This window comes from Streptomyces sp. NPDC052012, assembly GCF_040689265.1.
Lineage (GTDB): Bacteria > Actinomycetota > Actinomycetes > Streptomycetales > Streptomycetaceae > Streptomyces.
Map to the genome: position 1 here is coordinate 22,220 of NZ_JBFAXA010000021.1, position 54,719 is coordinate 76,938.

General features: G+C 72.6%; 54 protein-coding genes (1 of these 54 cut by a window edge). 25 read left to right on the forward strand and 29 right to left on the reverse strand.

The genetic code is table 11. The features are described 5' to 3' along the window. Positions 1 to 587: 587 nt before the first annotated feature. From AB0412_RS27315 to AB0412_RS27325, 3 genes are read right to left on the reverse strand one after another with little or no spacing between them, the layout of a single operon-like run. Entirely contained in the window at positions 588 to 1,181 is a 594-nt protein-coding gene (locus tag AB0412_RS27315) for a TetR/AcrR family transcriptional regulator (protein ID WP_366405232.1), read from the reverse strand. A 51-nt stretch (positions 1,182 to 1,232) separates the two neighbouring features. Continuing rightward, a complete protein-coding gene (locus tag AB0412_RS27320) occupies positions 1,233 to 2,897 on the reverse strand; it encodes an AMP-binding protein (protein ID WP_366405233.1) in 1,665 nt (554 codons plus the stop codon). After that, on the reverse strand, positions 2,894 to 3,667 hold the full coding sequence (locus AB0412_RS27325) for an SDR family oxidoreductase (protein WP_366405234.1): 774 nt from the start codon (positions 3,665 to 3,667) through the stop codon (positions 2,894 to 2,896). Before AB0412_RS27325 ends, AB0412_RS27320 begins: the two co-directional genes overlap by 4 nt. 238 nt (positions 3,668 to 3,905) lie before the next feature. On the opposite strand from AB0412_RS27325, the gene AB0412_RS27330 reads away from it, so the two are divergent. From AB0412_RS27330 to AB0412_RS27340, 3 genes are all read left to right on the forward strand, one after another. Further along, positions 3,906 to 5,156, forward strand: a complete 1,251-nt coding sequence (locus AB0412_RS27330; protein ID WP_366405235.1) for a DUF1343 domain-containing protein — start codon at positions 3,906 to 3,908, stop codon at positions 5,154 to 5,156. A gap of 372 nt (positions 5,157 to 5,528) precedes the next feature. Next, the gene (locus tag AB0412_RS27335) at positions 5,529 to 6,131 is read left to right on the forward strand and encodes a hypothetical protein (RefSeq protein ID WP_366405236.1); all 603 of its coding nucleotides are present in this window, start codon (positions 5,529 to 5,531) and stop codon (positions 6,129 to 6,131) included. Between the two features lie 166 nt (positions 6,132 to 6,297). Beyond that, a complete protein-coding gene (locus AB0412_RS27340; RefSeq protein ID WP_366405237.1) occupies positions 6,298 to 7,365 on the forward strand; it encodes an RNA ligase (ATP) in 1,068 nt (355 codons plus the stop codon). A gap of 42 nt (positions 7,366 to 7,407) precedes the next feature. Here the strand turns inward: AB0412_RS27340 and soxR are convergent, their stop codons facing one another. Beyond that, positions 7,408 to 7,899, reverse strand: coding sequence for a redox-sensitive transcriptional activator SoxR (gene soxR, locus AB0412_RS27345; protein ID WP_366405238.1), 492 nt, complete (start codon positions 7,897 to 7,899; stop codon positions 7,408 to 7,410). Positions 7,900 to 8,016: 117 nt separating this feature from the next. On the opposite strand from soxR, the gene AB0412_RS27350 reads away from it, so the two are divergent. Then, positions 8,017 to 8,478, forward strand: coding sequence for a MaoC family dehydratase (locus AB0412_RS27350; protein WP_366405239.1), 462 nt, complete (start codon positions 8,017 to 8,019; stop codon positions 8,476 to 8,478). 1 nt (position 8,479) lies between these two features. On the opposite strand, the gene AB0412_RS27355 is transcribed toward AB0412_RS27350, so the two are convergent. From AB0412_RS27355 to AB0412_RS27365, 3 genes are all read right to left on the reverse strand, one after another. After that, positions 8,480 to 9,124, reverse strand: coding sequence for a TetR/AcrR family transcriptional regulator (locus tag AB0412_RS27355; protein WP_366405240.1), 645 nt, complete (start codon positions 9,122 to 9,124; stop codon positions 8,480 to 8,482). 67 nt (positions 9,125 to 9,191) lie between these two features. After that, positions 9,192 to 9,479, reverse strand: a complete 288-nt coding sequence (locus AB0412_RS27360) for a YiaA/YiaB family inner membrane protein (RefSeq protein ID WP_260825897.1) — start codon at positions 9,477 to 9,479, stop codon at positions 9,192 to 9,194. Positions 9,480 to 9,566: 87 nt separating this feature from the next. Beyond that, positions 9,567 to 10,718 (reverse strand): acyl-CoA dehydrogenase family protein, encoded by a 1,152-nt coding sequence (locus tag AB0412_RS27365; protein WP_366405241.1) that lies wholly within the window; start codon positions 10,716 to 10,718, stop codon positions 9,567 to 9,569. A gap of 88 nt (positions 10,719 to 10,806) precedes the next feature. Here AB0412_RS27365 and AB0412_RS27370 point away from each other — a divergent pair, with 88 nt between their 5' ends. Both AB0412_RS27370 and AB0412_RS27375 read left to right on the forward strand, forming a co-directional pair. After that, positions 10,807 to 11,448 (forward strand): TetR/AcrR family transcriptional regulator, encoded by a 642-nt coding sequence (locus tag AB0412_RS27370; protein ID WP_366405242.1) that lies wholly within the window; start codon positions 10,807 to 10,809, stop codon positions 11,446 to 11,448. 57 nt (positions 11,449 to 11,505) lie between these two features. Next, positions 11,506 to 12,225, forward strand: coding sequence for a winged helix-turn-helix domain-containing protein (locus tag AB0412_RS27375; RefSeq protein ID WP_366405243.1), 720 nt, complete (start codon positions 11,506 to 11,508; stop codon positions 12,223 to 12,225). 97 nt (positions 12,226 to 12,322) lie between these two features. Here AB0412_RS27375 and AB0412_RS27380 read toward each other — a convergent pair whose 3' ends face one another. From AB0412_RS27380 to AB0412_RS27425, 10 genes are all read right to left on the reverse strand, one after another. Continuing rightward, positions 12,323 to 13,645, reverse strand: a complete 1,323-nt coding sequence (locus AB0412_RS27380) for an MFS transporter (RefSeq protein ID WP_366405244.1) — start codon at positions 13,643 to 13,645, stop codon at positions 12,323 to 12,325. 208 nt (positions 13,646 to 13,853) lie between these two features. Continuing rightward, positions 13,854 to 14,939: a Zn-dependent alcohol dehydrogenase gene (locus AB0412_RS27385; protein WP_366405245.1), complete on the reverse strand. Its 1,086-nt coding sequence runs from the start codon at positions 14,937 to 14,939 to the stop codon at positions 13,854 to 13,856. A gap of 16 nt (positions 14,940 to 14,955) precedes the next feature. Next, the gene (locus AB0412_RS27390) at positions 14,956 to 16,344 is read right to left on the reverse strand and encodes an aldehyde dehydrogenase family protein (protein WP_366405246.1); all 1,389 of its coding nucleotides are present in this window, start codon (positions 16,342 to 16,344) and stop codon (positions 14,956 to 14,958) included. Positions 16,345 to 16,506: 162 nt separating this feature from the next. Continuing rightward, positions 16,507 to 17,847: an ABC transporter ATP-binding protein gene (locus AB0412_RS27395; RefSeq protein WP_366405247.1), complete on the reverse strand. Its 1,341-nt coding sequence runs from the start codon at positions 17,845 to 17,847 to the stop codon at positions 16,507 to 16,509. Positions 17,848 to 18,036: 189 nt separating this feature from the next. Beyond that, positions 18,037 to 18,237, reverse strand: a complete 201-nt coding sequence (locus AB0412_RS27400; protein WP_366405248.1) for a hypothetical protein — start codon at positions 18,235 to 18,237, stop codon at positions 18,037 to 18,039. A gap of 69 nt (positions 18,238 to 18,306) precedes the next feature. After that, the gene (locus tag AB0412_RS27405; protein ID WP_366405249.1) at positions 18,307 to 19,539 is read right to left on the reverse strand and encodes an MFS transporter; all 1,233 of its coding nucleotides are present in this window, start codon (positions 19,537 to 19,539) and stop codon (positions 18,307 to 18,309) included. A 31-nt stretch (positions 19,540 to 19,570) separates the two neighbouring features. After that, on the reverse strand, positions 19,571 to 20,992 hold the full coding sequence (locus AB0412_RS27410) for a citrate:proton symporter (RefSeq protein WP_366405250.1): 1,422 nt from the start codon (positions 20,990 to 20,992) through the stop codon (positions 19,571 to 19,573). Positions 20,993 to 21,126: 134 nt separating this feature from the next. Then, positions 21,127 to 23,391 carry a molybdopterin oxidoreductase family protein gene (locus tag AB0412_RS27415; protein ID WP_366405251.1) on the reverse strand — a complete coding sequence of 755 codons (2,265 nt, stop codon included), beginning with the start codon at positions 23,389 to 23,391 and terminating at the stop codon, positions 21,127 to 21,129. A 115-nt stretch (positions 23,392 to 23,506) separates the two neighbouring features. Then, positions 23,507 to 24,124: a TetR/AcrR family transcriptional regulator gene (locus AB0412_RS27420; protein WP_366405252.1), complete on the reverse strand. Its 618-nt coding sequence runs from the start codon at positions 24,122 to 24,124 to the stop codon at positions 23,507 to 23,509. Further along, positions 24,121 to 24,723, reverse strand: coding sequence for a hypothetical protein (locus AB0412_RS27425; RefSeq protein ID WP_366405253.1), 603 nt, complete (start codon positions 24,721 to 24,723; stop codon positions 24,121 to 24,123). The genes AB0412_RS27420 and AB0412_RS27425 overlap by 4 nt, the downstream gene beginning before the upstream one ends. Before the next feature lie 183 nt (positions 24,724 to 24,906). On the opposite strand from AB0412_RS27425, the gene hmgA reads away from it, so the two are divergent. The 3 genes from hmgA to AB0412_RS27440 all read left to right on the forward strand — a co-directional run bounded on the left by hmgA (position 24,907) and on the right by AB0412_RS27440 (position 28,263). Next, positions 24,907 to 26,256, forward strand: coding sequence for a homogentisate 1,2-dioxygenase (hmgA, locus tag AB0412_RS27430; RefSeq protein WP_366405254.1), 1,350 nt, complete (start codon positions 24,907 to 24,909; stop codon positions 26,254 to 26,256). Positions 26,257 to 26,317: 61 nt separating this feature from the next. Beyond that, positions 26,318 to 27,067: a GntR family transcriptional regulator gene (locus AB0412_RS27435; protein WP_366405255.1), complete on the forward strand. Its 750-nt coding sequence runs from the start codon at positions 26,318 to 26,320 to the stop codon at positions 27,065 to 27,067. A gap of 26 nt (positions 27,068 to 27,093) precedes the next feature. Then, on the forward strand, positions 27,094 to 28,263 hold the full coding sequence (locus AB0412_RS27440) for a type ISP restriction/modification enzyme (RefSeq protein ID WP_366405256.1): 1,170 nt from the start codon (positions 27,094 to 27,096) through the stop codon (positions 28,261 to 28,263). A 13-nt stretch (positions 28,264 to 28,276) separates the two neighbouring features. On the opposite strand, the gene AB0412_RS27445 is transcribed toward AB0412_RS27440, so the two are convergent. Beyond that, entirely contained in the window at positions 28,277 to 28,990 is a 714-nt protein-coding gene (locus tag AB0412_RS27445; protein ID WP_366405257.1) for a TetR/AcrR family transcriptional regulator, read from the reverse strand. Positions 28,991 to 29,053: 63 nt separating this feature from the next. On the opposite strand from AB0412_RS27445, the gene AB0412_RS27450 reads away from it, so the two are divergent. Together AB0412_RS27450 and AB0412_RS27455 are read left to right on the forward strand one after the other, a co-directional pair. Next, entirely contained in the window at positions 29,054 to 30,031 is a 978-nt protein-coding gene (locus tag AB0412_RS27450) for an ATP-binding cassette domain-containing protein (protein ID WP_366405258.1), read from the forward strand. Next, a complete protein-coding gene (locus AB0412_RS27455) occupies positions 30,028 to 30,810 on the forward strand; it encodes an ABC transporter permease (RefSeq protein WP_366405259.1) in 783 nt (260 codons plus the stop codon). The genes AB0412_RS27450 and AB0412_RS27455 overlap by 4 nt, the downstream gene beginning before the upstream one ends. Positions 30,811 to 30,899: 89 nt before the next feature. On the opposite strand, the gene AB0412_RS27460 is transcribed toward AB0412_RS27455, so the two are convergent. The 3 genes from AB0412_RS27460 to AB0412_RS27470 form a co-directional block, all read right to left on the reverse strand. After that, positions 30,900 to 31,163, reverse strand: coding sequence for a hypothetical protein (locus tag AB0412_RS27460; RefSeq protein WP_260826872.1), 264 nt, complete (start codon positions 31,161 to 31,163; stop codon positions 30,900 to 30,902). 126 nt (positions 31,164 to 31,289) lie between these two features. After that, complete coding sequence (locus tag AB0412_RS27465) at positions 31,290 to 32,108, reverse strand: anti-sigma factor (protein ID WP_366405260.1); 819 nt, start codon at positions 32,106 to 32,108, stop codon at positions 31,290 to 31,292. A 118-nt stretch (positions 32,109 to 32,226) separates the two neighbouring features. Continuing rightward, complete coding sequence (locus AB0412_RS27470; protein ID WP_366405261.1) at positions 32,227 to 32,769, reverse strand: sigma-70 family RNA polymerase sigma factor; 543 nt, start codon at positions 32,767 to 32,769, stop codon at positions 32,227 to 32,229. A gap of 247 nt (positions 32,770 to 33,016) precedes the next feature. Between AB0412_RS27470 and AB0412_RS27475 the strand changes: the two genes are divergently transcribed. From AB0412_RS27475 to AB0412_RS27490, 4 genes are all read left to right on the forward strand, one after another. Continuing rightward, complete coding sequence (locus tag AB0412_RS27475) at positions 33,017 to 34,549, forward strand: DUF4331 domain-containing protein (protein WP_366405262.1); 1,533 nt, start codon at positions 33,017 to 33,019, stop codon at positions 34,547 to 34,549. A 100-nt stretch (positions 34,550 to 34,649) separates the two neighbouring features. Beyond that, positions 34,650 to 36,365: a tetratricopeptide repeat protein gene (locus tag AB0412_RS27480; protein ID WP_366405263.1), complete on the forward strand. Its 1,716-nt coding sequence runs from the start codon at positions 34,650 to 34,652 to the stop codon at positions 36,363 to 36,365. Further along, positions 36,362 to 37,990 (forward strand): nickel transporter, encoded by a 1,629-nt coding sequence (locus AB0412_RS27485; protein ID WP_366405264.1) that lies wholly within the window; start codon positions 36,362 to 36,364, stop codon positions 37,988 to 37,990. The genes AB0412_RS27480 and AB0412_RS27485 overlap by 4 nt, the downstream gene beginning before the upstream one ends. A 51-nt stretch (positions 37,991 to 38,041) precedes the next feature. Continuing rightward, positions 38,042 to 39,685: a protein kinase gene (locus tag AB0412_RS27490; RefSeq protein WP_366405265.1), complete on the forward strand. Its 1,644-nt coding sequence runs from the start codon at positions 38,042 to 38,044 to the stop codon at positions 39,683 to 39,685. Positions 39,686 to 39,692: 7 nt separating this feature from the next. On the opposite strand, the gene AB0412_RS27495 is transcribed toward AB0412_RS27490, so the two are convergent. Beyond that, positions 39,693 to 40,499 (reverse strand): SGNH/GDSL hydrolase family protein, encoded by an 807-nt coding sequence (locus AB0412_RS27495; RefSeq protein ID WP_366405266.1) that lies wholly within the window; start codon positions 40,497 to 40,499, stop codon positions 39,693 to 39,695. Between the two features lie 599 nt (positions 40,500 to 41,098). Between AB0412_RS27495 and AB0412_RS27500 the strand changes: the two genes are divergently transcribed. The 5 genes from AB0412_RS27500 (at position 41,099) to AB0412_RS27520 (ending at position 45,701) form a co-directional block, all read left to right on the forward strand. Continuing rightward, positions 41,099 to 41,929 carry a glycosyltransferase family 2 protein gene (locus AB0412_RS27500; protein ID WP_366405267.1) on the forward strand — a complete coding sequence of 277 codons (831 nt, stop codon included), beginning with the start codon at positions 41,099 to 41,101 and terminating at the stop codon, positions 41,927 to 41,929. A gap of 11 nt (positions 41,930 to 41,940) precedes the next feature. Continuing rightward, positions 41,941 to 42,933, forward strand: coding sequence for a glycosyltransferase family 2 protein (locus tag AB0412_RS27505; RefSeq protein WP_366405329.1), 993 nt, complete (start codon positions 41,941 to 41,943; stop codon positions 42,931 to 42,933). Further along, positions 42,926 to 43,726, forward strand: coding sequence for a polysaccharide deacetylase family protein (locus AB0412_RS27510; protein ID WP_366405268.1), 801 nt, complete (start codon positions 42,926 to 42,928; stop codon positions 43,724 to 43,726). Before AB0412_RS27505 ends, AB0412_RS27510 begins: the two co-directional genes overlap by 8 nt. A gap of 86 nt (positions 43,727 to 43,812) precedes the next feature. Continuing rightward, the gene (locus AB0412_RS27515) at positions 43,813 to 44,907 is read left to right on the forward strand and encodes a DUF5925 domain-containing protein (protein WP_366405269.1); all 1,095 of its coding nucleotides are present in this window, start codon (positions 43,813 to 43,815) and stop codon (positions 44,905 to 44,907) included. Between the two features lie 23 nt (positions 44,908 to 44,930). Continuing rightward, positions 44,931 to 45,701 (forward strand): DUF72 domain-containing protein, encoded by a 771-nt coding sequence (locus tag AB0412_RS27520; protein WP_366405270.1) that lies wholly within the window; start codon positions 44,931 to 44,933, stop codon positions 45,699 to 45,701. 99 nt (positions 45,702 to 45,800) lie between these two features. Here the strand turns inward: AB0412_RS27520 and AB0412_RS27525 are convergent, their stop codons facing one another. Continuing rightward, positions 45,801 to 46,169, reverse strand: coding sequence for a GntR family transcriptional regulator (locus AB0412_RS27525; protein WP_366405271.1), 369 nt, complete (start codon positions 46,167 to 46,169; stop codon positions 45,801 to 45,803). A 71-nt stretch (positions 46,170 to 46,240) separates the two neighbouring features. Between AB0412_RS27525 and AB0412_RS27530 the strand changes: the two genes are divergently transcribed. Further along, entirely contained in the window at positions 46,241 to 47,170 is a 930-nt protein-coding gene (locus AB0412_RS27530) for a GNAT family N-acetyltransferase (protein WP_366405272.1), read from the forward strand. Beyond that, complete coding sequence (locus AB0412_RS27535; RefSeq protein ID WP_366405273.1) at positions 47,151 to 47,651, forward strand: DUF402 domain-containing protein; 501 nt, start codon at positions 47,151 to 47,153, stop codon at positions 47,649 to 47,651. Before AB0412_RS27530 ends, AB0412_RS27535 begins: the two co-directional genes overlap by 20 nt. A gap of 231 nt (positions 47,652 to 47,882) precedes the next feature. On the opposite strand, the gene AB0412_RS27540 is transcribed toward AB0412_RS27535, so the two are convergent. Continuing rightward, positions 47,883 to 48,479, reverse strand: a complete 597-nt coding sequence (locus AB0412_RS27540; protein ID WP_366405274.1) for a class I SAM-dependent methyltransferase — start codon at positions 48,477 to 48,479, stop codon at positions 47,883 to 47,885. 149 nt (positions 48,480 to 48,628) lie between these two features. Between AB0412_RS27540 and AB0412_RS27545 the strand changes: the two genes are divergently transcribed. Beyond that, positions 48,629 to 48,763 (forward strand): hypothetical protein, encoded by a 135-nt coding sequence (locus AB0412_RS27545; RefSeq protein ID WP_260829343.1) that lies wholly within the window; start codon positions 48,629 to 48,631, stop codon positions 48,761 to 48,763. A 39-nt stretch (positions 48,764 to 48,802) separates the two neighbouring features. On the opposite strand, the gene AB0412_RS27550 is transcribed toward AB0412_RS27545, so the two are convergent. Next, positions 48,803 to 49,264 carry a GNAT family N-acetyltransferase gene (locus AB0412_RS27550; protein ID WP_366405275.1) on the reverse strand — a complete coding sequence of 154 codons (462 nt, stop codon included), beginning with the start codon at positions 49,262 to 49,264 and terminating at the stop codon, positions 48,803 to 48,805. A gap of 186 nt (positions 49,265 to 49,450) precedes the next feature. Between AB0412_RS27550 and AB0412_RS27555 the strand changes: the two genes are divergently transcribed. After that, positions 49,451 to 50,467 carry a lytic polysaccharide monooxygenase gene (locus tag AB0412_RS27555; protein ID WP_366405276.1) on the forward strand — a complete coding sequence of 339 codons (1,017 nt, stop codon included), beginning with the start codon at positions 49,451 to 49,453 and terminating at the stop codon, positions 50,465 to 50,467. A gap of 77 nt (positions 50,468 to 50,544) precedes the next feature. On the opposite strand, the gene AB0412_RS27560 is transcribed toward AB0412_RS27555, so the two are convergent. Together AB0412_RS27560 and AB0412_RS27565 are read right to left on the reverse strand one after the other, a co-directional pair. Next, positions 50,545 to 51,414 (reverse strand): alpha/beta fold hydrolase, encoded by an 870-nt coding sequence (locus AB0412_RS27560; RefSeq protein WP_366405277.1) that lies wholly within the window; start codon positions 51,412 to 51,414, stop codon positions 50,545 to 50,547. Positions 51,415 to 51,586: 172 nt separating this feature from the next. Continuing rightward, positions 51,587 to 52,033 (reverse strand): MarR family winged helix-turn-helix transcriptional regulator, encoded by a 447-nt coding sequence (locus AB0412_RS27565; RefSeq protein WP_366405278.1) that lies wholly within the window; start codon positions 52,031 to 52,033, stop codon positions 51,587 to 51,589. Between the two features lie 88 nt (positions 52,034 to 52,121). Between AB0412_RS27565 and AB0412_RS27570 the strand changes: the two genes are divergently transcribed. Further along, positions 52,122 to 52,496 (forward strand): cupin domain-containing protein, encoded by a 375-nt coding sequence (locus AB0412_RS27570; RefSeq protein WP_366405330.1) that lies wholly within the window; start codon positions 52,122 to 52,124, stop codon positions 52,494 to 52,496. 95 nt (positions 52,497 to 52,591) lie between these two features. On the opposite strand, the gene AB0412_RS27575 is transcribed toward AB0412_RS27570, so the two are convergent. Together AB0412_RS27575 and AB0412_RS27580 are read right to left on the reverse strand one after the other, a co-directional pair. Next, positions 52,592 to 53,560, reverse strand: coding sequence for a hypothetical protein (locus AB0412_RS27575; protein WP_366405279.1), 969 nt, complete (start codon positions 53,558 to 53,560; stop codon positions 52,592 to 52,594). Continuing rightward, positions 53,557 to 54,719 carry the final stretch of a DNA polymerase III subunit alpha gene (locus tag AB0412_RS27580; RefSeq protein ID WP_366405280.1) on the reverse strand. 2,389 nt of this gene lie beyond the right edge of the window, so 1,163 of the gene's 3,552 nt are visible here — the last part of the coding sequence; the start codon falls outside the window, past its right edge; the stop codon is at positions 53,557 to 53,559. Before AB0412_RS27580 ends, AB0412_RS27575 begins: the two co-directional genes overlap by 4 nt.

Below are 54,719 nucleotides of genomic sequence, written 5' to 3' on the forward strand. Positions count from 1 at the left end.
GATCCCTCCACCGGGGCCGGGCGCAATCGACCCGACGCGCACCCAGCGCACAGGCAGCGACGAACACACGGGCAGCCGACAGACCAGCCCGCAGCAGCTCAGGCCAGCAGCCCACCGACCACGATCCCTCCACCGGGGCCGGGCGCAATCGACCCGACGCGCACCCAGCGCACAGGCAGCGACGAACACACGGGCAGCCGACAGACCAGCCCGCAGCGGCTCGGGCCAGCAGCCCACCGACCGCGATCCGTCCACCGGGGCCGGGGGCAATCGACCTGGCGTGCGTTCAGCGCACAGGTGGTGGGCGGCTCACCGGGCGCGATCAGTCCGTGTGGCGGGGATGGCCCGTGGGCACACTGTGCCCGCGCGGGCGGGAACGGTCCGCAGGCGATCAGCGCACCCGCGGACGGGAACGGTCCGCAGGCGATCAGCGCACCCGCGGACGGGAACGGTCAGCGGGCGATCAGCGCACCCGCGGACGGCCCACGCCCGCGGACGGCTCAGGGGTGCGGACGGCTCAGGGGTGCGGACGGCCCACGCCCGCGGTCGGGACACGCGCCGCGGACGGCCCGCGGCCCGTGGCCGGCTCATGGGCGTAGTGCGCGGAGCAGCAGGTCGGCGAGGTGGTCGGCGACCTGCTGGGGGCTGAGCGGGCCGTCGGGGCGGTACCAGGTGGACAGATGGTGGACGGAGCCGAAGTGGTAGTCCACGACCAGGTCGGCCGGGGTGGCCTTGGAGAAGACGCCGGCCTGCTGGCCCTCCTCGATCAGCGCGCGGAAGCGTTCGTGGTACCGGCGGCGCTCCGCCCGCACCTGCTTGTTCTTCTCGGGGCTCAGATGGTGCATGGAGCGGAAGAAGATGGACGCGTCGTCCAGGTTCTCGATGGTGGTGACCACGACGTCCGCCGCCGCGTCCCGCACCCGCTTCTCGATCGGCTCGTCGGCGTCGGCGAAGTGGTCCAGCCGCTCCTGCTGGAGGCGCAGCACACGCGCGTACACCTCGTGCAGCAGATCGTCCTTGGAGCCGAAGTAGTGGTACAGCGCCCCCTTGGTGACGCCGGCGGCCTCCACGATCTCCTGCACGGAGGTCCGGTCGTAGCCCTGCTCGGCGAAGAGCCGGGTGGCGGCGGCCAGGAGCCGCTGCGGCACAGGAGTCCCGTCACTGTCCGTCGTCCTGGGCACTGCCGCCACCTGCCTTCCGTGTCGCTGCCAGTCGTCGCTGAACAGTCGTCGTCAGTTGTCGTGCGTCAGGGAACGCAGTTCCCGACGGAGGATCTTCCCACTGGCCGTCTTCGGCAAGTCGGGCAGGATCTCCACCTGACGCGGGTATTTGTAGGCGGCCAGTCTCTCCCTGCAGTACGAGGCGAGGTCATCCGGGTCCGTCTCGGCACCCGGGCGCAGGCTGATGAAGGCCTTGACGGTCTCCCCGCGGTAGCCGTCGGGAACGCCGACCACGGCCGCCTCGCGGACCGCCGGGTGGGTGTAGAGGACGTCCTCGACCTCGCGCGGCCACACCTTGAAGCCGGAGGCGTTGATCATGTCCTTCTTGCGGTCGACGACGTAGAGCCAGCCCTGTTCGTCCATGAAGCCGATGTCGCCGGTCCGCAGCTCGCCGTCCGGGAACGTCTCGGCGGTGGCGTCGGGCCGCCCCCAGTAGCCGGGCACGACCTGCGGCCCGCGGACGACGATCTCGCCCTGCTCACCGAAGGGCACCTCCTCGCCCCGCTCGTCGACGATCCGGACGACCGTGTCGGGGCCGGGCACACCCACCGCCAGCGTCCCGGACGCTTCGTCCACGGGCGCCTCGAGGTGCGGCGGGACGGACGCGCAGGGGGCGGTGCACTCGGTCAGTCCGTAGCCGTTGCGGATGTACGGCCCGAAGCCGGCGCGGAACTTCTCGACCAGGGCGGGCGGCAGCGGGGCGCCGCCGGAGGAGATCACCCGGAAGGAGGAGAAGTGGTCGCGGCCGACGTCGGGGTGGGCGGCGAGCGCCATGAAGGCGGTGGACGGGCCGACGGTGTAGTGCGGGCGGTGCTCGGCGAACGCGTCCAGCACGACGCCCGCCTCGAAGCGGTACGCCAGCACGAGCGTGCCCGCGCTGTTCAGGCAGGCGCCGAGCTGGCAGACCATGCCGGTGATGTGGAACAGCGGCGCGAGCGCGAAGTAGACGGGCGCCTCGGGCAGGCCCAGTCCGGTGCGCTGCCGTTCGGCGTTGTACATGATGTTGCGGTGGGTGTTGGTGGCACCCTTGGGCGTGCCGCTGGTGCCCGAGGTGTAGCTGATCAGGGCGGTGTCCGAGGGAGCGGGGTCGCGGTTCTCGGGGGCGCGCCGGCCCTGGCGGGCGACGGTGGTGAGGTCGTCGGCGTCGGGGGCCTTCGGGAGCCGTTCGAAGGTGAGCACCCGGGCGTCGCCGCGGGTCTGGAAGTCCAGCTCGCAGCCGGTGAGCACGATGCGCACCGGCGAGTCGGCCGCGGTGTCGCGCAGATACGACTCCCAGGCCCGGTCGGAGCAGATCAGCGCGGCCACGTCGGCGTCCCGCAGGACGTGGGTGACCTCCCCGGACTTGTACATGGGGTTGACCGGGACGACGACCGCGCCCGCCTTCCACGCGCCGAGCAGGGCGAGCACGAACAGGGGCGAGTTCTGCAGCAGGATCGCCACCCGGTCCCCGCGCTCCAGTCCGCGTTCGGCGAGGTGACCGGCGACGGAGTCGCTGAGCTCGTCGGCCTCGCGGTAGGTCAGGCGGCCGTCGAAGTAGGCGAGGAAGGTGCGGTCGGGGGTGCCGGCCACCGCCCGGCGCAGGGCGTGCACCAGGGAGTCGTCCGGGGACACGGGGGCGCGCTGGGCGTCGGTGAGCAGGGCCAGCCAGGGCTTGGCGGCGTAGCGGGAGCCGGTCATCGGGTCGCCTCCCACTGCTGCTGGATGCGGTTCATGCCGCTGAGCCAGCGGTCGGGGTCGGCGGCGCGGGCCCGGTAGTACTCGGCGACCTCGGGGTGCGGCAGGATCAGGAAGCGGTCCTCCTCGATGCCGCGGAAGAGGGCGTCGGCCACGTCGTCCGGTTCGATCGCGTTCGGCCTGAGCACGAGGTCGCCCGCGCTGCCGCTGGCGTCGAGCATGCTGGTGCGCACGCCCTGCGGGCAGATGGCGTGCACCTTCACCCCGCGGTGCCGGTACGTCAGCGACAGCCACTCGGCGAAGGCGTAGGCGCCGTGCTTGGTGACGCTGTAGGGGGCGGTGCCGATCATGGTGAGCAGTCCGGCGGCGGAGACGGTGGAGACGAAGCGGCCGCTGCCGCGCTCCAGCCAGTGCGGCAGCAGGGCGTGCGCCGCCCTGACGTGCGCCATCACGTTGACGTCCCAGGACAGCGCCCAGCCCTGCTCGTCGAGCGGCTCGCCGGGCTCGCCGCCGTCGCGGCCGACGCCGGCGTTGGCGCAGTAGACGTCGACCGTGCCGCCGAGGGCGTCGCGGGCGTCGGCGACGATCGTCGAGGCGTCGCCGGGGACGGCGATGCCGCCGATCTCCTCGGCCACGGCCTTGGCCCCGTCGGCGTCCAGGTCGTTGACGACGACCTGCGCCCCCTGCGCGGCGAAGCGGCGGGCGAGGGCCGCCCCGATGCCGCCCCCGGCCCCCGTGACGACCACCTTCGCACCCTGCACGGCTTCCACCATCGGTCTCCTTCGACGCGGCTTCCCAGCGACTTCGACGCCTGCCGCCACATTGTGGCCGCGCGCTGTCCGGCTCGGGCGCGCGGGTGCGGGGGCGGTGACGCGTGGCGTCAGACTAACCGGTCGGTATGTACCTGGGAAGAGGTGATCCGACGCGGGTCGGTCAGGTTTGTTCCCCGGCGTGCGGGCGCGCGCTAGCGTGCGTGGGCATGACACCTGCCGCGATCACGGAGGTCACCGCATGAAGCTGTCCAGACGGAACCTGCTCGCCGCCGGCACCGCAGCCGTGGCGGTGGGCGCGGCACCGGCGCACGCGGCCCCCGAGCGTGCCCCCGCGGCCGGCCGGAGGCTGCGCACCGGCTTCGAGCGGCTGGCCGCGGACGGCTACGCACTGCTCGACGGGCAGCGGGTCGGAGTGGTCACCAACCCGACGGGCATCACCCGGGACGTGCGGCACATCGTCGACGTGATGCACGCCGACGACCGGGTGGACCTGATCGCCGTCTTCGGCCCCGAGCACGGTTTCCGCGGCACCGCGCAGGCGGGCGGCTCCGAGGGCCGCTACGACGACCCCGCGACCGGGCTGCCGGTGTACGACACCTACCTCAAGAGCGGCCGGCCGCTCGCCGACATCTTCACCGCCTCCGGCGTGGACACGGTCGTGTTCGACATCCAGGACGTGGGCGCCCGCTTCTACACGTACATCTGGACGATGTTCGACTGCATGGAGGCGGCGCGGCTCGCGGGCAAGCGGTTCGTCGTCCTGGACCGGCCGAACCCGGTGACCGGGCGGGCCGCCCTCGGGCCGGTGCTGCACAAGGAGTTCGCCACGTTCGTCGGGCGGCAGCCGATCTCGCAGGCGCACGGGATGACGGTGGCGGAGCTGGCGGGGCTGTTCAACGGCGAGTTCCTGACCTCGCCGGTGCAGCTGGAGACCGTCCGCATGTCGGGCTGGAGGCGGTCGGACTTCTACGACGCCTCCGGGCTGCCCTGGGTACCGCCGAGCCCGAACATGCCCACGCCGGAGACCGCTCTCGTGTACTCAGGGACCTGTCTCTTCGAGGGCACCAACCTCTCGGAGGGGCGCGGGACGACCCGGCCGTTCGAACTGCTCGGCGCGGAGGGGATCGACGGGCGGTGGGCGGCCGCGGCGAACGAGCTGGGGCTGGCGGGCGTGCGCTTCCGTGAGGCGTACTTCACACCGACCTTCTCCAAGTTCCAGGGGAAGACCGTCGGGGGCGTGCAGCTTCATGTGCACGACCGGGAGGTGTTCGATCCCGTGCGTACGGGCATCGGGCTGCTGGTCTCGGCCAAGCGGACGTGGAGCGGATTCGCCTGGCGCGCGGACAACTGGATCGACAAGCTCACCGGCTCCACGCTGGTGCGCACCATGATCGACGCGGGCGCCGGCACGGACGAGGTGGTGGCGGGCTGGCAGGAGGAACTGGGGGCGTTCAGGAGGATGCGGCAGGAGTATCTGCTGTACCGCTGAGCGGTTTCTCGCGTCTCCCGCTGGGCGGGTCTCACGCGGTGGCGGGCCGGGATGCACCGGCCCGCCACCGCTTTTTATGCGCCGTTTCGGCGCCGGGGTGCATGCCGGTGGGGACTTTCAGGAACCCGTGGCGCGTGCCGGGAGTTCTCAGTCTGTCCGGGGCGGTGCGCACGGGGCGCCCGAGACGCGTGCCGCGCCCACAACTGGACCGCGGCGCACGGGGGTTGGCGCGTAGCCCCACGGCCCGCCGATGGGGGCCATCGAAAAAAGGATGGAGCCGATTCGGTTGTCGATACGTCTATTCGGCGACGTCCGTTCGACGACGCCGAAGTGACCGGATTACAGGTGCAGGTGTGACGGAGGTGCAGGACGATGGCCGGTTTCCGAAGTCTGGCGAGACAGGTCCGTGATCCGCGGTGCGACCTGGCACTGCGGCGCTATTCGCTGCGCAAGTGCCTCGAGCGGTTCGCGCCGTACGGGCACAGGGCGACCTGGGACCATCTGTGCGCGCGGGCCGGGTTCGACCCGGAGGACCGCTCCGTGGACCCGGCGCGGCTCGTGGCCGCACTGGAGGAGCTGGAGGAGGCGCGGGCGGTGTGGCTGGCCTATGAGGTCGAGTTCGCCGAGCGCCGCAAGAAGGAGAAGCACGACGGGCTGCGCAGGCCGGGCAGCGTGGACGACTGGCACCGGATGACCTGGGGCGGTTTCGGCGTGGCCTGGTGCGACGATCCGCGGGTGCATCCGCGCGAGCCGCTGGCCGAGGTGCTGCGGCGGCTGATCGCCGCGCTGGAGCGCGAACCGGGTTCGGCCTGTCCCGTGTGCCGGGGGGAACGGCTCATGTGGCGCTACGACCTGGATCACGAGCCGTCGGCGGGCCCGGTGTGCACGGACTGCGGCATCCTGGTGCCGCTGCCGGTCCTCACCACCGAGGCCCTGGCGAACGCCCGACGCGCAAGGCTGCTGGTGTCGGCCTGAGCAGGGGGGTGCGGGGCGTGCGCCGGGGATGCCGCACCCCCGCTGCCATCCGTCGCGGGTCCGCGACGGCGACCGTAGCAGCCGGTAAATCGGTCGCTCCAGCCCTTTCTCCTACGGACAGTTGGGGGCGAATGAAACGCCCCTGACAAGCCTAGGAGCAGCACCGATGTCGACGCTGCGCGTCACCGCAGAAGTCCTGACCGTCCATGAGCATCCGAATGCCGACGCCCTCGAACTGGCCCAGGTGGGTCTGTACCGTGCCGTGGTCGCCAAGGGCGCGTACCGCACCGGCGATGCGGCGGTGTACATCCCCGAGCAGGCCGTGCTGCCCGCCGAGCTGATCGAGGAGCTGGGCCTGACCGGCCGGCTGGCGGGCGGGAACCGCGACCGGGTCAAGGCGGTGCGGCTGCGCGGTGAGCTGTCGCAGGGCATCGTGTGCCGGCCGAAGGCGCTCGCGGGCATCGACCTGGCGCGGGCGGCGAAGGAGGGCACGGACTTCGCGGAACTGCTCGGGATCACCAAGTGGGTGCCGCCGGTGCCGCCCACGATGGACGGCGAGGTGGAGCCGGCGCCGGAGCTGCTGCCGTGGGTCGACATCGAGAACATCCAGCGCTACCCGGACATCTTCGCGCCGGGCGAGCCCGTGGTGCTCACCGAGAAGCTGCACGGTTCGGCATGTCTGCTGACGTATGTCGCGGACGAGGAGCGGGTGTACGTCTCCTCCAAGGGCTTCGGTTCGCGGTCGCTGGCGCTGAAGGAGGACCCGCGCAACCTGTACTGGCGGGCGGTGCGTGGTCACGGTGTCGCCGAGGCGGCGGCGGAGCTGGCCGGGCGGCTGGGGGCGCGCCGGGTCGGCATCTTCGGCGAGGTGTACGGCGCGGGGGTGCAGGACCTGACGTACGGCGCGGACGGGCGGCGCGACACGCTGGGGTACGCCGTGTTCGACGTGTCCGCGGAGGTCGACGGGCGCGTGCGGTGGCTGGACGCGGGCGAACTGCTGGACGGAAGGCTGCCGTTGGCGCCCCGGCTGTACGAGGGGCCGTACGACAGTGCGCGTGTCCTGGACATCGCGTCGGGCCGCGAGACGGTGTCCGGGCGGGAGCTGCATCTGCGGGAGGGCGTGGTGATCCGGCCGGCGGTCGAGCGCCACAGCCCGGTGACGGGGGGACGTGCTATCGCCAAGGCGATCAGTCCGGGGTATCTGACCCGGAAGGGCGGGACCGAGTACGAGTGAGCAGCAACGGCCGATCCCACCCCCGCCCAGCGCCGCCGCGGGTCACCCTCTGAGCGCGGACGGACGGTGTTTCGCTGCTCCGGGTTCAGCCATCAGGCGGGAGCCCGTCAGGCGTTCGCCTGTGACGTCGTCCGGGTTGGACAGGACGCAGGTGTCCAGGGAGAGGCAGCCGCAGCCGATGCAGTCGGTGAGGTGGTCGCGCAGCCGGTTGAGCTGCTTGATGCGCTCGTCCAGCTCGGTGCGCCACGCCTCGGAGAGGTGGGCCCAGTCGTCCCGGGTGGGCGTGCGCTCCTCGGGGAGCTCGGCGAGCGCCTCGCGGATCGTGGCGAGCGGGATCCCGACCCGCTGGGCGGCGCGGATGAAGGCGACCCGGCGCAGGGTGTCCCGGCTGTAGCGGCGCTGGTTGCCCGGCGTGCGGCGGCTCTTGATCAGGCCCTTGGACTCGTAGAAGTGCAGGGCGGAGACGGCGGCGCCGCTGCGCGCGGAGAGCTGGCCGACCGTGAGCTCGTGGATCTTCTCAGGAATCTGGGGCACCCCTCGAAGCCTACCCACCCCGTGCGGCGGCCGGTCCGTTGACAGGGGTGCCCGGACCCACCATGCTAAGCAGTCGCTTAGGTAGTCGCTGAGGTATGCGCAGAGAGAGGCCGGGACATGGCAGAGCCGAGGATCTTCACGTCCGTCGACGAGCTGAAGGCGGCGGTGGGCGAGCAGCTGGGGTACACCGACTGGCTGGAGATCGACCAGAAGCGGATCGATCTGTTCGCGGAGGCCACGGGTGACCACCAGTGGATCCACGTCGACCCGGAGAAGGCGAAGGCGGGCCCGTTCGGGACCACGATCGCGCACGGGTATCTGACGCTGTCGCTGCTGCCGCTGTTCGGCCCGCAGCTGATCTCCGTCGAGGGCGTGAAGATGGGCGTCAACTACGGCACCAACAAGGTGCGCTTCCCCGCCCCCGTGCCGGTCGGCTCGCGCCTGCGTGCCACGGCCACGATCACCGCGGTCGACGACGTGGCGGGCGGCGTGCAGGTGTCCACCGCCTTCACCGTGGAGCGCGAGGGCGGCGACAAGCCGGTGTGCGTGGCCGAGTCGGTGGCCCGCTACTACCTCTGACTCACGTCCGGGAACCGCCCGCGTCCCTGACCCCCACCATCCGCAGCACGAGGTCGGCGTAGAGCGCGCCGACCTCCTCGGGGGTCCGCGGGCCGTTCACGTTGAACCAGCGGGCCACGTCGATGCAGAGCGAGAGCACGGCGAGCGTGGTGCCGTGGACGTCCAGGACGTCGAACTCGCCCGAGCGCACGCCCTCCTCGATGATCCCGCGCACCTCGGCGTTGACCTGCCGGCGCAGCCCGACGATCTCGGCGCGGGCTTCGGGGCCGAGCGAGTCCAGCTCGTACTGCACGACCCGCGCGGTGGTGCGCCCGCCGGCGTGCCAGCGGACGAACGAGCTCACCGCGTCGGCGAGCCGCTCGGTCGGACTGCCCTCGCCGCGGGCCGCCGTGCGCAGGATGTCCAGGGCCTTCTCGTGCCCGATCCTGCTGATGCGGTGCAGCAGTTCTTCCTTGGTCTTGTAGTGGATGTAGAGCGCGGCGGGGCTCATCCCGGCGCGGCCCGCGATGTCACGCGTCGTCGTGGCGTGGTAACCCCGTTCCGCGAACGCCTCCACGGCGGCGAGCAGCAGCCGTCGGGCCGCGTCGGGCGTGACCTCGCCCCACGGCTGCACCTCGCCACCGGCCGTCTCCTCCGCCGTACTCATCACTCACCCCATTCGCTGGCAGGGGTAACACCATACCGGCAAGGGTGAGCGGGCGCTTAGTGAGCCGTCAGAGCTTCTGCAGCGGGTCGTGCTCGGCGAGGAGCTTCTCCAGGCGGGCCTGGTCTACCCGGTTCACGATCTGTCCGGCCTCCTGGCGGTCGCGGATGACCTTGGCCAGGGTGAAGGCGGAGGTGACCAGGTACAGGACCGCGATGGCGAGGAAGGCCCGCACCCAGGCGTCGGTCTGGAGGTTGAAGATACCGATCGCGGTGGCGCCCAGGGCGACCGCGAAGGAGGCGACGGCCTGGCCGTAGAAGGCGGCCGTACTCTGCTGCTTGACCGGTGTGTCACTCATGGGGAACAGGATCGGCGGATGTGGCGCGGCGCACATCCGCCGGAGTACTCAGACGGGTACTCAGGCGCCCCCTCGGCAGACGCGTCCTCAGAACGCCGAGACACCGGTCAGGGCGCGGCCGATGACCAGCTTCTGAATCTGGCTGGTGCCCTCGTAGAGGGTCATCACGCGGGCGTCGCGCAGCAGTTTGCCCGCCGGGTACTCGTCGATGTAGCCGTAGCCGCCGAAGACCTGGAGGGCGTTGTTCGCCGCGCGGACCGCTGCCTCGGAGGCGAACAGCTTGGCCTTGGAGGACTCGACGGCGAAGGGCTGTCCGCGGTCGATCAGGTCGGCGACCCGCCAGGTCAGCAGCCGGGCCGCGTCCACGTCGACGGCGATGTCGCTGATCAGCTCCTGCACCAGCTGGTGGTGGGCGATGGTCTTCCCGAACTGCTCGCGCTCCCCCGCGTGGCGCACGGCCGCGTCCAGGGCGGCCTGGGCGATGCCGACGCAACCGGCCGCGACCGACATCCGGCCCTTGGCGAGGGCCGACATGGCGACCGAGAAGCCCTTGCCCTCCGGCGCCAGCATCGCGGACGCGGGCACGCGCACGTCCTGAAGGACCAGCTCGGCGGTGGCCTGCCCGCGCAGACCCAGCTTGCCGTGGATGGTGCGGCGGGTCAGGCCGGGGGTGCCGGCCGGGACGAGGAAGGCGGAGACGCCCTTGTGGCCGGGGGCGTCGGTGGAGCGGGCGAAGAGCAGGACGACGTCGGCCCAGGTGCCGTTGGTGATGAACATCTTGGTGCCGTTGATGACGTAGTCGTCGCCGTCGCGGACCGCGCGGGTGGTGAGGTTCCCGGCGTCCGAGCCGGTGCCGGGCTCGGTGAGGCCGAAGCAGCCGACGTACGCGCCGGAGGTGAGGCCCGGCAGCCACTGCCGCTTCTGCTCCTCGCTCCCCCAGGCGGCGATGGTCTTGGCGACCAGGCCGAGGGAGACGGAGACGATGCCGCGCACGGAGGAGTCGCCCCGGCCCAGTTCCTCGGTGACCAGGCAGTACGCGAGGTGGTCGCCGCCGGAGCCGCCGTACTCCTCGTCGACGGTCAGGCCGAGGAACCCGAGCTCGCCGAGCTTCTTCACGATGCCGCGGTCCACCTCCTCGGCGCGGTCCCAGGCGGCGGCGTGGGGCACGACCTCGCGCTCGACGAAGTCCCGGGCGAGCCGGCGGACGGCGCTCTGCTCCTCGCTGAGCTCCAGGTTCATGGGGGTCTCTCACTCCTGGGGGAAACGTGACCGCGCAAACGTTAAATTATCACTGCTAGTTTTTCTGCGCAGCCCTACTATGTGCGCCATGGCCCGACCGCGCAAGCCCCTCCTCAGCACCGAACGGATCGTCGAGACGGCCCGTGCGCTCGTGGACGCAGAGGGCCTCGCGGCCGTCTCCACGCGCCGGCTCGCCGCGGAGCTGGGGGTCAGCGGGCCCTCGCTCTACAACCACTTCCGCACCAAGGACGAGATCCTGGAGGCGGTGGCCGACTCGGTGAGCGCGCTGGTCGACCTGTCGATGTTCGAGGACGGCCGGGACTGGCGGACCGCGCTGCACGACTGGGCCGTCTCCTACCGGAGCGCGCTGCGCGACCACCCCAACATCGTCCCGGTGCTCGCCCGCGGTCCGGGCCGGCGCCCGGCGGCGCTGCGACTGGCCGACGCGGTGTACGGGGCGATGGTCGAGGCCGGGTGGCCGCCGGCGCAGGCCACGTCCATCGGGGCGCTGATGCGGTACTTCATCATGGGCTCCGCGCTGGGGTCCTTCGCCGGGGGCTTCGTGGACGACGCGAGCGCGTACGACCCGGCCGACTATCCGCATCTGGGGCAGGCGCATCTGCTCGCCGAGAAGCAGGAGAAGATCGACGAGCGGGCGTTCGAGACGGGGCTGACGGCCCTGCTGGACGGGCTGGCCCGGCAGTACGAGCAGGTGGGCGGTACGTCGTAGGCGGCACCGGGGATCGTTCGGCGGACGCCGAAGTGTGGGTGCCGCATGCTGGGAGGCATGACCTCGAAGGATCCTCAGGCGGCGGGGCTGGCACGGCTGGCCGGGCTGGTCGCGGACGAGACGCGGGCCGCGTGCCTGCTGGCGCTGCTGGACGGGCGGGCGTGGACGGCGGGTGAGCTGGCCCGGCATGCCGGGGTCGCGGCGTCGACGCTGAGTGAGCATCTGGGCAAGCTGGTCGCGGGCGGGCTGCTCACCGAGGAGCGGCAGGGGCGGCACCGGTATGTGCGGCTGGCCGATCCGCGGGTGGCTCAGCTGGTGGAGGACCTGGCGGCGCAGGTGCCCGAGGCGGTCGGGCGGCGGCCCCGTGGACTGCGCGAGGCGAGTGCGGGGTCGGCGATGGCGCGGGGGCGTACCTGTTACGACCATCTGGCGGGGCGGCTGGGGATCGCTGTGACGGATGCGATGACCCGGCGCGGGCTGCTGCGGCAGGACACGGGGTTCGCGTTGACCGACGCGGGGGTCGAGTGGTTCGAGCGGGTCGGGATCGCGCTGGAGCGGGGTGGGCGCCGGCCGTTGGCGCGGGGGTGTCTTGACTGGACGGAACGCCGCCCTCACCTGGCCGGTGTGGCGGGGGCGGCGTTGTGCCGGCATGCGTTGGAGGCGGGGTGGTGTGTGCGGATCGGGTCGGGGCGGGCGGTGAAGGTGACTGCCGTCGGGGAGCGGGTGTTGTTCGAGGTGTTGGGTGTCGAGGCCGGGGAGTTGGTGGCGGGCGGCTGAGGGGGTGGGGGGTCGGTGCCGTTGCCGGGTGCGGGTGAGTGGGGGCTGGTCGCGCAGTTCCCCGCGCCCCTTCGGGCGCTGTCCCACCCCCTCTCGATCAGCGTGAACGGGCCCTGGTCGCCAGGATCTTGATGCTGATCAGGGCTATCACCGACAGCGCGATGATGTAGGCCGACACCGACATCGACGTGTCCGTGGCCTCCAGGAGCAGGACCATCATGAACGGGGCCAGGCCACCGCCGGCGACCGCGGCGATCTGGTAGCCGAGGGACGCTCCCGTGTAGCGCATCTCCGGGGTGAAGAGCTCGGCGAACAGGGCGGCCTGGGGGCCGTACATGATGCTCAGGAAGCAGCTGGCGACGAACGTGCCGACCGCCAGCCACAGCAGGGAGCCCGTGTCGATGAGGAGGAAGAGCGGGACGGCCCACAGGGCGATGCCGATCGCGCCGAGGGCGTAGATGCGGATGCGGCCGAGCCGGTCGGACAGGGCGGCGGACACCGGGATCAGGACCAGCTGGGTGAGGCTGACGCAGAGGGAGACCGTGAGCACCGGCCCCTTGTCCATGTCGAGTTCACGGGTGGTGTAGTCGAGGACCCCGGTGATCAGGATGTAGAACGTCGCGGTGTTCACGGCGAAGGAGCCGCCGGCCAGCAGGACGGTGCCCAGGTGGCTGCGGAGGATCGTGCGCAGGGGCGAGGCCTGCTCGCCCTTCTCCTTCTCCGCCAGCGCCCGCTCCGCCTCCCGGAACTCGGGAGTCTCCTCCACGCGCGTGTGGATGTACCAGGCGAGCGCCAGGACGAACAGGCCGACCAGGAACGGTACGCGCCAGCCCCAGGCGGTGAAGGCCGCGTCGCTGGTGAAGGCACCGGCCAGCAGGAAGACCGTGTTGGCGGTCACCACGCCGATGGGGACGCCGAGTTGGACGACGCTGCCGTAGATGCCGCGCTTGCCCTCGGGGGCGTACTCGGTGGCCAGCAGCATCGCGCCGCCCCACTGGGCGCCGACCGCGACGCCCTGGGCGATACGGAGGAGGACCAGCAGGATCGGGGCGGCGACGCCGATCGTCTCGTACGTCGGGAGCAGGCCGATGCCGGTGGTGGCCACGCCCATCAGGGTGAGCGCGAGGACCAGCATCGGCTTGCGGCCCCGCTTGTCGCCCAGCTGACCGGCGACGATGCCGCCCAGCGGGCGGGCCAGGAAGCCCACGGCGAAGGTGGCGAAGGAGGCGAGGACGCCGGCGGTGGAGCTGCCGGCCGGGAAGTACAGGTCGCCCAGGACGAGGGCGGCGGCGATACCGAAGACGAAGTAGTCGTACCACTCGACCGCCGAGGCGAGGGCGGCTGCCGTGGCGACGCGGCGGCGGTTGGGGGCCGCCGGAGTGGTGGAGGTGAGCGGCTGAGCGGAGGGTGCGGTGTCCATACGTGCTCGCTCCGAGGGGGTGCGGGGACGGAACAGAGAAACGGTGGCCCGGGTTCCGGGGAACGTACTGACCGGACGGTATGGACGTCAACGGGTCGTGCGGCAACGATTTCGCGGGCGCCTCGCAGTGGGCGCTCGGCTGCGGAGGCGTGCGGGCACGCCAGAGCCCCCGGCCTCGCACGGAGGCCGGGGTGCCAGGAGGGCCGGCCTAGAAGACCACCAGCGCGCGGCCGCCCTTGCCCGCCAGCATGTTCTCGAAGGCGGCCGGGATGCCGTCCAGGGCGATGCGCTCGGTCACCAGGGCACCGAGGTCGAGGCGGCCCGCGCGGATGTGCTCGGCGAGGACCGGGAGGTCACGGGCGGGGTCGGAGTTGCCGTAGACACAGCCGGAGAGGGTCCGGCCCCAGTGGAAGATCTCCAGGGCGTTGAAGGTGACCTGCTGGTCCTTGCCGCCGATGCCGACGACCGTGGTGCGGCCGCCGCGCCGGGTCGACTCCCAGGCGGTGCGGATGGTGACGCCCCGGCCGACGCACTCGACGGCCACGTCCACGCCCTGCTTCCCGGTGAGGGCGCGGATCTCGCGGGGGGTGGTGTCGGAGGCGATGAGGTAGTCGGTGGCGCCGGCGGCCAGCGCCAGCTCCTCCTTCTCCGGGGACACGTCGACCGCGACGATCGTCGAGGCGCCCGCGATACGGGCCGACTGGAGGGCGGCGAGGCCCACTCCCCCGACGCCGAACACGGCGACCGTCTCGCCGGGCTGCACGCGAGCGGAGTGGTGGACGGCTCCGTAGCCGGTGAGCACCGCGCAGCCGAGGAGGGCGGCGTCGGTGAGCGGGATCCCGTCGGGCGCGGGCAGGACACAGGAGGCGGGGACCACCGTCTCCTCGGCGAACGCGGCGACGTTCAGGCCGGGGTGGAGATCGGTGCCGTCGTCGGCGCGGCGGGCGTGGACCTCGGCGGCCCCGTCGAGGGCGCCCGCGCACAGCCAGACCTCGCCGCGGGCGCAGGCGGGGCAGGTGCCGCAGGAGGGCGCCCAGTTGAGGACGACGCCGTCGCCGGGCGCGACATGGGTGACGCCGTCACCGACGGCGACGACCGTGCCGGCGCCCTCGTGGCCGAGGACGGCCGGGACGGGCAGGCGCATGGTGCCGTTGGACAGGGACAGGTCGGAGTGGCAGACCCCGGCGGCGGCGAGCCGGATGCGCACCCGGCCGGGGCCGAGCTCGGGCAGCTCGATCCCGGTGATCTCCAGCGGGGCGTCGACGGCGGGCAGAACGGCGGCACGGACAGCCATGGCGGATGTGACTCCCCTAGAACTGGAGGGACTTGGTCTGGAGGTACTCGGTCAGGCCGTGGAGGCCGAGTTCGCGGCCCACGCCGGACTGCTTGTAGCCGCCGAAGGGGGCGAGCGGGTTGAAGCGGCCGCCGTTGATGTCGACCTGGCCGGTCTCCATCCGGCGGGCGAAGGCCACCGCCTCCGCCTCGTCCCCGGCCCACACGGCGCCGGCGAGGCCGTAGATGGTGCCGTTGGCGATGCGCAGGGCCTCGTCCTCGTCGTCGTAGCGCAGGATCGACAGGACGGGGCCGAAGATCTCCTCCTGGGCGATGGTCATCCCGGGCGTCACGTCGGCGAAGACGGTCGGGCTGACGAAGTAGCCCTTCTCGCGCGGGGCGTCGGGCCCGCCGGCGACCAGGCGGGCGCCCTCGGCGACACCCTTCTCGATGTAGCCCCGGACGCGCTGGTGCTGCGCCGCGTTGACCAGCGGGCCGATGCGGTCGCCGTACTTCTCGGCGGCCGTGGCCGCGAGCTCGACGGCCTCGTCGTACTGGTCGCGGTGGACCAGCATGCGGGTCCAGGCGCTGCACGTCTGGCCGGAGTTGGACATGACGTTGGCGACGCCGACGTTGACGGCGCGGGCCAGGTCGGCGCTGGGCAGGATGACGTTGGCGGACTTGCCGCCGAGTTCCAGGGCGACCTTCTTGATCATGCCGGTGGCGATGGCGCCGATGCGGCGGCCGACGGCGGTGGAGCCGGTGAAGGAGACGAGGTCGACGCCGGGGTGTTCGGCGAGGGCCTGGCCGGCGACCGGTCCGAGGCCGGTGACCAGGTTGAAGACGCCCGCCGGGATCCCGGCCTCGTGCACCGCCTCCGCGAACAGCCGGGCCACCAGCGGGGTGTCCTCGGCGGGCTTGACGACGACGGTGCAACCCGCGGCGAGGGCGGGGGCCACCTTGGCGACGATCTGGTGCAGCGGGTAGTTCCAGGGGGTGATCGCGCCGACCACGCCGACCGGCTCGTGCAGGATCGTGGAGTTGCCCGCCTTCTCCTCGAAGGCGTACGTCGCTGCCAGCTCGGCATACGAGCCGGCGACGGCGATGGGCACACCGGCGTGGACGGTCTGGGAGAGCTTCAGGGGCGCGCCGAGTTCGGCGGTCACCGTCTCGGCGATCTCCTCCCGCCGGGCCACGAGCTGGTCGCGCAGGGCGGTGAGACGGGCGGCACGCTCGGCGGGCGGGGTGGCGGCCCAGGCCGGGAGTGCGGCGCGGGCGGCCCGTACGGCGGCGTCGACGTCCTCGGCGGTACCCGCGGGGACGGTGGCGATCACCTGCTCGTCGGCCGGGTTCACGACCTCGATCACATCCGGTCCGGCGGCGGGGCGCCAGGCGCCGTCGATGTACATGCCGTCGTATGCCTTCATCGCGCTTCCTCCGGGGCGGGGGCGTCGTCGTCCGGCACATAAACTAGCGATGTTAGTTTTCATGCGCCAGAGGGGACCACGACAAGGAGGGCCCCGCCCCATCATGGGTCAGCGCCTGCCGGGGGCCCGTGCCGCCCCCACGCACCGGGTGCCGTCCGGGCCTCACTCCTCCAGATCCGGCAGCCGCGACGGGCTCGGGCAGATGCGTTCGCCGTGCTGGTCGAAGACGAACAGGTGGGCGAGATCGACCAGGAGGGGGACCTGCATGCCGTGCTGGAGGCGGAGGTCGGGGGTGGTCCGGACGATGAGGTCGCCGGGGAGGCGGGGCTCGGCGGAGGCGGCGGACGGTTCCGGCTCCGGGGGCTTCTCCAGAGTGGCGACCCCGCCGGTGCGCAGCGCCACGGCGCGTTCGCGCAGCCGGTCCAGGACCGTCCCGTCCCGGCGGCGCCGCCGGTCGGGGCGGCCCGGGTGCGGGCGCGGGGCCTCCAGTTCGGGCACGACGGCGGGGCTGGAGCCGGTGTTGAAGTGGACGAGGACCTCGTGCCCCTGGAACTCCACGTGCTCCACCAGGCCGGTGAGCGCCACCTCGCCGGGGCGGGCGGCGGCGGGCTTGGCGATCCGGACGGCTTCGGAGCGCAGGCCCACGATCACCTCGCGGCCCTGCTGGACGCGCAGCAACTGGTGGTCCAGCGACAGGGGCTCGGGCAGCCGCAGGAACTGCTTGCCGAGGCTGATGCTCATGGCGCCGTCGAGCGGGGCGCGCACCAGGCCGCGCAGCAGATTGATGCGCGGGGTGCCGATGAACGCGGCGACGAAGACGTTGCGCGGCAGCGCGTACACCGTGCGCGGGCTGCCGACCTGCTGGAGCACGCCGCCGCGCAGCACGGCGACCCGGTCGCCCAGCGACATGGCCTCGGACTGGTCGTGGGTGACATAGACGGTGGTGACGCCGAGCTCGCGGGTGAGCTGGGAGATCTCGGCGCGCAGATGGTTGCGCAGCTTGGCGTCCAGGTTGGACAGCGGCTCGTCCATCAGGAAGGCGGAGGGGTGGCGGGCGATGGCCCGGCCCATGGCGACCCGCTGGCGTTCGCCGCCGGAGAGCTGGCCGGGGAACCGGTCGAGGAGGTCCTCGATGCCCAGCATGCGGGCGGTGGCGTCGACACGGGCGCTCGGGTCCTCGCCCGGGGACTCGATGCGCAGCGGGAAGCCGATGTTGTCCCGGCTCGTCATGCTCGGGTAGAGGGCGAAGTTCTGGAACACCATCGCCATGTCCCGCTCGGACGGCGGCAGATCGTTGCCCAGCTCGCCGTCGAGGAACAGATGCCCCTCGTCGATGTCCTCCAGGCCGGCGATCATCCTCAGCACGGTGGACTTGCCGCAGCCGGAGGGGCCGAGCAGGACGAGGAACTCGCCGGGCGCGATGTCCAGCGACAGGCGGTCCACCACGCGGACGCCTCTCGTATAGGACTTGCTCACTTCGTGCAGGGAGATGGCGCGTGTCATGAGAGTGCCCCCGGGGGCTCATCAGGGCGCTGGTGCTCCGCGGTCGGACGCCTCGTGCGGGTCGAACGGGGCGTGTGAGTCACGGAAGTTAACGGATTGTGCCCGGCCGGGGGAAGACACGTGACGGCAACTCGGGGGCGGCGTCCACCTGGTGAGAAAGCGGACGCCCATATTCAGGGGCGGCGGCCGTCACTCGTCCGAGCCGCCGTTGCTCCCGCCCCGCCGGCCCGAACCCGACGACCGCAGCAGCGCACCCACCACTGCGCCGGCCACCCGCGTCACCGCCGCCACCCCGCGCACCCACCGCGGCCCGCCCCGGTCGGCCCAGACGACGCAGACGCAGCCTCCGACGACCAGGACGACGATGACGGCCAGGACGATCAGGCCCATGTGCTTTCCCCCTCTTGCGCGTGCGGTCGGCGTCATCCTTTCAGTACGACGTCGGCGGCACGGCACCGGTCAGCGGGGCGTCCGGCGCAGCGGGCGGGTGCGCGCGGGGCCCTCCGCGCCCGAGCGGTCCCCGGCCGGGGCGCCCGGTGAGCGCAGGGCCACCCCCGACGACAGCAGCAACAGCGCGCCCAGCATGACGAACGGAGCCGCGACGCCCGCCACCCCGGCGATCAGGCCCGCCGCCGCGGGGGCAGCGACCTGGCCCAGTCGGTTGCCGGTCAGGCGCAGGGCGAGGGCGGTGGAGCGGGCGCCGTCGGGGGCGGCCTGGACGACCGTCGTCATGGACAGCGGCTGGCCGACGCCCAGGCAGAAACCGAGCACCGCGAGCATCAGCCCCAGGGCCCACACCGGTACGGGCAGCGCGATGCCCGCGCACAGCAGCGCGGCCAGCAGGCAGGTCACCGTCAGCAGCACCGTGCGGCCGAGCAGCCGCAGCAGCGGGGTGAGCACCAGCCGGCAGGCGATGGTGGCCGCCGCGCGCAGGCTGAGCAGCAGGCCGATGACGGCGGGGTCGATGCCGCGGTGCTCGCCCACCACCGGGAGGTAGGCAGTGAGGATGTCGGTCGCGGACAGCACGGCCATGCTGATGAGGATGCCGCCCGGCACTCCCCTGGCCCGCAGGATGCGGCCCACCGGGATCCGTTCGCCGTCCGCCGTACGGGACTTCGCCGTCGCAGGACGCTCGATGCGCCACAGCGAGGTGAGCGCGACGGCCGCGCCCGCGCCCGCCACCAGCAGGGCCAGCGCGCTGGTGCGGGCCATGTCGGGGCCGCCGATCAGCCCGCCCGCCGCGATCGGGCCGACCAGCTGGCCGAGCGAGGCGCCGATGGTGAAGTGCCCGAAGTTGCGGTCCTGTTCGTGCGGGGCGGACTGGCGGGCGACCAGGGACTGGGCGCCGATGACGAAGCAGAGGTGGCCGAGGCCCATCACGCCGCTCCACAGGGCCATCGCCCACAGGGAACCGGCGAGACCGCTCAGCGCGCAGCCGCCGGATATCAGCACCACGCCGGCCGGCAGCAGGGGCGCGCAGCGGCCGTGGTCGGTGCGCCGGCCGAGCGGTACCGCGGCGAACAGCGGCAGCAGCGCGTACACACCGGCGATCACACCGACCGCCCGCTCGTCCGCACCCAGCGCGAGCGCCCGGTAGGACACGGCGGGCCGGGCCATCGACACCGCCCCCTGCGCGAAGCTGAAGGCGATGACCAGGCGGAGCAGCCAGCCGCGGTTCCCACCGGGCGCCATGATCGAGTCCTCCCAGGACGTACGTGCCGTACTAGATGATGCCGAACAGGATTCCCGCGCCGAGGATCAGCAGGCAGGTCAGGGCGGCCCACTTGACCACGAACCGGGTGTGGTCGCCGAACTCGACCTTGGCCATGCCGACCAGCACGTACACGGCGGGCACGAGCGGGCTGGACATGTGCAGCGGCTGGCCGACCAGGGAGGCGCGGGCCATCTCCAGCGGGGAGACGCCGTGCGCGGCGCCGGCCTCGGCGAGGACGGGCAGGACACCGAAGTAGAAGCCGTCGTTGGACATGAAGTAGGTCAGCGGCAGGCTCAGCAGGCCGGTGACCAGGGCCATGTGCGGGCCCATGCCCTCGGGGATGACGTCGACCATCCACGTGGCCATGTGGTCGACCATGCCGGTGCCCTGCAGGACGCCGGTGAAGACGGCGGCGGCGAAGACCATGCCGGAGACGTTCAGGACGTTGTCGGCGTGGGCCGCGATGCGGGCCTTCTGGTCGGGGATGTGCGGGAAGTTGACGGTGAGGGCGAGCGCGGCGCCGAGCAGGAAGAGGACCGGGATCGGCAGCCACTCCATGATCATGGCGGTCAGCAGGGCGACCGTGAGCAGCGCGTTGAACCAGTACAGCTTGGGGCGCAGGGTGGGGCGGTTCGGGTCGAGGCCCTGGAAGCCGTCGTCCTCCCGCGCGTCCGCGTCCGCGTCGGTGCCGGAACCCGGTCCGCCGGTGGGCACGGGACGCTTTCCGGTGCCGGAGCCGGCCCCGGAGCCCGCGCCGACGAGCACGGTCTCGGTCTCCTCGGCGTTCTCCTTGACCAGTGCCTCGTCCAGCGTCAGCACGCCGAGCCGCTTGCGCTCGCGCAGGCCGAGCACGTAGGCGAGGAAGAACACGCCGAGGAGGCCGACCAGCAGCGCCGGGATCATCGGGACGAAGATGTCGCTGGCGTCGAGCTTCAGGGCGGTCGCGGCGCGGGCGGTGGGGCCGCCCCAGGGGAGGGTGTTCATCACGCCGTTGGCCATGGCGGCGACACCGGTCATCACGACCAGGCTCATCTTCAGGCGCTTGTACAGCGGGTACATCGCCGAGACGGTGATCATGAAGGTGGTGGATCCGTCGCCGTCCAGCGACACGATCGCGGCGAGCACCGCCGTGCCGACGACGATGCGCATCGGGTCCGCCTTGCAGAACCTGAGGATGCCGCGGACGATCGGGTCGAAGAGACCGACGTCGATCATCACACCGAAGTAGACGATCGCGAACATGAGCATCGCCGCGGTGGGGGCGAGGCTGGACACGCCGTCGATGACGTAGTCACCGAGGTGGGCGCCCTTGCCGACGACCACGCAGAACAGCGCGGGGATCAGCACGAGCGCCACGAGCGGCGACATCTTCTTCAGCATGATCAGGACCAGGAAGGTCGCGATCATGGCGAAGCCGAGGATGGTCAGCATGAGTGGATACCTAACGTTCGCCCTTGAACATCCCACCGGGGCAGGCGGTGCGACGACGTTAGGTGCCGCCGAGCGGCGTTAACAAGACGTTGACGTGCGAGCAATAAGCGCAAAACCCCAGGTCACAGCTTTGCTCAGGTCAGCGCCTCGAGCCGCTCGGCCTTCTCGGCCGCCAGCGGGGCCACCTCGACCGGTACACCGTTGAGGACGGCGTTGCCCGAGAGCGGGTCGAGGAGGCTGCCGTCGAGGAGCTGGTTGACGTTGGCTCCGGGGTCGCCGGCGGCGTGCCGCATGCGGGTGCCGGGCCGGTCGTGCCCCCAGCCGTGCGGAAGGCTCACCACGCCCCGGCGCACCGCGTCGGTGACCTCGGCGGGCGCGGTCACCGCTCCCCCGGCGCCGGTGATCCGCACCGGCTGCCCGTCGACGACGCCGAGGCGTGCGGCGTCGTCGGGGTGGAGGTGCAGGGTGCAGCGGTTGGAGCCGCCGGTGAGGGCGGGCACGTTGTGCAGCCAGCTGTTGTTGGAGCGCAGATGGCGGCGGCCGACGAGGACGAATCCGTCGGCGCGCTCGTCGAGGGCGGCGCGCAGCCGGGGCAGGTCGGCGGCGATCGGTCCGGGCAGGAGTTCCACCTTGCCGCTGCGGGTCTTCAGGGGCTGCGGCAGCCGCGGGCGCAGGGGGCCGAGGTCGATGCCGTGCGGGTGGTCGAGCAGCTTCTCCAGGCTGAGGCCGTCGGGTCGTACGCCGAAGCCGTCGCCGTAGGGGCCGAGGCGCAGCATCATGTCCAGGCGTCGCTCGGGGCCGTTGTCGCCGGTCAGCAGTGCCGCGAGTTCCTTCGGGTCGCGGCCGTGCACCGGGGAGTTCGGGTCCTCGACCGCCTTGCCGAGGGTCTGGTCGATCACCATGGCGTCCACCGCGGCCGGGTCGGCGCCGTGCATGCCGGTGGCGGCGAGGATCAGCCGGGCCAGGATCTCGGTCTCGGCCATGCGGCCGGGCTCCAGCGGGACGGCGGGGCGGGTGTAGCGGACCTGGTTGCGGATGGCCAGGCTGTTGAACGCGAAGTCGTGGTGCGGGCTCTGCGCGGGCGGGGGCGGCGGCAGGACGACGTGGGCGTGGCGGGAGGTCTCGTTGAGGTAGGGGTCGACGCTGACCATGAAGTCGAGCGAGTCCAGGGCCTTGTCGAGGCCGTTGCCGTCGGGTGCGGACAGCACCGGGTTGGCGGCGACGACGACCAGGGCGCGCACGGGCTCGCCCACGTCGGTGACGGTGTCGATCTCCTCGGCGAGGGCCGACAGGGGCAGCTCGCCCTTGGCCTCGGGGTGGCGGGAGACGCGCGAGTGCCAGCGCCCGAGGGCGAATCCGCGGCCGGGGCCGGCGGGGCGCGGGGTCTTGTCGGTGGCGGCCTGCGGGAAGAGGGCACCGCCGGGGCGGTCGAGGTTGCCGGTGAGGATGTTCAGGACGTCGACGAGCCAGGAGGCCAGGGTGCCGTGCGGGACGGTGCAGCTGCCGATGCGGCCGTAGACGGCGGCGGTGGGCGCGGCGGCGAGCTCGCGGGCGAGGGTGCGGATGGTGTCCGCGTCGACGTCGCAGGCTTCGGCGACGGACTCGGGCGTGAAGTCCCGTAGCGCGTCGCGGAGTTCGTCGAGGCCCTGGAGGTGCGGCGTCAGCGCGCCCGGGTCCACGAGGTGCTCGTCGAAGAGGGTGTACGCGGTCGCCGCGAGCAACAGGGCGTCCGTGCCGGGGCGGACGGCGATGTGCCGGTCGGCGAGCCGGGCGGTGCGGGTGCGGCGCGGGTCGATGACGGTGAGGGTGCCGCCGCGGGCCTTGAGCGCCTTGAGGCGGCCGGGGAAGTCGGGGGCGGTGCACAGGCTGCCGTTGGACTCCAGCGGGTTGGCGCCGATCAGCAGGAGGTGGTCGGTGTGGTCCAGGTCGGGTACGGGGATGGCGGTCGCGTCGCCGAAGAGCAGTCCGCTGGAGACGTGCTTGGGCATCTGGTCGACCGTGGAGGCGGTGAACAGGCTGCGGGTGCCGAGCCCGGCGATCAGCAGGGGCGGGTAGAGGGCGCCGGCCATGGTGTGGACGTTGGGGTTGCCGAGCACCACGCCCACGGAGTGCGGGCCGTACCGCTCGACCACGGGCCGGATTCCGGCGGCGACCGCGTCGAACGCCTCCTCCCAGGTGGCCTCGCGCAGCTCGCCGTCGACCCGGACGAGCGGGGTGCGCAGCCGGTCGGGGTCGCCGTCCACGGCCGGGAGGGCCGCGCCTTTGGGGCAGATGAAGCCCTGGCTGAACACGTCGTCCCGGTCGCCCCGGGCCCGGGTGACCCTGCCCTCCTCGATCGTGAGCGTCAGGCCACAGGTGGCCTCGCACAAGGGGCAGATACGCAGAGCGGTGCGGGACACGGGTCCTCCCGGGTACGGCGGGGGCGATGGCGCGCGGACGGACCGAGCATACCGACCGGTATGCATGGAGGGGAGGGGCCGCGGCGCGCGAACTCGGCCGGCGCCCGCGCCGGACTCAGTCCAGCACGCGTGCGAGATAGGCCCGCAGCATCTCGCGCAGCTCCTCGATGACCTGCTCGTCCCCTTCGGGCGCCAGCCGGAACGCGAGGTGGACGAGGCCGTCGGCGGTCTCGACGGCGATGAGGATGGTGCGGCGCAGACTCTCGTCCGGGGTGCGCCGGAGGTAGGCGGAGAGCAGATCGGTCAGGCGGTCGGCGACGCGGTGGTTGGGTTCGGTGCGGCGCGTGCCCACCGGTATCTGGTTGCCGAAGTCGACCAGGGAGAAGCCCGGCGCGGTGCGCTTCATGTCCAGGTACTCGTCGATCACGACGTCCATCGCATAGCGCCAGCCCCGGTCCCCGGCACCCTTGAGGCGGTCGGTGACCCTGGCGGTGAAGCGCTCCAGGTTGCGCTGGGCCAGCGCGTCGGCCATCTGGCGCTTGTTGCCGAAGAAGCGGTAGACGGAGCCGATGGGCACACCGGCGCGCTGGGCGACGGCGCGGGTGCTCAGGTCGTCGTAGCCGACCTCGTCGAGGAGGTCGGCGCAGGCGTCGAGGATCCTGGCCAGCCGTTCGGCGCTGCGCCGCTGTACGGGCGCACGGCGGAGGGGGGTCGCGTGGGGCACGGGCCTCATGATGCCCTTTCGCCGCGATCCGGTGAACCTCGCCCTCCGCTCCGGGCCGGAGCGTCGCTCACGCCCGCCGGCCCGGTGGCGGTGTCCGGCGTGGACCCCGGGCCCGGGTCCGACACCGTGACGTCCGCGGTGCTCTCGACCGGCTCGCCGTCCACGGCCCACACCGAGCCGTCGTCGGCGTAGAGGCGGGCGGTGACGTGGTGCGTGCCGCGCGGCAGCATGCGGGCGGACAGGTGGTACTCGGGGGTGCGCAGCCGGGCGACGAGGCGATCGTCGACGTAGAGGTGCGCGACACCCCGGCCGGCCTCCGCCCGCTGCGCCGCCCCGCGCGGCGAGAAGCGGAAGTCGCGCAGGGTCAGGCGTACGTCCCAGCCGCCGTCGGTGTCGGGCGTGACCTCGACGCGGACCTCGGGGGCGTCCTCCTCGTCCACCTCACGGTAGGGCCGCCCGTCCGCGTCCCGGTCGTCCAGGAGCTCGCCCACCGGCGAGGGCGAGGCAGCCTCCCGCTCCTGGGCGTCACGGGAGGCGCAGCCCGCGGTCCCGGCCAGAGTGACGACACAGACCGCGAGCGCGGTGATCAGACTCCGCGTCCACGACATGACCGGGAGCGTAGAACACCGGTGCGACCCCGCGGATCCACCTGGAGTCGGGTTCGGCGTCCTCCGCCGAGAGGAGGACAGGAAAGACACGTACCCGGATCGCGCGGCCCTCTTGCGCCGGGGAAAACGCAATCCTACGGTGTCGCATAGGAATGAGGTCCGTACCGCAAGGGAGCAGCGAACATGAGCGATGGGGGCACCGCCCGCGCGAGCGAGTCCGAGCGCGGGGGAGCGCGCAAGGTCGCCGAGGCACTGACGTATCTGTCCGGCTTCGGCAACGAGCACAGCTCCGAGGCCGTGCCGGGTGCCCTGCCCGTGGGCCGCAACTCGCCCCAGCGCGCGCCGCTCGGCCTGTACGCGGAGCAGCTGAGCGGCACGGCGTTCACCGAACCGCGGGCGCACAACCGCCGCTCCTGGCTGTACCGGATCCGCCCGTCGGCCGCCCACCCCGCCTTCACCCGCACCGGCAACGGCGCCCTGCGCACCGCGCCCTTCACCCAGACGGCACCGGACCCCAACCGGCTGCGCTGGAACCCGCTGCCGGAGCCCGAGCCGGGCACGGACTTCCTGGCGGGGCTGTGGACCCTGGGCGGCAACGGGGACGTCACGCAGCGCACCGGTATGGCCGTGCACCTCTACCACGCCACCTCCTCCATGGACCGGGTCTTCAGCGACGCGGACGGTGAGCTGCTGATCGTCCCGGAGCGTGGCGGGCTGCTGCTGCGCACCGAGTTCGGGCTGCTGCATGTGGAGCCGGGACACATCGCGCTGATTCCTCGTGGGGTGCGCTTCCGTGTGGAGCTCCTGGACGAGTCTGCCCGCGGTTATGTGTGCGAGAACTACGGCGCCGCGTTCCGTCTCCCCGACCTCGGCCCGATCGGCGCCAACGGACTCGCCAACGCCCGGGACTTCCAGGCGCCGGTCGCGGCGTACGAGGACGTCGAGGGCCCGGTGGAGGTGGTGAACAAGTTCTGCGGCAACCTGTGGTCGGCGACGTACGACCACTCCCCGCTCGATGTCGTCGCCTGGCACGGCAACTATGTGCCGTACGTCTATGACCTGCGCCGCTTCAATGTGATGGGCACCATCTCCTACGACCACCCGGACCCGTCGATCTTCACGGTGCTGACGTCACCGAGCGACACCCCCGGGCTGGCCGGGGTGGACTTCGTGGTGTTCGCTCCGCGCTGGCTGGTGGGCGAGGACACCTTCCGGCCGCCGTACTTCCACCGGAACGTGATGAGCGAGTACATGGGCCTGATCGAGGGCGCCTACGACGCGAAGGCGGAGGGCTTCGTACCGGGCGGCGGCTCGCTGCACAACATGATGTCGGCGCACGGCCCGGACCGTGAGACCTTCGACAGGGCGAGCGCGGCGGAACTGAGGCCGCAGAAGATCGACGACGGACTCGCGTTCATGTTCGAGACCCGCTGGCCGGTGACCCTGACGCCGCACGCGGCCCGTGCGGAGCATCTGCAGCAGCGCTACGACGACGTATGGCAGGGCCTCGAGCGCCACTTCCGGGACTCGTGATGCGGTACGCCTCTTCCGTCCACGCATTGCACTGAGCGTTCCCGACCGGTACGGATAGCCCGTGACCTCCTTCGCTCCGGATTCGATCGTCCTGAACCGCAAGCTGCCGCTCTGGTACCAGGTGTCGCAGTCGCTGCGCGCCTCGATCCTCGGCCGCTCGCCGCAGGACCCGCTGCGGCTGCCCACCGAGGAGCAGCTGGCGGGGCACTACGGGGTGAGCGTGCTGACCATGCGGCAGGCGCTGAAGGAGCTGGAGGACGAGGGGCTGATCTCCCGGCACCGTCGGCGCGGCACGTTCATCGAGCCTGATGCCCGCAGGGGATCCCCGGTGCGGCTGCTGGGCTCGGTGGACGCGATCGTGGCCCAGCAGTCCGGCATGACCACCGAGCTGCTGGAGCACGGCACCGCCCCGGTGCCGGCCGAACTCGCCGAGTATTTCCCTGACTTGACCCGGACGGCGGCGTACCACCGGCTGCGCAGCGACGAGAAGACCGGCGAGCCGACCAACCACGCCCGCAACTACGTCCGTCCCGAACTGGCCGAACGCATCGACCTGGACGACCTGGTGCGCTGGCCGATGACCAAGGTGCTGCGGGATGTCGTCGGGGTGGACATCAGCCGCATCACGGACACCGTGGAAGCGCGGCTCGCGGATCCGGAGACGGCCCGGCTGCTCCAGGTACCGCTGCTCAGCCCGATCCTGCACTACACGGGCATCACCTACGACACCGACGGGCGCCCGCTGGACGTGGCCGTCATCCACTACCGGGGCGACCGTTTCTCCTTCACGGTCACCCTGGACGCCACCTGAACGGTGTGTCGGCGCCAGGTCGTACGATGCCCTGCGTGACGCACGACGACGCTCCGCTGCTGGCGGACCTCATGCCGTGGTCCGTCGCACCGCCCCGCCTCGGCCGGGGCTGGCCGGCGGGACCCGACGCGGCGTCCCTGAAGGCCCGTTGGGCCGCGCTGGTCAAGGCCGAGGGACCCGACCGCGAGGCCCTCTTCCAGCCGACGCGCTCACGCACCCTGCACACGGCGGTCGGCCGGCTCCCGGGCGGAGGCGGTGGCACGGAGCGCCTGTCCCGCGCCACGGGCCCCTGCCCGGACCCGGTCCGCGTCCTGTACGCCCCCTTCGACGAACAGTGGCTGATCCCCGACCACCGCCTGATCGACACGGCCCGCCCGGAGCTGTGGCGGGTGACGGACGACCACCAGATCTTCGTGGTGGAGACGCCCACCGACTCCCCCGGACCCGCCCTGCTGGCCACCTCCCTGCTCCCCCTCCTGCGCCCCGGCCCCGTGCGCCCCTTGTACCGCCGCCCCGCGGGCGCGGAGCCCAATCTCGCCCCCGGCCTCCTGGACCACCTCACGGCCCGCCTCGGCCGGGAGGCCACCGCGCCGGACGTCCTCGCCTGGACCCTGGCCGTCGCACGCCCCACGCCCCACGGGATCACCGTGCCGCTCACCGGGGACGCCGAGGCGTGGGCGCGGGGCGTGGAGACCGGACACCGGATGCTGTGGCTGATGCGCCGCGACGGGGAGCGCCCGAAGCTGCCCGGCGGGCGCCGCCCGTACGTCCGCGCACCGCTGCCGTCCCGCCCGCTGACCGTGCACTACGACCGCGACGAGGAGACCCTGCATCTCGACGAGGGCCGCATCTCCCCCGTGCCGCCGGAGGCCTGGGACTTCGAGCTGGGCGGCACCCGCGTCCTGGAACAGTGGTTCACGGCACGTACGACCCCGGCCGAGCCGGGCACGCTGTCCGCGATCCGCCCGACCACCTGGCCGCAGACCTGGACGTCGGAGCTCCTGGAGCTGATCACGGTGCTGGCCCTGCTGGCGGAACTGCGCCCCCTGCAGGCGGCCTTGACGGTCCCGGCCCCCGTCACCGCCACGGACCTCCACAGGGCCGGCATCCTCCCGCCCGCGCCCTCCACCCGCCGCCCGGCCTCGGTCCTGGACGCACACGAGGAGGGTCCGGAGGGTCAACTCGCGTTGATCTGATGCCACTGCCTCCTCACGGCCGCGGCTCGAACCCGTCGAGCACCCGCCCGAGCGCCCGCTCGAACACCGCCTCCAGGTCGATGGGCCCGGCGTCCTCCGTCAGGGCCGCCGCCATCCTGGGGTACTCCCCCGACGCGAGCCGGCCGCTGAGATAGGCGATCCGCACGGCGTTCTCCTGCTCCTCGGACCAGGGCAGGGAGCGGGTGCGCTCGGCGGTGGCGAGCTCGTTGGCGACGTAGGTCGTGACGACGCCGTTGAGCATCGCGATCAGTTCCATCTTGGTGCCGTAGGACACGGGGAGCGGGTCCAGACAGGCCAGGCAGTGCTCCAGGTAGCGCAGGGCGTGGGGGCTGAAGCCGTACACCGGTGACATCAGCCGGGGCAGCCAGGGGTGACGGTGCATCAGGTCGCGGGTCTGGTGGGCCACCCGGAGCATGTCGGCCCGCCAGTCCCCCGTCGGCTCCCACAGCTCGTGCTCGCCGCCGGCCGCGTCCACCATCAGCTCGTACAGGTCCTCCTTGCGGGGGACGTAGTTGTACAGGGACATGGTGCCGCAGCCCAGTTCGGCGGCGATGCGGCGCATGGAGACCGCGTCCAGCCCCTCGGCGTCGGCGACCCGCACGGCGGCCGCCGCGATGTCGGCGCGCGTGTAGGCCGGCCGGGGCCCACGGCCGGTGCGCTCGGGGCGCGCCCAGATCACTTCGGGTTCGGCCGCTCGGCCCGCCATCGGTCATCACCTCGCCCACCATCGTAGTTACGTACACCGTACGTAGTGCGCTATGGTCACTCCATGACTACTACGTACGCTGTACTTAGTGAGGGTCTGGAGAAGCGGTTCGGCGAGGTGCACGCCCTGCGCGGGCTGGATCTGGCGGTGGCCGAGGGCACGGTGTGCGCGGTGCTGGGTCCGAACGGGGCCGGCAAGACCACGGCGGTACGCCTGCTCACCACCCTGCTGCGGCCCGACGCGGGCTCCGCACGGATCGCCGGCCACGACCTCGTCCGCGAGGCCGCCGCCGTACGGCGCAGGATCGGGGTCACCGGGCAGGACACCTCGATCGACGGGGATCTCACGGGGCGCGAGAATCTGCGCCTGTTCGCCCGGCTGCACCGGGTGCGCGGGGCCGCCGGCCGGGCCGCGGAGCTGCTCGACCGTTTCGGGCTGACGGAGGCGGCCGACCGGCCCGCCTCCGGCTACTCGGGCGGCATGCGCCGCCGGCTGGACCTGGCCGCGAGCCTGATCCGCCGCCCCGAGGTGCTGTTCCTGGACGAGCCGACGACCGGCCTCGACCCGGCCAGCCGCAACCTGATCTGGGACGCGGTGCGCGAGCTGACCGGCGCGGGCACGACGGTGCTCCTCACGACGCAGTATCTCGAGGAGGCCGACCGGCTCGCCGACGACATCGCCCTGGTCGACCGCGGCCGGGTGGCGCACACCGGATCGCCGGCCCGGCTCAAGGACCGGGCGGGCGCCTACGCGGAGGTCGTGGTGGCCGACGCCGACGCCCTGGTGCGGGCGGCCGGGGTGCTCGACCGGCTCACCGGCGCCGAGCCCTCGCTCGACCGGGAGCGCAACGCGGTCGGCGCGGTCGCGAAGGACCCGACGCTCACCCTGCCCCGCATGGTGCGCACGCTGGACGCGGCGGGCGTACCGCTGCTGGACGCGAGCCTGAGGCCGCCGACCCTCGACGACGTGTTCCTGCGGCTGACCCGACGGCCGGCGCACGCGGCCGGTCACCTCGACGACGACAAGGAGCGTGCCGCATGAGCACGTTGGCGTACGACGGCTCCGCGATGCTCGGCCGGCAGCTGCGGCGGATGCGGAACAACCCGGGGCTGCTGATCCTCACCCAGACGATGCCGATCAGCATGCTGCTGTTCTTCGGTTATGTCTTCGGCAGCGCGCTCGCCGTGCCGGGCGAGGCGTACCGGTCGTTCCTGGTCCCGGGGCTGCTGGTGGCGACCGCGGCGGGCGGGGTGATGACCGGGATGTTCCAGTCGGCGCAGGACGTCCACCGCGGGGTGACGGACCGGTTCCGCACGCTGCCGGTGAGCCGGGCCGCCGTGCCGGTGGGTCAGGCCGTGGCGGACGTGGTGGTGACCGCCGCCGGGACGATTCCGTTCCTGGCGGTGGGGCTCGCGGTGGGCTGGCGGGTCGAGGCAGGCGCGCTCGGTGCGGTGGGCGCCGTGGCCTTGCTGCTGCTGTTCCGGTTCGCCTGTGTGTGGGCCGGGATCTTCCTCGGGCTGCTCACCCGCAACGAGGAGGCGGCCGGCCAGCTGGGCGGAGCGACCTTCCTGCTGCCGCTGCTGTCCAGTGCGTACATCCCGACGGACGGGCTGCCCGGTCCGCTGCGCACGGCGGCGGAATGGAATCCGATCAGCGCGGTCGCGACGGCGCTGCGGGACCTGTTCGGGAACGCTCCGGTACCCGAGGGGGCGGCCTGGCCGGTGGCGCACCCCGTGGCGGGGTCCCTGGGCTGGTGTGCGGTACTGCTCGTGGTGTTCGTGCCGCTCGCGGTACGGCAGTACGCGTACGGGAAACGGTGATGTGACCGGGGCGGAGCGGGCGAGGCCGACGGGCCCCCCGGTTCACTGCCGGGTGGGACCGGGGGCGCCGGCACGGCGTGGTACGTGGGTCAGCGGCCGCCGAACAGAGTGCGGCGCAGGCGGCGCAGCGGGGCGAACAGCGAGACGCGGCTCGTCCGCGCGCGGGCGCCCCGGGCACCGCGGTCGCGTGCGGTCAGCTCGCGCATCAGCGAGGTGGCCTCCGCCGTCTCACGCTGCGGGACCGCGGGTCCCGCCAGCACCGAGAGATGGCGGTCGAGACGCGAACTGCTCGCGCTGCTCCCGCAGGTGATCGCAGGGACCCTGGCCCTGCTGCGCACTGTTATCTGTTCCATGTCACTCCCCACCCGTACGAGTCCACCCGGCCCGGGCAGGGTAACCCTATCGCCCCATCCGGGCACGCGTGTATCGAGGTCACAGGATTCACCTTCCCCATAAGGGTGTTGACGAACACCCAGCGATTACTCTCCGAATCCGACTGTTTCCAGGGCGAGTTGCACAATGGGCTGGGTAGTGGGCTGCGGTGACCCTCCGTCAGGTTCGACGGTCACCGCGAGTGACGTCGCGGAGGTGTCCAGACCGGACGCCACCAAGGGCGTGTCGCCCTCGAAGAGGCCGAGAGAGCGCGGTTGCGCGTCCGGGCGCATGAGCCACAGCTGGCGCACGCGACCGTCCGGCGGCTCGCCGTAGCCGCCCAGGGTGACGATCGCGCTCTCCTCCGACGCGGAGGCGATCACTCCGATCGTGCGGCCCTGCGCGTCCCGGCCGGTGCTCGCACGGGCGTCCGGGGCGGCGAGAACGTGGGCGATCTCACGTGACCGGTCGCGTTCGGCGTTCAGCCGGTCCTCGGTGCGGTTCGCCTGGGCGCCGAACAGCGCGGCGACGACGAGGGCCGCGGCGGCGGTGACCGTCGCGAACGGCACCAACAGCGCGGGGCGCTGCCGCTCCCGGGAGCGGGGCGGGGGCTGCGTTCCCCATACGTACGGCGGGAGTTGCCGCGCACGCGTGCGTGCGGCCCGCTGCGGGGCGGGCTCCTGCGGGGTGGCCCGTGCGGCGGCCAGCACCCGCTCGCGCAGGGCGGGCGGTGCGGGGGCGGCCGTGGACCAGGCGAGCCGGACCGCGTCCTCGGCGAGATCGCGCACCTCGGCGGCACAACGGGCGCAGGACCTCAGATGCCTCTCGAACCGGACCCGCTCGGCCGGCTCGAGCGCGTCGAGCGCGTAAGGGGCGGCGAGCGAGTGCAGTTCCCCGCGCCCCAGCAGCCTGCCGAAGATCGTCATGCGGCACCTCCGGCGCCCGGGAGAGGAATGCGGGCGGACGGACGCGGGCGCGGATCACCGGCGCGCGGTGATGCGGCCCGTGGTGCGGCCTGCGCGGGCGGGTGGTGGACGACGGCGTTCATGCCGCACCTCCCAGGCAGTCGCGCAGCCGGGTCAGGCCGTCGCGCATGCGGGTCTTGACCGTGCCCAGCGGCAGGGAGAGCCGTTCGGCGACCTCGCGGTAGGTGTACCCCTCGTAGTAGGCGAGGGTGACCGACTGGCGCTGGAGGGCGGTGAGCCGGTCCAGGCAGCGGCGCACCCATTCGCGTTCGAGTCCCGCCTCGACCTCCTCGGCCACCTGGTCGAAGGCGGGGCCGTCGGCCCGCCGCGCCTCGCGCTGCTCGCGCTCGCCGGCCGCACGGGCGCTGCGCACCCGGTCGACGGCCCGCCGGTGGGCCAGGGTGAGCACCCAGGTCAGGGCGCTGCCCCGGCCGGGGTCGAACCGCGCGGCCGAACGCCAGAGTTCGAGCAGCACCTCCTGGGACACCTCCTCCGACTGCGCGGGATCGCGCACCACACGCCGTACCAGCCCGTACACCGGCCCGGACACCAGCGCGTACAGCTCCTCGAATGCCTTGTGGTCGCCCCCGGCCACCCGCACCAGAAGCTCGTCCGCCTCCAACGCGCCTCCCCCTCTCCCGGGCCCCGTGGGGGCCACCGACCTCATGAGGCATTCGCAACGAGCACGCCTCCGGATGGGAATTACGGATCAGCGGGCCGAAAACGCGGGTCGAGCAGGCAGAAATGCTACGGGCGGGCCCGGGCCGGGCCGAGGCCCCGGGAAGAGGTTTCGGAAACTCGACCAATCCGGCCCGCCCCCCACTCCGAATCCCGGTGCGTCAGGCAAGTTGGCACTGAGGACGGACGGCATGACACCTAACTCCAGGACGGGCGTGGGACGCAGGAGCCTCGCGACCCTGATCAGTGGTGCGCTGGCCGCCGGGGGGCTCGCAGCCGCCGGTGTGACCACGCTGGAACCGGGGGCGGCCTCCGCCTCCAGCCACCGGGAGGCCCCGCTGATCTCGGGCACCCCGCAGTACGACAACACGGATCTGTACGCGTTCGTCAGTCCCGACAAGCCGGACACGACGACGATCATCGCGAACTGGATCCCCTTCGAGGAGCCCGCCGGGGGACCCAACTTCTTCACCTTCGCCGAGGACGCCCAGTACGACCTGCGCATCGACAGCAACGGTGACGCGCAGGAGGACCTGCTGTTCCGGTACACGTTCAGGACGCACACGAAGAACAAGAAGACGTTCCTGTACAACACGGGCCCGGTCGAGAGTCTCGACGACCCCGACCTCAACATCACGCAGACGTACGACATCGAACTGATCAAGCTGCGCCATCTGAAGGCGGTGTCGAGCACCAAGATCGCCGACGACGTGCCGGTCGCGCCGTCGAACGTCGGCAAGGCGTCCATGCCCGACTACGACACGCTGCGCAAGCAGGCGGTGCACGAACTGGCGGGCGGTGCGACGACGTTCGCCGGGCAGGCCGACGACCCGTTCTTCCTGGACCTGCGCGTCTTCGACCTGCTGTACGGCGGGAACCTCTCCGAGGTCGGCAACGACACCCTCAAGGGCTACAACGTCAACTCCGTGGCCCTGCAGGTGCCGAACCACATGATCACCGAGTCGGCCGAGCAGCCGGTCGTGGGGATCTGGTCGACGACCCGGCGCAAGAACGCGCAGGGGCACTTCACACAGGTCTCACGGCTGGGCAGCCCGCTGGTCAACGAGGTCGTCAACCCGCTGAAGAACAAGGACACGTTCAACGCGTCCACGCCCCGGGACGACGCCCGGTTCCTGAAGAACGTCACCAACCCGGAGCTGCCCAAGCTGATCGAGGGCATCTACAAGATCCCGGCGCCCAAGGAGCCGCGCAACGATCTCGTCGACGTGTTCCTCAAGGGCGTCGAGGGCCTCAACCAGCCGCCGCACGTGACGCCCTCGGAGATGCTGCGCCTCAACACGTCGATCAAGCCGGCAGCGAAGCCCAAGCGGCTGGGTGTGCTCGACGGCGACAACGCGGGCTTCCCCAACGGCCGCCGGCTGACGGACGACGTGATCGACGCGTCGCTCCAGGTCGTCGAGGGTGAGCTGGTCGGCGCGAAGAACGACCTCGGTGACGCGGTCGACGCCAACGACAAGGAGTTCGGCGCGGCCTTCCCGTACCTGGCCAACCCGACGGAGGGCTCACGCGGCCCGCTCGCCAAGGGAGTGGACGGCGGCAACGACGTACGCAACCAGCTGGGCGACGCGCTGCGCCCGGCCGGTGCGCAGGGCTCCGACAACACGACCCTGATCGCCGCGTCCGCGGGTGCGGGAGCCGGCGGGATCCTGCTGATCGGCGCGGCCCTGCTGTGGTGGCGCCGGATGCGCGACCGCGCCTACTGACCGCCGCCCACCCCTGACAGGCGCGGCCCGTTCCCCACCCATCCCCCACGGCACGGGCCGCGCCGCCCGTCTCGCCCCAGCGACCGAACAAGGAGAGGGCATGTCTCCGCGCACGACGGACAGCGCCCAGGAGAAGGGCAAGCCCGCCGCCCCGCTCACCCCGAGCGACACAGGCCCGGGCACCGGACAAGAGGCGGCGCCCTTGAAGCACGAGCCGGCCGCCGGTCACGAGGCGCCCGCAGAGCACGAGCCGACCGCCGGACAAGACGCGCCCGCAGAGCACGAGCCCCGCGACGAGCACGAGGCGCCCGCAGAGCACGAGCCGGCCGCCGGACAAGACGCGCCCGTGGAGCACGAGCCGCGCGACGGTCACGAAGTTGCCGCTCCCCCGGCGGGAGCCGGCTCCGCCGACTCGTCCGGCACCACCTCGGCCTCACCCCGGCCCCGCGTCACCGCCCTGCGCAGGTTCTCCGCCGCCGCGCGGCGGTCGCGTGGGGTGCATCTGGCGTGCTGTGGTGTGCTGCTGGCCGTCGCCATGACGGCCGGGGCCGTGGCGGTCGGGGGTGCCGGCCGCGGAGCCCCGGCGGCTGCGGACGTCGCTCCCGCCGGGGCGGTCGCGCCCGGGGTGCTCGCCGGAGATCTCGACGCGGGGATCCGGGCGTTGCAGACTCATCTGCGGGTCCAGCCGCGGGACTTCGTCGGGTGGGCCACCCTCGGGATCGCCTACGTCGAGCAGGCGCGCACCAAGGGCGACCCCTCGCGGTACCCGCAGGCGGAACGGGCGTTGAAGCGGTCGCTCACCGTGCGGGCCGGCAATGAGCACGCCCTCGCCGGACGCGCCGCCCTCGCCGCCGCCCGGCACGACTTCACCGGCGCGCTGAAGTACGCCGAGCAGGCGCTGGAGCAGAACCCGTACAGCGAGCGCGCGCTGTGCACCCGTATCGACGCCCTCGTCGAGCTCGGCCGGTACGACGAAGCCGCCGAGGCCGCCGACATCGCCGACGACCGTCGGCCGGGGGTGCCGGTGTTCACCCGGTACGCGTACGTGCGGGAGCTGCGCGGAGACGTACGCACCTCGCGCCGTGTGCTGGAGCAGGCGCTGGACGGGGCGTCCTCGCCCACGGACGTGGCGTACGTGGCGACGGCGCTCGGACAGCTCGCCTGGAACCAGGGGGACCACGAGACCGCCCTGCGGCACTACGCACGTGCGCTCGCCGCCGACGACGGCCATCTGCCCGCCCTGGAGGGCCGCGCCCGCGCCCAGGCCGCGAGCGGTGACCTCGCGGGCGCGATCAGGACGCTGGAGCAGGTCGTCGTGCGTTCCCCGCTGCCCGGCCCGCTGGTCGCCCTCGGTGAGCTGTACGAGGCCCGCGGCGCGGACGGCGACCGGGCGAGGGCGCGCGACCAGTACGCCCTCGTCGACGCCTGGACCGCACTGGCCCGCGCCGGCGGTGTCAACGCCGACCTCGACACCGCGCTCGCGATCGCCGATCACGGCGACCCGGAGCAGGCGCTGCGCGCGGCCCGCGCCGAGTGGGACCGCCGGCACAGCGTGCACACGGCGGACGCCCTCGCCTGGGCGCTGCACGTCAACGGCCGTGACGAGGAGGCCCTCAGCTACGCCCGCCGGGCCACGGCCACCGGTTACCGCAACGCCGCTTTCCTCCACCACCGCGGCATGATCGAACGCGCCACCGGCGACCACCGCGCCGCCCGCGCCTCCCTCACGGCGGCGCTGAAGGTCAACCCGGGCTTCTCGCCCCTGGGTGCCCGTGAGGCCCGGGCCGCCTTGAAGGACCTGGAGGCGGCGCGTTGATCCTCCGCCGTACCCTCGCCGGCGGCGCCGCCGTCCTCGCCGCCGCCTGTGCGCTCGCACTGGTCCCGGCCTCGACGGCGAGCGCGCACCCGCTCGGCAACTTCACCGTCAACCGCTACGACGGTCTGGTCGCCGCACCCGGCGAACTCCGCGTCCACCATGTGGAGGACCTCGCCGAGATACCGGCGACCCAGGCCGGGCCGGACCTCGACCGGCTGGGCATCGCGCGGTGGGCGCGGGAGCGCTGTGCCGCGGCGGCCGGGGACAGCGAGGTCCGCGTCGACGGACGCAAGGTCCCGGTCGCCGTGGTCGGCAGCCACGCGCGCGTGCGGCCCGGTCAGGCCGGGCTCGACACCCTGCGTGTGGAGTGCCGGCTGACCGCTCCCCTGCCCGAGGGCGGCACCGTGGCGGTCGGCTTCCGGGGCGCGGGCGCGTCGTCCGGGCCCGGCTGGCGGGAGATCACCGCGCGGGGCGACCGGACGACGCTCACCGCCTCGGACGTGCCGAGGACCTCGGTGTCCCGTGAACTGACGCGCTACCCGGAGGAGTTGCTGTCCTCGCCCGCCGACATCACGAGCGCGACCCTGCGCATCCGCCCCGGCGGGCCCGCGCTGGCCGAGGAGGACACCGACGCGCCCGCCTCCTCCGTGCTGCCGCGCGGAGCCGACCGGTGGACCCGCGCCCTCGACGAACTCGTCGCCCGGCACGACCTCACCGCCGGCTTCGCCGCGCTCGCCCTGCTGATCGCCGTCGCCCTCGGCGCGATGCACGCGCTCGCGCCGGGCCACGGCAAGACGCTGATGGCCGCGACGGCTGCGGCGCGCGGGGGCAGGGCACGGCTCCGGGACGTCCTGCCCATGGCGGCCTCGGTGACGGTCACCCACACCCTCGGCGTGGTCGCCCTGGGCCTGCTGGTCACGGCCGGCTCGGCCGCCGCGCCCTCGGTGATCGCCTGGCTGGGCCTCGCGAGCGGCGTCCTGGTCACCCTGGCCGGCGCAAGCCTCGTACGACGTGCCCTGCGCAACCGCGGGCACAGCCACGCCCGGAGCCACTCCCCCGCACACCCTCACGAGCACACGCACGGGCACGGCGAAGGACGCGACCATGACCGTGACCACAGCCACGACCACGACCACGACCGTGACCGCAGGCACGGCCACGACCACGACCACGGTCACGACCACGCCCCCGACCGTCACGACTCCCCAGCTCACCCCCACCCCCACCCCCACGTCGTCACCCACACCCACGGCGGCCACACCCACACCCACCCCGTCGCCCCCACCCTGCGCGGCACGATCCTGCTGGGCTTCGCCGGTGGGCTCGTGCCGAGTCCCTCGGCGGTCGTCGTGCTGGTCGGTGCCGCGGCGCTGGGCCACGCCTGGTTCGGGCTGCTGCTCGTCGTCGCGTACGGCGTCGGACTGGCCCTCACCCTCACCGCCGCCGGGTACGCGGTCGTCAAGGCGGGCAGCGGCCTCACCCGGCTGCTGACCCGCCGCCCCCGCTGGACGGCGAGCCCGCTGGCCGCCTTCGCACGCCGGGCCGCGCCCCTGGGCTCGGCGTTCGTCGTCGTGGCCCTCGGAGCCGGATTGGTGTTCAGGGGGGCCGCATCCGCACTCGGCTGAGCTACTTTCAACAGGAAAGGGAAGATTCGCCCGGATGCGAATGGGGGCGCCGTGTCCGAAGAACCGGGCCGTGAGCGCGTGATCGCGGGCCGCTACCGGCTGCTGTCGCCGCTGGGCGAGGGCGGTATGGGCACCGTGTGGCGGGCCCGCGACGACGTGCTGCACCGCGAGGTCGCTGTCAAGGAGGTGCGCGCCCCGGCCGGACTGCCGGCGTCCGATGTGGAGCGAATGTACGCCCGTCTGGAGCGGGAGGCGTGGGCGGCGGCCCGGGTCGCCGACCGCGGTGTGGTGACGGTGTACGACGTGGCGGTGGAGGACGGCCGCCCGTGGATCGTCATGGAGCTGGTCCGCGGCCTGTCGCTCGCCGAGGTGCTGGAGGCCGAGGGCCCGCTGTCCCCGCAGCGCGCCGCGCACATCGGCGCGGAGGTGCTGGCCGCGCTGCGGGCCGCGCACGCGGTCGGTGTGCTGCACCGGGACGTGAAACCGGCCAACGTGCTGATCGCCAACGACGGCCGGATCGTGCTGACCGACTTCGGGATCGCCATGGTCGAGGGCAGCTCCGCGCTGACGATGACCGGGGAGGTCATCGGATCGCCCGAGTTCCTCGCCCCGGAGCGGGCGCTGGGCCGCACGCCGGGCCCGGAGTCCGACCTGTGGTCGCTCGGCGTGCTGCTGTACGCGGCGGTCGAGGGGCATTCGCCGTTCCGGCAGGACACGCCGCTGAGCACCCTGCGCGCGATCGTCGACGAGGAACTTCCGCCGCCGCGCCGGGCGGGGCCGCTCGCGCCGGTCATCGAGGGCCTGCTGCGCAAGGATCCGGCCGAGCGGCTGTCGTCCGGTCAGGCGCTCGCGGATCTGCGGGTGATCGGCGCCGGGGGCACGCCCCGCGCGGACTCGGCGGGAGCCGATCCGTTCGCCCCGACGGTGGCCGCCCATCGGCAGCCGCGCACGGGTCCGGAGCCGCGCCCCCGTACGTCCTCGTCCCCCACTCCCCCGTTGCCGGTCGCGGGGCCCCCGGCCGCGGGCACCACGGCCGTCACACGGCAGGAGCCCGAGCGCAACCGCCGGGCCCTCGTCGTCCTGGTCGCGGGCGCGACCGTACTGGCGCTGGCGCTGGCCGGGCTGACGTACGGGCTGCTGAACCGCGGGGACGGTGACGGAGGCGGTGGCTCCGGTGCGCGGACCGAGGTGAGCACGCCCGCGCAGACCGGCGACGAGGAGGAGGGCGGCGGAACGCGGGAGACGACGAAGCCCCCGACCTCGCCCACGGCGAGCGAGACGGAGGAGACGAGTCCGCCCGCGCAGACGGTGCGGGTGACGGTGCACGGGGAGCGCACCGAGTACTCCGGTGCCTGTCCGCCGCCGAGCGCCGAGGCGCCCTCGTTCACGGCGACGTTCACGGTGGGGCGGCTGCCGGCGGAGGTGTCCTACCGCTGGGTGGCCGAGGACGGCTCGGTGGACGACACGGGCTGGAAGACGCTGTCGTTCCCGGAGGGCGGCGGGCTGAGCAAGCAGGACACGGTGGTGGTGACGACGTACTCGGAGACGGGCACCCTCGAGAGCGCGCTCGGTGTGGAGGTCCGTGAGCCGGTGCGGGTGACCTCGGACACGGTGCCGTTCTCGGTGACGTGCGAGACGGAGACCCCGCCGGGCGGGGTCTCGCCCTCTCCTTCCGGTTCGGTGGTCGCGCCCTGAAGTGGGGTCAGGCCGCGCTGTCGAGGACCGGCAGGTAGCCGCCGGACTGGCCGGCCGCCTTGGGGTGGTACGACTCGCCGATGTTGAGCCAGTTCACGCTGTGCAGCCAGGAGTTGCCGGAGCAGAGCTCGTGTCCGGTGAAGGCCGGCCGTACGTCGCCGAAGGTGAAGCCGTGGGCGCGGGCGCGCTGGGCGATGGCGTTGTCCAGGTGGTCGGCGCCTTCGTTGATCGCCTTCCGCTTGGTCTCGGAGAGGCCGACGCAGGTGGTGCCGAGCCGGTAGAAGCGGGGGTAGCCGAGGACGACGACCTTGGCGTTGGGTGCCTTGCTGCGGATGGCCGAGTACACCTGGTCGAGCAGGCCGGGCAGCGTCGAGTCGACGTAGGCCTTCGCGGTGGCGATGCGCGAGAGGCAGGTGCTGTCGGACTGGAGCACACAGGTCGTCATGACGTCGGCGAAGCCGGCGTCGTTGCCGCCGACGCTGAGGGAGACGAGTCCGGTGGCGGTGCTGAGCGGGCCGAGTTGGCCGCTCAGAACATCACCCGTTCGGGCGCCCGCGCAGGCGGTGAAGTCGAAGCTCGAGGGTGAGTTGGCGGCCGCCCAGAGGTACGGGTAGGCCTTCGTGCTGCGCTTGCAGTCGCCACTGGAGGAGATGTAGCTGCCGGCTCCGACTCCGGAGGAGTAGGAGTCGCCGAGGGCCACATAGCCGCCGTCCGCGGCCAGTTGGGACGAGTGAGCCGTCGTGGCGCCGGTGAGGGCGGTGGCGACGGCGAGGAGGAAGGAGCTCAGAAAGAGGACAAGTCGGGAACGTCTCATGGAACCTCCCTTTAGCAGGATCTCTGCCACAACCGTCGTAGCAACTACGCGTGTTGACAGGAAGTGTCCATGCCAAGACTGGTGGACCCTTTTCAGGAGCTTCGCGACTTCTTCACGGATGCCGTGACAGTGCGGACGCCCGCGCCGAACACCGGTTGAATCACGGACGAATTCCGGACGTAAGGCCGAGGCGACCTTGACCCCCCTGACCGGCTGCGTCACTGTGAAGCCCGGTCCATGACCAAACCAGCAAAAAGGTGAGGCTCGTTCCAGGTCTTGCCATACGGGTTCAATCGTCAATACCGTCGTACATCTCACCCGCACCGGTCCGTCGGCACATCGCTCCAGGGGAGGGCTCAGGAGCAGGGCGAACCGGCGCGGGGCGCGGTAGGGGGGTGCCGTGCTCGTGATCGCAACCGTGACCGAGCCGTGCCGCGCGGGCGGCTGCCGTTCTTCGCAGCCGTCCAGATTTGCCAGCTCACCCGGCGTGCACGGAGCTCCGCTGTGGCATGCCCCGGGTGAGAACCCCCCTTTCGAACCGGAAGAAGAGCCGGGCCGCCCAGGGGCGGGCGGTCCACCGGACGAGAGGGACCAGACTCATGAGCTCAGTTCTGCAGCCGGCGGTCACAGATCCGGCGGACCAGGATCCGCCGACCGCCGGAAAGTACCGGCCCGTCTCCTCGCATCTGGCGATAGCGCCGCCGGTGAGCGTGGTGATACCGGCCATGAACGAGGCGGAGAACCTTCCGTACGTCTTCAAGACGCTGCCCGACTGGATCCACGAGGTGGTCCTGGTCGACGGCAACTCCACCGACGACACCATCGAGGTGGCCCGCGAGCTGTGGCCCGGCGTCAAGGTCGTCGAGCAGCGCGGCAAGGGCAAGGGTGACGCCCTGATCAGCGGCTTCCAGGCCTGCACCGGCGACATCATCGTGATGGTCGACGCGGACGGCTCGGCCGACGGCAACGAGATCGTCAGCTATGTCTCCGCCCTGGTCTCCGGCGCGGACTTCGCCAAGGGGTCCCGCTTCGCCAACGGCGGCGGCACCGACGACATGACCTTCATCCGCAAGCTCGGCAACCGCGCCCTGTGCGCGGTCGTCAACCGCAAGTTCGGCGCGCGCTACACCGACCTGTGCTACGGCTACAACGCGTTCTGGCGGCACTGCCTGGACAAGATCGAGCTCGACTGCACCGGCTTCGAGGTCGAGACCCTGATGAACATCCGGGTCGTCAAGGCGGGGCTGAAGGTGCAGGAGATCCCGAGCCACGAGTATCTGCGCATCCACGGCACCAGCAATCTGCGCGCCGTGCGCGACGGGTTCCGGGTGCTCAACGTGATCCTCAAGGAGCGCTCCAACCGCCGTGCCCTGCGCCGCCGCGGGCACCATTCTCCGCTGCTGGACACGGTGCGGGGGAAGGTGTCTTGAGCGAGTCCGGGATGCCCGGCATCTCGGTCGTGATCTGCGCCTACACCGAGGACCGCTGGGAGGACGTCCTCGCGGCGGTCGCCTCGGTGCGCGCGCAGTCACGGCCGGCCCTGGAGACCCTGCTGGTCGTCGACCACAACCAGGCTCTCCTGGACCGGCTGGGCAAGGAGTTCAAGGACCCCCAGGACGGGACCGTCGTGCGGGTGCTCCCCAACGCGGGCCCCCGCGGACTGTCCGCCGGCCGCAACACCGGGATCGCCGCCTCCCGCGGCGAGATCGTGGCGTTCCTCGACGACGACGCCGTGGCCGAACGGGACTGGCTGAAGCACCTCGCCGAGGGGTACGCCGATCCGCGTGTGATGGCGGTCGGCGGGCGCACCGAGCCCATCTGGGCGTCGGGCCGCCGCCCCGACTGGTTCCCCGAGGAGTTCGACTGGGTGGTGGGCTGCACCTACCGGGGCCTGCCGCCGGGTCGCGTCCGCGTGCGCAACGTCCTCGGCGGCAACGCCTCCTTCCGGCGCGGCGCCTTCGACGCGGCGGGCGGCTTCGCCACCGGCATCGGACGGGACGGGAACAAGCGCCCGCTGGGCGGGGAGGAGACGGAGCTGTGCATCCGTCTCAGCCGCGCCCGCCCGGACGCGATCCTGCTGATCGACGACCGCGCGGTCATCCACCACCGGGTGCCCGAGGCACGCGAGCACTTCCGGTACTTCCGTACCCGGACGTACGCCGAGGGTCTGTCAAAGGCCCTGGTGGCGCGCAGTGTCGGTGCGGACAAGGGCCTGGAGTCGGAACGCCGGTACACCACGCGCGTACTGCCGGCCGGGGTGGCACGAGGGCTGCGCGACGCCCTGCTGGGCCGCCCCGGCGGGGCGGGACGCGCGGGGGCGATCGTCGCCGGGGTGCTGAGCGCGGCGGGCGGCTATGTGGTGGGGAGCGTACGGGCGCGGCGGGGCGGCGTGACGTTCTCCGTGGCGGAGGTCGAGGGGGGCGGCCGTGACTGACGCACGCGTGCCGATCCTCATGTACCACTCGGTCGCCACCGACCCCAACGACGCGACCCGCGCCCTGTCGGTGTCGCCGGAGGCGTTCGCCGGGCAGATGGCGGTGCTCGCCGACCAGGGGCTCACCCCCGTCACCACCGCCGAACTGGCCGCCTGCTGGCGCACAGGCCGCCCGCTGCCCCCGCGTCCGGTGCTCGTCACCTTCGACGACGGCTACGAGGGCGTGCACCGGCACGCCCTGCCCGTGCTCGCCAAGCACGGCTTCCCGGCCACGCTGTTCGTCTCCACGGGCTGGCTGCGCGGCCCGTACGACACCGGTGGCGGCCTGGACACCATGCTGGACTGGGACCAGGTGCGCGACTTGGCCGGCGCGGGCGTGGAGATCGGCGGCCACAGCCACTCCCACCCGCAGCTCGACCAGCTCGACGACCGCCGGCTGCGCTCCGAGCTGATCCTGTGCAAGGAGATCGTCTCGGACCAACTGGGCCACGCGCCCGCCTCCTTCGCCTATCCGTACGGCTACTCCAGCCGCCGGGTGCGGGAAGCGGTGCGGGAGACCGGGTACGCCCAGGCGCTCGCCGTCGGCAACGGGCTCGCCCGGCGCGCGCAGGGGCCGTACGCGCTGCGGCGGGTGACGGTGCGGCGGAGCACGGACACCGCCGAGTTCGAGCGGCTGGTCCAGGGGCGCGCGATCGGGCGCACCTTCGCCCGGGACCGTGCCCTGACCAAGGGGTACGCGGTGGTCCGCCGGGCACGGCAGGCACGGCGGCTGGTGACGCCGGCCGGGAACTGAACAGCACAAGCGGGCAGACGGGCGACAATCCGCGCGCACCACGGAAACCGGGTGCACGCGGAGCCCGCGTGCCCGATCATGGCGGCATGTCCGCGCACCCACACGACGCACTGCCGATCCGGCTCAACGTCGACGACAACGACTCCCCTGCCGATGTCGTCGACGCGCTGTTCCTCGGCCGCTTCGCGACGGGCGAGCAGCCGTTCTCGCACGCCGTCAACATCGACCGCGTACGCTCCGGCGCGACCCTGCTGCCGTCGAACGCACGCGTGCTGCGGGTCGCGCGGGACGACGACCGCAGCGCCACCCTGGCCGAGGGCGACGGCTGGACCCTGCTGGTCTCCCGCTGGAACCGGGGCGCCGACGTCACGGTCACGGCGACCAGCGCGGAGCTGGCGGCGAAGGTGCTGGACGAGGCCACGGACGGCGCGGCGGACGAACCCGAACCGCAGCCGGAGAACGTCACCATGGGCTTCTGGTACGTCTCCCCGCGCCGCGGCCCGCACCGCACCACCCGGCAGATCTCGGCGGGCACCTGGGACGAGGTGCGCCCCAACTACACGGCACCGGTGGCGGAGGCGATGGACCGCCTGATGAAGACCACCCCGCAGGACATCTCGGGCCGGCTGCTCCTGCTGCACGGCCCGCCGGGCACCGGCAAGACGTCCGCGCTGCGCACGCTGGCCCGCTCCTGGCGGGACTGGTGCCAGGTGGACTGCGTCCTGGACCCCGAGCGGCTCTTCTCCGACGTCGGCTATCTGATGGACATCGCCATCGGCGAGGACGACTCGACGGGCAAGGGCCGCTGGCGGCTGCTGTTGCTGGAGGACTGCGACGAACTGATCCGCGGCGAGGCCAAGCACACCGCAGGACAGGCGCTGTCCCGGCTGCTGAACCTCACCGACGGTCTGCTCGGCCAGGGCCGCAACGTCCTGGTGGGCGTCACCACCAACGAGGACCTCGAGCGCCTCCACCCGGCCGTGGTCCGCCCGGGCCGCTGCCTCGCCCGGATCGAGGTGGGGCCGCTGACCCGCCGGGAGGCGGTCGACTGGCTGGGCCGCGAGGAGGGCATCGGCCGCGAGGGCGCCACCCTGGCCGAGCTGTACGCCCTACGGCGTGGCACGTCACCGACGGCTCTGCCGGAGCCGCGGGGTGACGCGGACGCCGGGCTGTACCTCTAGATCGGCGGGTGTTTCATGGTCGTATGACCGTGTTCGTCGGGACGTCGGGCTGGCAGTACAAGGACTGGCGTGAGGTGCTGTACCCGGCCGGGCTGCCGATGCGGCTCTGGCTGGAGGAGTACGCGGCGCGTTTCGCGACCGTCGAGATCAACAACGCCTTCTACCGGCTGCCGTCCCGGGAGACCTTCGCGGCCTGGCGCGAGCGCACGCCGCCGGGCTTCGTGGTCGCCGTCAAGGCGAGCCGCTACCTCACGCACATCAAGCGGCTGCGGGAGCCCGAGGAGCCGGTCGAGCGCCTGATGAGCCACGCGGCCGGCCTGGGCGACCGGCTCGGCCCGGTCCTCCTCCAGCTCCCGCCGACCCTGCGCGCCGACCCCGCTCTGCTGGACGCATGCCTGCGCTGCTTCCCCGCGTCGACCCGGGTCGCGGTGGAACCCCGGCACGACTCGTGGTGGACGCCCGAGGTGCGCGGGGTCCTGGAAGCGCGGGGAGCGGCCCTGTGCTGGGCCGACATCCTCTCCCGCCCCGCGACACCGCTGTGGCGCACCACCGGCTGGGGCTACGTCCGCTTCCACCAGGGCCGCGCCCACCCCTGGCCGCACTACGGCCGCCGCGCCCTCCACACCTGGGTGGACCGCATCGCGACGACCTGGCCCACCGGCGAGGACGTCTACGCCTACTTCAACAACGACCCGGGCGGGGCGGCGGTGAGGGACGCGGCACTCTTCGCGAGAACGGCCACTTCAGCGGGCCTGAACACCACAAGAACCCCGGAGCAGGTCACGCACGGTTGATCTACTACCTGATTACTTCTCCGCCGCGACGGCGCGCAACCACGACGGCGCGTCCCGGCCGTGTCGAACCCTGCTCAGCCCTCCACCGCACCAGCGCTCCTACGCCCCGTAAGCCGCCCGCAGGGCATCCCGCACCGCCGCCAGCGCCTCCTCCTCCGTCAGCCCCAGCCGCCGCACCCGCTCCGCGAACGCCTGCGCCGCCGACGCGGCCTCCCGCTGTGCCGCCGAGCCCGCGGCAGCGATCACCGTCCCGTTGCGCCCCCGCGTCTCGATCACCCCGTCGGCCTCCAGCGCCCGGTACGCCTTGGCCACGGTGTTCGCCGCGAGGCCCAGCGTCTCGGCCAGCCCCCGCACCGTCGGCAGCCGGTACCCCACCGGCAGCGCCCCCGACCGCGCCTGCTCGGAGATCTGCGCCCGTACCTGCTCGTACGGCGGCGCACTGTCGTCGATGTCGATCCTCAAGCTCACTCCCCGATTCTCCCGCACCCGACGGAAAATGAGAGGCACCGCCCGCCCAGTCCCCCGTAGCGTGCGCCTTCATGACCGTCATCGTGCGCGACCTGCGACCCGAGGTCCGAGCCGACGCCGAGGGTTTCTCCCACGTCCGCCGCCTCGCCATCCCGTTCATGCTGTCCACTCCAAAGTCCGTGCTGCACAACCTGACGCACTCCCACCCGGACGCCCACTTCACCCAGCTCGTCGCGGAGGAGGACGGCGAGATCATCGGCACCGCCCAGGTCGGCCTCGCCCACGACAGCCCGGAACCCGGCCAGGGCAACGCCAACATCTACATCCGCCCGGACAGGACCCGCCGCGGCGCCGGCACCCTCCTGGTGCGCACCGCCGAGGAGCGCCTGGCCACCCTCGGCGCCCGCAAGATCTACACCTGGGTGCTGGACGAGCCCGCCAACCGTGCCTTCGCCGAACGCCACGGCTACCGCGCCAGCCGCTCCGCCTACTTCCTGCGCCTCGACCTGGCGAACGGCACCCTGCCCCCGCTCCAGGACCCGCCGCCCGGCGTCGAGCTGCGCACCGGCGCCGACTTCGCCGACGACCCGCGCCCGTTGTTCGAGCTGGACGCGGAAGTCACGTCGGACGAGCCGGGCGACATCGAGACCGAGTTCACCGACTACGAGGCCTGGCTCGAGGAGACCTGGCGGCACCCGCTGCTCGACCTCGACCTGACCACCGTCGCCGTCGTCGACGGCCGGCCCGCCGCCTTCACCGCCGCGTACACCGACGGCGCCGGCCGCTACGGCACCGCCATGACCGGCACCGCCCGCGCCCACCGCGGCCGGGGTCTGGCCAAGCTCGCCAAGAACGCCTCCCTGCATCGGGCCCGCGCCGCCGGGTACACGGAGGCCTTCACGGGCAACGACACCGGCAACGCGCCGATGATCGCGGTCAACAAGTGGTTCGGGTACGAGGTCTGCGCCACGGAGGTACGCCATGTCCGCGAACTCGGCTGACGAGCCCGCCGCCGTGGAGGTCGTGCTCGTCAAGGCGGGCCGGACGAAGATCCGTTACCCCGCCGAGCTGCTGGCCGACGACGGCACCCGCATCACCGTGCGCGCCCCCTGGGCCGGTGAGGGCGCCCGCGACTTCGGTTTCGTCCGCTTCGAGCCGGGCGACGTCTTCACCGAGCACTACTGGCGCGACCGCTGGTACTCGGTCAAGGAGGTCCGCGCACCCGACGGCACCCTCAAGGGCCACTACTGCGACGTCACCCGCCCGGCCACGCGCACCGGGACGGAGCTGGTCGTCGAGGATCTCGACCTCGACCTGTGGTGCTCCGCGGACGGCACGGACGTACGGCGTCTGGACGAGGACGAGTTCGCCGCGAGCGGTCTCACGACCGCGGACCCACGAGCGGCGGCCGCCGCGGTGGCGGCCCTCGACGAGCTGGAAACCCTGGCCCGCACGAACGCGTTCGACACGCTGCTCGCCTAGGCCCTGTCGTCAAATTCCCGTCGTCCGCCCGAAGGGCGGGCCTGGAGGCGTCAGGCGCGTGCTCTGGGGGTCCCCCCCGGCCGGAGGCTGGGGGAGTGCCGGGCGTCGACCGGCGTACTGGTTGTACGTGGTCGGCGCCCGGTGCGGCGAGTGGGGGCACCTCCCACGCCCTCAAGGCAGTGGGGGAGCGTGCATGGCGTCGCCAGGCAGACGGGAATTTGACGACAGGGCCTAGGCCCGGCACTCCATCACCGCCACCACCGCGTACCGCTCGTCGTCCACGGCCCGCCCCCACAGCGCGGAGTCCTGCGACAGCCGCTCCAGGCGCACCTGCCCGCCGAGCGGGGCGAGCAGCGCGCCGAGCCGCTCGGCCGGTATGCCGACCGGGCTCACCGTCCCCCACACCCCCTCGACCAGCACCAGCCGCCCTCCCGGCCGCAGCAGCCCCCGCCAGTGCCGCAGCACCCGGCCGGGGTCGGGCAGCGTCCACAGCACATGCCGGACGAGCACGACGTCGAACCGCTGCTCCCCGACGGGCGGCGCCGCCGCGTCACCGCGCAGGAACACCGCGTCACGCCCGGCGAGTTTCTCCCGGGCGAGCGCGACCATCGCCGCGGACCGGTCGACTCCGGTCACCCGGTGCCCCTGCTCGGCCGCGAGGAGCGACAGGCTGCCGGTGCCGCAGCCGAGGTCGAGCACGTCGCTCGCCCGCGCAGGCAGCCACGTACGCAGCCTCTCGGCCCAGGCCGCGCGCACCCCCGGGTCACGCAGCCCGTGGTCCGGTTCGTCGTCGAAGGTGCCGGCCATCGCGTCCCAGTCCTCGGTCATGCGCCAAGAGTGACACCCACCACTGACAGTCCCCTCGACCGTCCCTTCGTGACCGCGGCCACAGACAGACCCGGACCGATGAGGAACTCTCGCCCGAAAGGTCTACCTCCGTGAGAACGCGGAACCCGGTGGGCCCGAAGGAGGCAGCCATGCGCCGTGTCACCGTGCACAAGCCCCTGAAGAAGACCGACTCCCGCCAGGTCCGCGAGGAGGCCGACGAGCGTCCCGCGGGACGTCCGGAGGTCCGCAAGGACATCGCCCGCACCTGGTGGCCCGACGGCTGACCAGCCACAGCCCTCCCGGCTGTCCCCGCACCGCAGCCGTCAGCGAAGCCGCTTGCGGTAGTGGATGCGGTCGTACGGCCCGGTGACCCGGCGCTCGGCGACCTCGTACCCGAACCTCGGGTAGATCTTCTGGTTCTCCCACATCATGGCGTTCGTGTAGAGCCTGATCTCGGGCAGCCCGAGGGCACGCGCGTGCGCCTCCACGAACTCCAGCAGCCGCCGCCCCAGACCGGTGCCGTGCACCTCCGGGCGGACGGCGACGATGTCGAGGTACAGATGGTCCTCGTACGGCTCGACCACGACCAGCCCGGTCACCCGGCCCGTGCCGGGCTCCTCCGCCACGAACACCTTCCCCTCGGCCACGTTCGCCGCGTGGTCCGCCTCCATGGGCACCGGCACGACCCCGATGCGCTCGACGTAGGGACTGAAGGCGGCGTCGACGACCGCCTTGACCTCCGGTACGTCGGCGGCGACGGCGGGGCGGATCGTGTGGTCTGTCATGTGCGCACGGTAGCTGTCTGATCCCAGCCTGAGCACTCCCTTAACGCGGCCATAAGGATCTCTTCTCAGGGCGCCTGCCAGGCGATTTCCCGGTTTCTTGGGGCTAGCTTCTGATCCGTCCCCACGGGATCCACCCCCCACGGGTTCTCCCGGAGCCAGTGATCGTTGTCGAGGAGTTGCTGCCCCATGCCCGCACGCCGCAAGGCCGCTGTCGCCGCCGCCGGTCTCGTCCCGCTCGCCCTGACCACGCTGTCCGCCGCACCGGCGTCCGCGCACGGCTCGATGGGCGACCCGGTCAGCCGGGTCGCCCAGTGCTACGCCGAGGGCCCGGAGAGCCCGAGGTCGGCCGCGTGCAAGGCGGCGGTCGCGGCCGGCGGCACGCAGGCGCTGTACGACTGGAACGGCATCCGCATCGGCGACGCGGGCGGACGCCACCAGGAGCTCATCCCGGACGGCAAGCTGTGCAGCGCGAACAACGAGGCGTTCAAGGGCCTCGACCTGGCCCGCGCGGACTGGCCGGCGACGAGCGTGAACAGCGGCTCGTACACCTTCAAGTACCGGGTCACGGCCCCGCACAAGGGCACCTTCAAGGTGTACATCACCAAGCCGGGCTACGACCCGTCCAAGCCGCTGGCCTGGGGTGACCTGGATCTGGCGAACCCGGTGGCGACGGCCACCGACCCGGCCGCGTCCGGCGGCTTCTACACCTTCACCGGCACCCTGCCGGAGCGTTCCGGCAAGCAGCTGCTGTACGCGGTCTGGCAGCGCTCGGACAGCCCGGAGGCGTTCTACTCCTGCTCGGACGTCACGTTCGGCGGCGGCAGCGGCGGTGCCGGCGCCGGGGCCACCACCGGCGACACGCCCAAGAAGGACGCCGCGCCGGCGCCCGCCGCCTCAGCGCCCTCCGAGGAGCAGATCGAGGACGGCGCCGACAAGTCGACGGTGGAGAACCACGGGCACGGCGACAACGACCCGAAGACCTCGGCGGCGCCGGCCGCCGCGGACGGCGAGGCCCCCGAGGCACCCGCGGCCGGGGCCAACCAGCCCAAGGCGGCCTCCGCCGGGCAGAACCTCGCGGAGACCGGCGGCGACGGCAACACCCCGTATCTGATGGTCGGCGGGGCCGCGGCGCTGGCGCTCGGCTCGGCGGCGCTGTTCGCCTCCACCCGGCGGCGCGCGGCGGGCGGACGGCACGGCCGCTGACCGGATGAGGAACGCGGGGCCTGTCCGGCGGCTCAGGCCGGACAGGCCCCGGTGTGTCTCCGGCTCACCTACACGTGTCAGTCGAGCACCGAGGCACAGGTGGTCGGGCTCGCGTGGGCCGGGTCGAGGGCGTTGGCGATCTCGTGGAAGGCGATGCGGTCGAACAGTGCGATCGCCAGGTGCTCGGACAGGTCGAGCGGGCACAGGTCCTGGAGCAGCACGTTGCGCACGTTCGGGCCGTTCAGGAACTGGTTGCGGTACGGGGTGAGCACCTCGTCGTACTTGGTGACGAGGACGGTGTAGCGCACGCCGGGTACGGTGTCGCCGCCCGCGTTGAGCTTGGTGAGGAAGTCGGAGCCGGTGACCTGCTGGGCGAGGGCGGGGGTGGCGGTGCTCAGCAGGTCCTCGGCGCCGGGGAAGTACGGCAGCAGGTTGGCCAGGCCGAGGAGGGTGGTGCCGTGGTTGTTGGGCGCGATGCCGACCAGGGCGTTCACCTCGTCGGCTCCGCCGAGGAACTTGAGGTAGTAGCGGGGCATCATGCCGCCCTGGGAGTGGCCGACGACGTCGGCCTCGGCGGCGCCGGTGGCGGCGAGCACCTTGTCGACGAACGCGTCGAGCTGTTCCGCGGACTTCTCGATCGGGCCGAGTCCGTGGAAGAAGGGGACGCCGGGGAGCTGCCCGTAGTCGAGGGAGAAGACGCAGTAGCCGCGGTGCTTGAGGTAAGGCGCGAGGCCGAGCCAGTTGTCGACGGAGTTGCCGAACGTGCCGTGCACCAGGACGACCGGGCGGGGATGGGCGGCGGAGGGCTTGCAGGAGTAGTCGTTCCAGCCGCGGCTGGGTGCGGCGGTGTCCGCGGCATGGGCGCCGGTGGCGGTGGGGACGGTGACGGCCGCGGCGGCCAGCAGCAGGGCGGCGAGCGGTCTGAGCGCACGTTTCCAGGGCAGCATCGCGTGATCTCCTTGCGATTCAAGGGGAAGGGTGGGGTCCTTACGCCCTGTGATCCGGATCACGAGGATGCTGTTCACTCGTCAAGTTACGGGCGAGTAGCCTCGCTGGGAAGTTACGCGTCAGTAAAAACTTCCAGTGATAGCCAACACCGGAACCGCACCTGACAGCACATCACCAACCAGGCCGAATGGGCCCGTTGGGCGCGATCCGCGCCAACCGCTCCCACAGCAGCGCCAGATCCGCCTCCCCCAGCACCTCGCCCCAGCCCCGCACGGCCTCCGCGGCCGACTCCTCGGCGGCCCGCGTGCACGCCCACCCCCGCTCGGTCAGCACGACCAGCCGGGCCCGCGCGTCCGTCGGGTGCGACCGGCGCTCGACGAACCCCCTGCGCACCATCTCGTCGACCAGCTGACTGGCGGCCTGCTTGGTCACTCCGAGGTGCGCCGCGAGTTCGGTGACGGTCGCACCGCCGGCGGCCAGCCGGGCGAAGGCGAACCCGTGCACGGGCCGCACCCCCTCGAACCCCCGGGCGGCCACGCCCTCGTGGATGCGCTGAGTGAGCTCGCCGGCGGCGGCGAGCAGGGCGACGGACAGGGCCATGGCCTCGGAGTTCTGCACGAGGGCATTGAAACACCCTTGACGGGAAGGTCAACCTGCTTGACCATATGGTCAAGCAGATTGACTATCCATGAGCCAGGAGCCCGTCATGCCCGTCGTCCGCGCATCCGAAGCCGTCACACACGACCTCCACGGCGCCCGTTTCGTCTCGTACGCCGGCCCCCGCACCGGTTCTCGGGAACTGTGCGCCTGGCGGACCGAGATCCCCGCCGGTACCGACACCCCCGCGCACACCGTCAGCCGGGAGGAGATCCTCCACGTACTCGACGGCGAACTGCGCGTCACCCTCGACGGCCACACCGAACACATCACCGCGGGCGACACGGTGATCATCAACCCCGGCGCGACCCTCACCCTCACGAACCCCACCGCCCGCCCGGCGACCACCTGGGTCACCACCTCCGTCGGCCTGGAGGCCGAACTCCCCGACGGAACCCGCATCGCACCGCCGTGGGCGAACTGAACAGGTCGGGCGAAACGCGCCCCCGAAGGGGCGCGGGGAACTGCGCGACCAGCCGCAACGACGCCGCGCTCGAACCACCGACCGCAGCGCAACGTTCACGCCACCAGCGCCCCCGGCATCACCGCCCGCGGCCCGAACTTCGCCCGCACACGGTCCGCGACCTCCTCCAGACGGCGCACCTTCTCGTCCACCGGGTCGAAGGTGAGCTGATGGGAGGCCGTCTCGGCGGGGTCCAGGCCCTCCACGCGCAGGGCGATCGCGCGGACCCGGGCACGCTGCAGACCGAGCGCCTCGTACATGCCGTATGCCGCCCGAGTCAGCGCAGCGGAATGCGCCGTCGGCTCCGCCAGCGTGCGGCTGCGAGTCGTCGCCGAACGATCGGCATAGCGCACGGTCAAGGTAAGAGCCCGGCAGACCTTGTCCACGGCACGCAGCCGGGCGCCCAGCTCCTCGGCGGCCGAGAGAAGCGCGCGGCGGTGCCGGTCAGGGCTCAACTCATCCCGATCGAAAGGGCGTTCGGTGGCCAGTGACCGGGAGACGGCGTTCGGGACGACCCGGCCGCGGTCGACGCCCTGCGCCTTCTCGTGCAGCTCCCGGCCGGCCTTCGCGCCCACCAGCCGCTGGAGCGTGGACAGCGGCGCGCCGGCGACCCGGCCGAGGGTGTCGAGGCCGTACTCGCACAGGGTGCGGGCGGTCTTGGCGCCCACGCCGGGCAGCGCGGCGACGGGCTTGTCGGCGAGGTACCGCGCCACCGCGTCCCCCGGTACGACGCCGGTCACCCCGGGCCGGGCGTCCCGCAGTGCCATACGGGCCAGCATCGGTCCCGGCCCGGCGCCGATCACACAGTCGACGCCGTGCAGCGCGAGGGCGCGGACCCGGATCACCGAGGCCAGTTCGACCGCGGTGCGCCCGAAGTACCGCTCGGCGCCGCGCAGATCGGCCAGTGCCCCGTCCGGCGGCAGGGCCTGGACGACGGGCGTGAACTCCTCCAGCAGCCCGAGCAGCCCCGGCAGGGCCGCCTCGTACATGGGCGGCAGCTGGAAACGTACGCAGAGAATGGTCATCCCGCACTCCCCGGACTCTGGTGCCACAACTTCCTTCCCACCGCGGGCCCCTCGCCCGCGGGGCGCAGATCGGCCCAGGGGTGCATCTCGTACCCCGTGGGCATACGGATCCTCCGGTTCTCCCTCGGGCCGCGGGCCGCGGAACCGGCCGGCGCGGGCTGCCCGTCCGAGCCGGCGACCCGCCCGCGGACCGCGCCGTCGCCTTCACCGTCCCCGTCGCCTTCACCGTCTCCGTCGCCGTCAGCGCCTCCGGGTCCGCTTCCGGCGCCCGTCCGCTCCGCCAGCCGCGCGGCGACCCCCTCCAGCCCTCCCTCCTGCCGCACCTCCAGCAGCTCGGCGAGGTTCCAGGCAGCGGAGCCGACCACGCTGAGGCTGCGCGGGCCGCGGCGCTGCACCACCCCGCGCACCAGCAGCAGCCAGGAGTGGAAGACGGTGTGGGCGCAGGCGTCGTGGGAGTCGTCGAAGAAGGCGAGGTCGACCAGGCCCGTACCGTCGTCCAGGGTGGAGAAGATGACCCGCTTGCCGGAGCGGACGGGCGGCGTCTGGGTGGCCGCCTTGGCGCCCGCGACCAGCACCGTCTCCCCGTGCCGGGCCTCGCGCAGCCGCCGCGCGGAGACCACGCCCAGCTCCGCCAGGAACTCCCGGTGGTCGTCCATCAGATTGCGCGAGGCGTCCATGGACAGCACGCCCAGTTCGGCGCTGAGCTTCTCCGCCGAGGTGAGGTCGGGCAGCCCGGTCGAGGCGGTCCTCCGCCCGCCGGACAGCGGGAGCTGGTCCCCGCGTCCGCCGCGTGCGCCCCGGTGCAGTTCGGTCAGGTGCAGTTGCAGGTCGCGCCGGTTGGCGCCGAACGCGTCCAGCGCGCCGACCTGGGCCAGCCGCTGGGCGATCGGCCTGCTGGGCCGGGCACGTTCCCAGAAGTCGAGGAGGGAGGCGTACGGCTGGCCCTCGGCGATCCGCGCGGCCTCGGCCTCGCTGATGCCGTGCACGTCGGAGAGCGCCAGGCGCAGTCCCCAGACCTTTGATTCAGACACCAGTTCGATCCTGTGTGCGACCCCCGACTTGTTCACGTCCAACGGCAGGATCGGCACCCCGCGCCGCCGCGCGTCCGCCAGCAGCAGCCGCTTCGGATACATCCCGGGGTCGTGGGTGAGCAGCCCGG

Excerpts from the sequence above, each read along its gene's own strand:
- AB0412_RS27500 (WP_366405267.1), top strand. The coding sequence starts at position 41,099 with ATGAGCTCAGTTCTGCAGCCGGCGGTCACAGATCCGGCGGACCAGGAT.
- AB0412_RS27450 (WP_366405258.1), top strand. The coding sequence starts at position 29,054 with ATGACTACTACGTACGCTGTACTTAGTGAGGGTCTGGAGAAGCGGTTC.
- AB0412_RS27340 (WP_366405237.1), top strand. The coding sequence starts at position 6,298 with ATGTCGACGCTGCGCGTCACCGCAGAAGTCCTGACCGTCCATGAGCAT.
- AB0412_RS27515 (WP_366405269.1), top strand. The coding sequence starts at position 43,813 with ATGTCCGCGCACCCACACGACGCACTGCCGATCCGGCTCAACGTCGAC.
- AB0412_RS27575 (WP_366405279.1), bottom strand. The coding sequence starts at position 53,560 with ATGACCATTCTCTGCGTACGTTTCCAGCTGCCGCCCATGTACGAGGCG.
- hmgA (WP_366405254.1), top strand. The coding sequence starts at position 24,907 with ATGAGCGATGGGGGCACCGCCCGCGCGAGCGAGTCCGAGCGCGGGGGA.
- AB0412_RS27440 (WP_366405256.1), top strand. The coding sequence starts at position 27,094 with ATGCCCTGCGTGACGCACGACGACGCTCCGCTGCTGGCGGACCTCATG.
- AB0412_RS27465 (WP_366405260.1), bottom strand. The coding sequence starts at position 32,108 with ATGACGATCTTCGGCAGGCTGCTGGGGCGCGGGGAACTGCACTCGCTC.
- AB0412_RS27425 (WP_366405253.1), bottom strand. The coding sequence starts at position 24,723 with ATGTCGTGGACGCGGAGTCTGATCACCGCGCTCGCGGTCTGTGTCGTC.
- AB0412_RS27560 (WP_366405277.1), bottom strand. The coding sequence starts at position 51,414 with ATGCTGCCCTGGAAACGTGCGCTCAGACCGCTCGCCGCCCTGCTGCTG.
- AB0412_RS27545 (WP_260829343.1), top strand. The coding sequence starts at position 48,629 with ATGCGCCGTGTCACCGTGCACAAGCCCCTGAAGAAGACCGACTCCCGC.
- AB0412_RS27330 (WP_366405235.1), top strand. The coding sequence starts at position 3,906 with ATGAAGCTGTCCAGACGGAACCTGCTCGCCGCCGGCACCGCAGCCGTG.
- AB0412_RS27320 (WP_366405233.1), bottom strand. The coding sequence starts at position 2,897 with ATGACCGGCTCCCGCTACGCCGCCAAGCCCTGGCTGGCCCTGCTCACC.
- AB0412_RS27505 (WP_366405329.1), top strand. The coding sequence starts at position 41,941 with ATGCCCGGCATCTCGGTCGTGATCTGCGCCTACACCGAGGACCGCTGG.
- AB0412_RS27335 (WP_366405236.1), top strand. The coding sequence starts at position 5,529 with ATGGCCGGTTTCCGAAGTCTGGCGAGACAGGTCCGTGATCCGCGGTGC.
- AB0412_RS27370 (WP_366405242.1), top strand. The coding sequence starts at position 10,807 with ATGGCCCGACCGCGCAAGCCCCTCCTCAGCACCGAACGGATCGTCGAG.
- AB0412_RS27360 (WP_260825897.1), bottom strand. The coding sequence starts at position 9,479 with ATGAGTGACACACCGGTCAAGCAGCAGAGTACGGCCGCCTTCTACGGC.
- AB0412_RS27325 (WP_366405234.1), bottom strand. The coding sequence starts at position 3,667 with ATGGTGGAAGCCGTGCAGGGTGCGAAGGTGGTCGTCACGGGGGCCGGG.
- AB0412_RS27555 (WP_366405276.1), top strand. The coding sequence starts at position 49,451 with ATGCCCGCACGCCGCAAGGCCGCTGTCGCCGCCGCCGGTCTCGTCCCG.
- AB0412_RS27530 (WP_366405272.1), top strand. The coding sequence starts at position 46,241 with ATGACCGTCATCGTGCGCGACCTGCGACCCGAGGTCCGAGCCGACGCC.
- AB0412_RS27480 (WP_366405263.1), top strand. The coding sequence starts at position 34,650 with ATGTCTCCGCGCACGACGGACAGCGCCCAGGAGAAGGGCAAGCCCGCC.
- AB0412_RS27460 (WP_260826872.1), bottom strand. The coding sequence starts at position 31,163 with ATGGAACAGATAACAGTGCGCAGCAGGGCCAGGGTCCCTGCGATCACC.
- AB0412_RS27365 (WP_366405241.1), bottom strand. The coding sequence starts at position 10,718 with ATGAACCTGGAGCTCAGCGAGGAGCAGAGCGCCGTCCGCCGGCTCGCC.
- AB0412_RS27420 (WP_366405252.1), bottom strand. The coding sequence starts at position 24,124 with ATGAGGCCCGTGCCCCACGCGACCCCCCTCCGCCGTGCGCCCGTACAG.
- AB0412_RS27455 (WP_366405259.1), top strand. The coding sequence starts at position 30,028 with ATGAGCACGTTGGCGTACGACGGCTCCGCGATGCTCGGCCGGCAGCTG.
- AB0412_RS27380 (WP_366405244.1), bottom strand. The coding sequence starts at position 13,645 with ATGGACACCGCACCCTCCGCTCAGCCGCTCACCTCCACCACTCCGGCG.
- AB0412_RS27495 (WP_366405266.1), bottom strand. The coding sequence starts at position 40,499 with ATGAGACGTTCCCGACTTGTCCTCTTTCTGAGCTCCTTCCTCCTCGCC.
- AB0412_RS27550 (WP_366405275.1), bottom strand. The coding sequence starts at position 49,264 with ATGACAGACCACACGATCCGCCCCGCCGTCGCCGCCGACGTACCGGAG.
- AB0412_RS27405 (WP_366405249.1), bottom strand. The coding sequence starts at position 19,539 with ATGGCGCCCGGTGGGAACCGCGGCTGGCTGCTCCGCCTGGTCATCGCC.
- AB0412_RS27385 (WP_366405245.1), bottom strand. The coding sequence starts at position 14,939 with ATGGCTGTCCGTGCCGCCGTTCTGCCCGCCGTCGACGCCCCGCTGGAG.
- AB0412_RS27410 (WP_366405250.1), bottom strand. The coding sequence starts at position 20,992 with ATGCTGACCATCCTCGGCTTCGCCATGATCGCGACCTTCCTGGTCCTG.
- AB0412_RS27395 (WP_366405247.1), bottom strand. The coding sequence starts at position 17,847 with ATGACACGCGCCATCTCCCTGCACGAAGTGAGCAAGTCCTATACGAGA.
- AB0412_RS27535 (WP_366405273.1), top strand. The coding sequence starts at position 47,151 with ATGTCCGCGAACTCGGCTGACGAGCCCGCCGCCGTGGAGGTCGTGCTC.
- AB0412_RS27355 (WP_366405240.1), bottom strand. The coding sequence starts at position 9,124 with ATGAGTACGGCGGAGGAGACGGCCGGTGGCGAGGTGCAGCCGTGGGGC.
- AB0412_RS27445 (WP_366405257.1), bottom strand. The coding sequence starts at position 28,990 with ATGGCGGGCCGAGCGGCCGAACCCGAAGTGATCTGGGCGCGCCCCGAG.
- AB0412_RS27375 (WP_366405243.1), top strand. The coding sequence starts at position 11,506 with ATGACCTCGAAGGATCCTCAGGCGGCGGGGCTGGCACGGCTGGCCGGG.
- AB0412_RS27520 (WP_366405270.1), top strand. The coding sequence starts at position 44,931 with ATGACCGTGTTCGTCGGGACGTCGGGCTGGCAGTACAAGGACTGGCGT.
- AB0412_RS27570 (WP_366405330.1), top strand. The coding sequence starts at position 52,122 with ATGCCCGTCGTCCGCGCATCCGAAGCCGTCACACACGACCTCCACGGC.
- AB0412_RS27390 (WP_366405246.1), bottom strand. The coding sequence starts at position 16,344 with ATGAAGGCATACGACGGCATGTACATCGACGGCGCCTGGCGCCCCGCC.
- AB0412_RS27540 (WP_366405274.1), bottom strand. The coding sequence starts at position 48,479 with ATGACCGAGGACTGGGACGCGATGGCCGGCACCTTCGACGACGAACCG.
- AB0412_RS27475 (WP_366405262.1), top strand. The coding sequence starts at position 33,017 with ATGACACCTAACTCCAGGACGGGCGTGGGACGCAGGAGCCTCGCGACC.
- AB0412_RS27400 (WP_366405248.1), bottom strand. The coding sequence starts at position 18,237 with ATGGGCCTGATCGTCCTGGCCGTCATCGTCGTCCTGGTCGTCGGAGGC.
- AB0412_RS27350 (WP_366405239.1), top strand. The coding sequence starts at position 8,017 with ATGGCAGAGCCGAGGATCTTCACGTCCGTCGACGAGCTGAAGGCGGCG.